The organism is Actinomyces vulturis, assembly GCF_001687305.1.
In the GTDB taxonomy this organism is placed as follows: domain Bacteria; phylum Actinomycetota; class Actinomycetes; order Actinomycetales; family Actinomycetaceae; genus Actinomyces; species Actinomyces vulturis.
Genome location: NZ_KV700385.1, coordinates 230686 through 287215 on the forward strand (window position 1 = coordinate 230686; position 56530 = coordinate 287215).

Annotated in this window: 65 protein-coding genes (2 of these 65 running past the window's edge); 9 read left to right on the forward strand and 56 right to left on the reverse strand. The window is 57.0% G+C overall.

The features are described from left to right. Positions 1-880: the 3' portion of a class I SAM-dependent methyltransferase gene (locus tag A9753_RS00865; protein WP_067778850.1), read on the forward strand. It extends 371 nt beyond the left edge of the window; the window shows 880 of its 1251 coding nt (coding positions 372-1251); its start codon lies beyond the left edge, outside the window; it ends in the stop codon at positions 878-880. A 12-nt stretch (positions 881-892) separates the two neighbouring features. On the opposite strand, the gene tsaD is transcribed toward A9753_RS00865, so the two are convergent. Beyond that, on the reverse strand, positions 893-1939 hold the full coding sequence (gene tsaD, locus A9753_RS00870; protein ID WP_067778854.1) for a tRNA (adenosine(37)-N6)-threonylcarbamoyltransferase complex transferase subunit TsaD: 1047 nt from the start codon (positions 1937-1939) through the stop codon (positions 893-895). A gap of 92 nt (positions 1940-2031) precedes the next feature. On the opposite strand from tsaD, the gene A9753_RS00875 reads away from it, so the two are divergent. Continuing rightward, on the forward strand, positions 2032-2679 hold the full coding sequence (locus A9753_RS00875) for a hypothetical protein (RefSeq protein WP_067778858.1): 648 nt from the start codon (positions 2032-2034) through the stop codon (positions 2677-2679). Between the two features lie 223 nt (positions 2680-2902). Here the strand turns inward: A9753_RS00875 and A9753_RS00880 are convergent, their stop codons facing one another. The 10 genes from A9753_RS00880 to glmS all read right to left on the reverse strand — a co-directional run bounded on the left by A9753_RS00880 (position 2903) and on the right by glmS (position 14475). Beyond that, positions 2903-3676: a succinate dehydrogenase/fumarate reductase iron-sulfur subunit gene (locus tag A9753_RS00880; RefSeq protein ID WP_067778861.1), complete on the reverse strand. Its 774-nt coding sequence runs from the start codon at positions 3674-3676 to the stop codon at positions 2903-2905. After that, a complete protein-coding gene (locus A9753_RS00885) occupies positions 3673-5673 on the reverse strand; it encodes a fumarate reductase/succinate dehydrogenase flavoprotein subunit (RefSeq protein ID WP_067778864.1) in 2001 nt (666 codons plus the stop codon). Before A9753_RS00885 ends, A9753_RS00880 begins: the two co-directional genes overlap by 4 nt. A 16-nt stretch (positions 5674-5689) precedes the next feature. Next, the gene (locus A9753_RS00890) at positions 5690-6388 is read right to left on the reverse strand and encodes a succinate dehydrogenase cytochrome b subunit (RefSeq protein ID WP_083090243.1); all 699 of its coding nucleotides are present in this window, start codon (positions 6386-6388) and stop codon (positions 5690-5692) included. 408 nt (positions 6389-6796) lie between these two features. Then, a complete protein-coding gene (gene rimI / locus A9753_RS00895; RefSeq protein WP_067778867.1) occupies positions 6797-7306 on the reverse strand; it encodes a ribosomal protein S18-alanine N-acetyltransferase in 510 nt (169 codons plus the stop codon). A 25-nt stretch (positions 7307-7331) separates the two neighbouring features. Next, the gene (tsaB, locus tag A9753_RS00900; RefSeq protein WP_067778870.1) at positions 7332-8090 is read right to left on the reverse strand and encodes a tRNA (adenosine(37)-N6)-threonylcarbamoyltransferase complex dimerization subunit type 1 TsaB; all 759 of its coding nucleotides are present in this window, start codon (positions 8088-8090) and stop codon (positions 7332-7334) included. A 9-nt stretch (positions 8091-8099) separates the two neighbouring features. Further along, the gene (locus A9753_RS00905; protein ID WP_067778873.1) at positions 8100-8924 is read right to left on the reverse strand and encodes a hypothetical protein; all 825 of its coding nucleotides are present in this window, start codon (positions 8922-8924) and stop codon (positions 8100-8102) included. A 1-nt stretch (position 8925) separates the two neighbouring features. Next, complete coding sequence (gene tsaE / locus A9753_RS00910) at positions 8926-9528, reverse strand: tRNA (adenosine(37)-N6)-threonylcarbamoyltransferase complex ATPase subunit type 1 TsaE (RefSeq protein ID WP_067778876.1); 603 nt, start codon at positions 9526-9528, stop codon at positions 8926-8928. Positions 9529-9589: 61 nt separating this feature from the next. Next, positions 9590-10918 carry an alanine racemase gene (gene alr, locus A9753_RS00915; protein ID WP_067778879.1) on the reverse strand — a complete coding sequence of 443 codons (1329 nt, stop codon included), beginning with the start codon at positions 10916-10918 and terminating at the stop codon, positions 9590-9592. Continuing rightward, positions 10915-12423 (reverse strand): NAD(P)H-hydrate dehydratase, encoded by a 1509-nt coding sequence (locus A9753_RS00920; RefSeq protein WP_141673239.1) that lies wholly within the window; start codon positions 12421-12423, stop codon positions 10915-10917. Before A9753_RS00920 ends, alr begins: the two co-directional genes overlap by 4 nt. A gap of 156 nt (positions 12424-12579) precedes the next feature. Continuing rightward, positions 12580-14475, reverse strand: a complete 1896-nt coding sequence (glmS, locus tag A9753_RS00925) for a glutamine--fructose-6-phosphate transaminase (isomerizing) (RefSeq protein WP_067778885.1) — start codon at positions 14473-14475, stop codon at positions 12580-12582. Positions 14476-14567: 92 nt separating this feature from the next. Between glmS and coaA the strand changes: the two genes are divergently transcribed. After that, on the forward strand, positions 14568-15545 hold the full coding sequence (coaA, locus tag A9753_RS00930; protein ID WP_067778888.1) for a type I pantothenate kinase: 978 nt from the start codon (positions 14568-14570) through the stop codon (positions 15543-15545). Between the two features lie 202 nt (positions 15546-15747). Here the strand turns inward: coaA and A9753_RS00935 are convergent, their stop codons facing one another. The 3 genes from A9753_RS00935 to A9753_RS00945 are packed head-to-tail and all read right to left on the reverse strand — an operon-like array spanning position 15748 to position 18583. After that, on the reverse strand, positions 15748-16221 hold the full coding sequence (locus tag A9753_RS00935) for a DUF6912 family protein (RefSeq protein WP_067778891.1): 474 nt from the start codon (positions 16219-16221) through the stop codon (positions 15748-15750). Between the two features lie 17 nt (positions 16222-16238). Further along, entirely contained in the window at positions 16239-17894 is a 1656-nt protein-coding gene (locus A9753_RS00940; RefSeq protein WP_067778894.1) for a CpaE/TadZ family protein, read from the reverse strand. Beyond that, on the reverse strand, positions 17891-18583 hold the full coding sequence (locus A9753_RS00945; RefSeq protein WP_067778897.1) for a hypothetical protein: 693 nt from the start codon (positions 18581-18583) through the stop codon (positions 17891-17893). Before A9753_RS00945 ends, A9753_RS00940 begins: the two co-directional genes overlap by 4 nt. 129 nt (positions 18584-18712) lie before the next feature. On the opposite strand from A9753_RS00945, the gene A9753_RS00950 reads away from it, so the two are divergent. Continuing rightward, positions 18713-18934, forward strand: coding sequence for a helix-turn-helix domain-containing protein (locus A9753_RS00950; RefSeq protein WP_067778900.1), 222 nt, complete (start codon positions 18713-18715; stop codon positions 18932-18934). A gap of 219 nt (positions 18935-19153) precedes the next feature. Here A9753_RS00950 and A9753_RS00955 read toward each other — a convergent pair whose 3' ends face one another. Next, the gene (locus tag A9753_RS00955; RefSeq protein WP_067778903.1) at positions 19154-19675 is read right to left on the reverse strand and encodes a hypothetical protein; all 522 of its coding nucleotides are present in this window, start codon (positions 19673-19675) and stop codon (positions 19154-19156) included. Positions 19676-19859: 184 nt separating this feature from the next. Here A9753_RS00955 and A9753_RS00960 point away from each other — a divergent pair, with 184 nt between their 5' ends. Together A9753_RS00960 and A9753_RS09370 are read left to right on the forward strand one after the other, a co-directional pair. Then, entirely contained in the window at positions 19860-20732 is an 873-nt protein-coding gene (locus tag A9753_RS00960) for a LysM peptidoglycan-binding domain-containing protein (protein WP_218056728.1), read from the forward strand. A 179-nt stretch (positions 20733-20911) separates the two neighbouring features. Next, positions 20912-21565 carry an Rv3235 family protein gene (locus A9753_RS09370; RefSeq protein ID WP_083090169.1) on the forward strand — a complete coding sequence of 218 codons (654 nt, stop codon included), beginning with the start codon at positions 20912-20914 and terminating at the stop codon, positions 21563-21565. A 20-nt stretch (positions 21566-21585) separates the two neighbouring features. Here A9753_RS09370 and secA read toward each other — a convergent pair whose 3' ends face one another. Then, on the reverse strand, positions 21586-24411 hold the full coding sequence (gene secA / locus A9753_RS00970) for a preprotein translocase subunit SecA (RefSeq protein ID WP_067778909.1): 2826 nt from the start codon (positions 24409-24411) through the stop codon (positions 21586-21588). Between the two features lie 186 nt (positions 24412-24597). On the opposite strand from secA, the gene A9753_RS00975 reads away from it, so the two are divergent. Continuing rightward, positions 24598-25347, forward strand: a complete 750-nt coding sequence (locus A9753_RS00975; protein ID WP_141673240.1) for a ComF family protein — start codon at positions 24598-24600, stop codon at positions 25345-25347. Between the two features lie 201 nt (positions 25348-25548). Then, on the forward strand, positions 25549-26211 hold the full coding sequence (gene hpf / locus A9753_RS00980; protein ID WP_067778915.1) for a ribosome hibernation-promoting factor, HPF/YfiA family: 663 nt from the start codon (positions 25549-25551) through the stop codon (positions 26209-26211). A 90-nt stretch (positions 26212-26301) separates the two neighbouring features. Here the strand turns inward: hpf and rpsI are convergent, their stop codons facing one another. The 3 genes from rpsI to truA all read right to left on the reverse strand — a co-directional run bounded on the left by rpsI (position 26302) and on the right by truA (position 28508). After that, positions 26302-26796 (reverse strand): 30S ribosomal protein S9, encoded by a 495-nt coding sequence (rpsI, locus tag A9753_RS00985; protein ID WP_067778918.1) that lies wholly within the window; start codon positions 26794-26796, stop codon positions 26302-26304. Between the two features lie 43 nt (positions 26797-26839). Beyond that, complete coding sequence (gene rplM, locus A9753_RS00990; protein WP_067778922.1) at positions 26840-27283, reverse strand: 50S ribosomal protein L13; 444 nt, start codon at positions 27281-27283, stop codon at positions 26840-26842. A gap of 259 nt (positions 27284-27542) precedes the next feature. Continuing rightward, positions 27543-28508 (reverse strand): tRNA pseudouridine(38-40) synthase TruA, encoded by a 966-nt coding sequence (gene truA, locus A9753_RS00995; RefSeq protein ID WP_083090170.1) that lies wholly within the window; start codon positions 28506-28508, stop codon positions 27543-27545. Between the two features lie 70 nt (positions 28509-28578). Between truA and A9753_RS01000 the strand changes: the two genes are divergently transcribed. Next, complete coding sequence (locus tag A9753_RS01000) at positions 28579-29337, forward strand: ROK family protein (protein ID WP_067778926.1); 759 nt, start codon at positions 28579-28581, stop codon at positions 29335-29337. A 263-nt stretch (positions 29338-29600) separates the two neighbouring features. On the opposite strand, the gene A9753_RS01005 is transcribed toward A9753_RS01000, so the two are convergent. The 37 genes from A9753_RS01005 to A9753_RS01185 all read right to left on the reverse strand — a co-directional run. Continuing rightward, entirely contained in the window at positions 29601-31052 is a 1452-nt protein-coding gene (locus tag A9753_RS01005; RefSeq protein ID WP_067778928.1) for a phosphoglucomutase/phosphomannomutase family protein, read from the reverse strand. Between the two features lie 258 nt (positions 31053-31310). Then, positions 31311-32027 carry a 50S ribosomal protein L17, sunset domain variant gene (gene rplQ, locus A9753_RS01010; protein ID WP_067778929.1) on the reverse strand — a complete coding sequence of 239 codons (717 nt, stop codon included), beginning with the start codon at positions 32025-32027 and terminating at the stop codon, positions 31311-31313. Positions 32028-32055: 28 nt separating this feature from the next. Continuing rightward, positions 32056-33060 carry a DNA-directed RNA polymerase subunit alpha gene (locus tag A9753_RS01015; RefSeq protein ID WP_067778930.1) on the reverse strand — a complete coding sequence of 335 codons (1005 nt, stop codon included), beginning with the start codon at positions 33058-33060 and terminating at the stop codon, positions 32056-32058. Between the two features lie 147 nt (positions 33061-33207). Next, positions 33208-33609: a 30S ribosomal protein S11 gene (gene rpsK, locus A9753_RS01020; protein ID WP_067778935.1), complete on the reverse strand. Its 402-nt coding sequence runs from the start codon at positions 33607-33609 to the stop codon at positions 33208-33210. 58 nt (positions 33610-33667) lie between these two features. Further along, on the reverse strand, positions 33668-34042 hold the full coding sequence (gene rpsM / locus A9753_RS01025) for a 30S ribosomal protein S13 (protein WP_067778938.1): 375 nt from the start codon (positions 34040-34042) through the stop codon (positions 33668-33670). Positions 34043-34205: 163 nt separating this feature from the next. Further along, entirely contained in the window at positions 34206-34319 is a 114-nt protein-coding gene (gene rpmJ, locus A9753_RS01030; RefSeq protein WP_005987264.1) for a 50S ribosomal protein L36, read from the reverse strand. Positions 34320-34356: 37 nt separating this feature from the next. Next, positions 34357-34578, reverse strand: a complete 222-nt coding sequence (gene infA / locus A9753_RS01035) for a translation initiation factor IF-1 (protein WP_067778940.1) — start codon at positions 34576-34578, stop codon at positions 34357-34359. Positions 34579-34840: 262 nt separating this feature from the next. Further along, complete coding sequence (gene map, locus A9753_RS01040) at positions 34841-35719, reverse strand: type I methionyl aminopeptidase (protein WP_067778942.1); 879 nt, start codon at positions 35717-35719, stop codon at positions 34841-34843. Positions 35720-35829: 110 nt separating this feature from the next. Continuing rightward, a complete protein-coding gene (locus A9753_RS01045) occupies positions 35830-36414 on the reverse strand; it encodes an adenylate kinase (RefSeq protein ID WP_176702699.1) in 585 nt (194 codons plus the stop codon). After that, the gene (gene secY, locus A9753_RS01050) at positions 36411-37703 is read right to left on the reverse strand and encodes a preprotein translocase subunit SecY (RefSeq protein ID WP_067778945.1); all 1293 of its coding nucleotides are present in this window, start codon (positions 37701-37703) and stop codon (positions 36411-36413) included. Before secY ends, A9753_RS01045 begins: the two co-directional genes overlap by 4 nt. A gap of 247 nt (positions 37704-37950) precedes the next feature. Beyond that, complete coding sequence (rplO, locus tag A9753_RS01055) at positions 37951-38433, reverse strand: 50S ribosomal protein L15 (protein ID WP_067778948.1); 483 nt, start codon at positions 38431-38433, stop codon at positions 37951-37953. 2 nt (positions 38434-38435) lie between these two features. Continuing rightward, complete coding sequence (gene rpmD, locus A9753_RS01060; protein WP_067778951.1) at positions 38436-38618, reverse strand: 50S ribosomal protein L30; 183 nt, start codon at positions 38616-38618, stop codon at positions 38436-38438. Beyond that, positions 38618-39325, reverse strand: a complete 708-nt coding sequence (rpsE, locus tag A9753_RS01065; protein ID WP_067778954.1) for a 30S ribosomal protein S5 — start codon at positions 39323-39325, stop codon at positions 38618-38620. Before rpsE ends, rpmD begins: the two co-directional genes overlap by 1 nt. A gap of 34 nt (positions 39326-39359) precedes the next feature. Beyond that, positions 39360-39734: a 50S ribosomal protein L18 gene (gene rplR / locus A9753_RS01070; protein WP_067780209.1), complete on the reverse strand. Its 375-nt coding sequence runs from the start codon at positions 39732-39734 to the stop codon at positions 39360-39362. A 2-nt stretch (positions 39735-39736) separates the two neighbouring features. Further along, positions 39737-40276, reverse strand: a complete 540-nt coding sequence (gene rplF, locus A9753_RS01075; RefSeq protein ID WP_067778958.1) for a 50S ribosomal protein L6 — start codon at positions 40274-40276, stop codon at positions 39737-39739. A 20-nt stretch (positions 40277-40296) separates the two neighbouring features. Then, positions 40297-40695: a 30S ribosomal protein S8 gene (rpsH, locus tag A9753_RS01080; protein WP_067778962.1), complete on the reverse strand. Its 399-nt coding sequence runs from the start codon at positions 40693-40695 to the stop codon at positions 40297-40299. 56 nt (positions 40696-40751) lie between these two features. Beyond that, positions 40752-40937 (reverse strand): type Z 30S ribosomal protein S14, encoded by a 186-nt coding sequence (locus tag A9753_RS01085; RefSeq protein ID WP_067778965.1) that lies wholly within the window; start codon positions 40935-40937, stop codon positions 40752-40754. Position 40938: 1 nt separating this feature from the next. Next, positions 40939-41496, reverse strand: coding sequence for a 50S ribosomal protein L5 (gene rplE, locus A9753_RS01090; protein WP_067778968.1), 558 nt, complete (start codon positions 41494-41496; stop codon positions 40939-40941). A 2-nt stretch (positions 41497-41498) separates the two neighbouring features. Next, positions 41499-41843, reverse strand: a complete 345-nt coding sequence (rplX, locus tag A9753_RS01095) for a 50S ribosomal protein L24 (protein ID WP_067778971.1) — start codon at positions 41841-41843, stop codon at positions 41499-41501. A 3-nt stretch (positions 41844-41846) separates the two neighbouring features. Further along, entirely contained in the window at positions 41847-42215 is a 369-nt protein-coding gene (gene rplN, locus A9753_RS01100) for a 50S ribosomal protein L14 (protein WP_067778974.1), read from the reverse strand. A gap of 267 nt (positions 42216-42482) precedes the next feature. Further along, the gene (locus A9753_RS01105; RefSeq protein WP_067778977.1) at positions 42483-43856 is read right to left on the reverse strand and encodes an MFS transporter; all 1374 of its coding nucleotides are present in this window, start codon (positions 43854-43856) and stop codon (positions 42483-42485) included. A gap of 192 nt (positions 43857-44048) precedes the next feature. After that, positions 44049-44333 carry a 30S ribosomal protein S17 gene (gene rpsQ, locus A9753_RS01110; protein WP_067778982.1) on the reverse strand — a complete coding sequence of 95 codons (285 nt, stop codon included), beginning with the start codon at positions 44331-44333 and terminating at the stop codon, positions 44049-44051. After that, a complete protein-coding gene (gene rpmC, locus A9753_RS01115) occupies positions 44330-44575 on the reverse strand; it encodes a 50S ribosomal protein L29 (RefSeq protein WP_067778985.1) in 246 nt (81 codons plus the stop codon). The genes rpsQ and rpmC overlap by 4 nt, the downstream gene beginning before the upstream one ends. Next, entirely contained in the window at positions 44575-44994 is a 420-nt protein-coding gene (gene rplP, locus A9753_RS01120) for a 50S ribosomal protein L16 (RefSeq protein ID WP_067778988.1), read from the reverse strand. The genes rpmC and rplP overlap by 1 nt, the downstream gene beginning before the upstream one ends. Positions 44995-44997: 3 nt before the next feature. After that, positions 44998-45807: a 30S ribosomal protein S3 gene (gene rpsC / locus A9753_RS01125; protein ID WP_067778991.1), complete on the reverse strand. Its 810-nt coding sequence runs from the start codon at positions 45805-45807 to the stop codon at positions 44998-45000. Further along, a complete protein-coding gene (gene rplV / locus A9753_RS01130) occupies positions 45807-46184 on the reverse strand; it encodes a 50S ribosomal protein L22 (protein WP_067778994.1) in 378 nt (125 codons plus the stop codon). The genes rpsC and rplV overlap by 1 nt, the downstream gene beginning before the upstream one ends. Positions 46185-46215: 31 nt before the next feature. Next, on the reverse strand, positions 46216-46494 hold the full coding sequence (gene rpsS, locus A9753_RS01135; RefSeq protein ID WP_067778998.1) for a 30S ribosomal protein S19: 279 nt from the start codon (positions 46492-46494) through the stop codon (positions 46216-46218). Positions 46495-46506: 12 nt separating this feature from the next. Continuing rightward, a complete protein-coding gene (gene rplB / locus A9753_RS01140; protein WP_067779001.1) occupies positions 46507-47343 on the reverse strand; it encodes a 50S ribosomal protein L2 in 837 nt (278 codons plus the stop codon). A 23-nt stretch (positions 47344-47366) separates the two neighbouring features. After that, entirely contained in the window at positions 47367-47672 is a 306-nt protein-coding gene (rplW, locus tag A9753_RS01145) for a 50S ribosomal protein L23 (protein ID WP_067779004.1), read from the reverse strand. Next, positions 47669-48313, reverse strand: coding sequence for a 50S ribosomal protein L4 (gene rplD / locus A9753_RS01150; protein ID WP_067779007.1), 645 nt, complete (start codon positions 48311-48313; stop codon positions 47669-47671). The genes rplW and rplD overlap by 4 nt, the downstream gene beginning before the upstream one ends. Before the next feature lie 4 nt (positions 48314-48317). Continuing rightward, positions 48318-48986, reverse strand: a complete 669-nt coding sequence (gene rplC, locus A9753_RS01155) for a 50S ribosomal protein L3 (RefSeq protein ID WP_067779010.1) — start codon at positions 48984-48986, stop codon at positions 48318-48320. An 11-nt stretch (positions 48987-48997) separates the two neighbouring features. Beyond that, positions 48998-49306 (reverse strand): 30S ribosomal protein S10, encoded by a 309-nt coding sequence (gene rpsJ / locus A9753_RS01160; protein ID WP_012867945.1) that lies wholly within the window; start codon positions 49304-49306, stop codon positions 48998-49000. A 736-nt stretch (positions 49307-50042) separates the two neighbouring features. Further along, positions 50043-51233, reverse strand: coding sequence for an elongation factor Tu (gene tuf / locus A9753_RS01165; RefSeq protein ID WP_067779013.1), 1191 nt, complete (start codon positions 51231-51233; stop codon positions 50043-50045). Between the two features lie 389 nt (positions 51234-51622). Beyond that, positions 51623-53749, reverse strand: a complete 2127-nt coding sequence (gene fusA / locus A9753_RS01170) for an elongation factor G (RefSeq protein ID WP_067779016.1) — start codon at positions 53747-53749, stop codon at positions 51623-51625. A 63-nt stretch (positions 53750-53812) separates the two neighbouring features. Further along, the gene (rpsG, locus tag A9753_RS01175) at positions 53813-54283 is read right to left on the reverse strand and encodes a 30S ribosomal protein S7 (protein ID WP_067779019.1); all 471 of its coding nucleotides are present in this window, start codon (positions 54281-54283) and stop codon (positions 53813-53815) included. Continuing rightward, positions 54283-54657 carry a 30S ribosomal protein S12 gene (rpsL, locus tag A9753_RS01180; protein WP_067779022.1) on the reverse strand — a complete coding sequence of 125 codons (375 nt, stop codon included), beginning with the start codon at positions 54655-54657 and terminating at the stop codon, positions 54283-54285. Before rpsL ends, rpsG begins: the two co-directional genes overlap by 1 nt. A 301-nt stretch (positions 54658-54958) precedes the next feature. Beyond that, positions 54959-56530, reverse strand: partial view of a sensor histidine kinase gene (locus A9753_RS01185; protein ID WP_067779025.1) — the 3' portion only. The gene runs 879 nt beyond the window's last position; only the last 1572 of its 2451 coding nucleotides appear in the window; the start codon falls outside the window, past its right edge; its stop codon occupies positions 54959-54961.

Genomic DNA, 56530 nt, shown 5'->3' on the forward strand with positions numbered 1-56530 from the left:
GATTGAACGCGATGAGGCAACCGCCGCCCTGGCCACGATTAACCTCATGCCCTTTCCACATGCTGAAGTCATCTGCGATGACGCCTTGAACGTTGATTACGTGGCTCGTGGCGTCGACGGCCTGTTCAGTGACCCAGCCAGACGCAGCAAAGGGCGGCGTATCACAGATCCCGAGTCGTGGCAGCCCGCCCTCTCTCAAGTCCTGGCTCTCCGCAAACAGGTACCCAACCTTGGTATCAAGGTTGCCCCTGGCATTGATTACTCTGCCCTACCCGAGGGTTCTCATGTCCAATGGGTGAGCGTGGCAGGTGATCTTCTCGAGGCAGATATCTGGTGCGGTGCTCTAGCCAATGAAGGTCCTGGACGCAGCGCGCTCCTGATCGACCGCGAGGGGCGAGGCAGCATCCTACGCGATGAATCCGTCACCGACCCGTCCACTCCCCCGGTGATGGCCCGCCCCGCCAACGATGTGGGACGTTTCCTCTTCGAACCTGACGACGCCGTAGTGCGTGCTGGTCTTGTCTCTTACCTTGGCGCTCATTTAGGTGCCGCTCCCGTTGATGCGCAGATTGCCTATCTCACCGGAGATAAAGACGTGCCCGAGCAGTGGGAACCCTTCGTTCAAACCTTTGAGATCCTTGAGGTGCTCCCCACCACACAGAAAAAGATTGCTGCATGGGTGCGCAGTCATGACGTGGGCCAAGTAGAGATTAAGAAGCGTGGCGTGGATATTGACCCCACGAAGGTGCGTAAGTCTTTGCCGTTAAAAGGTTCAGAGTCACTGACGCTAATTTACACGCGCCTAAGTAAAAATCCGGATATGGACCCAGCCACTGCACCACGCGGCAAGAGTGTGGTCATTGCTGCGCGGCGTCGATAATACCCACAAGAGTCAGTGAGCGACGGTGATAGACAGCGGCATACCTGACTGGGGGCCAAAGTCCAGGGGTGAAGGTGCCACGCCGGCACGGACGGCAGCGCTCCCCAAGGCGGCAATCTGTGCGCCATTATCTGTGCAGTAACGCAGAGGCGGGATGCGCAGGGTGATGCCAGCGGCTTCGCAGCGTTCTGCAGCGAGGGAGCGCAGGCGAGAGTTAGCGCTAAAACCGCCTCCTACGACGAGAGTGTCGCAGTCATGGTCAAGGCAAGCCTGGACCGCCTTCGCAGTGAGGGAATCGTTGACTGCTTCGGAAAATGATGCGCACACATCTGCTGCAGGAACCTCTTCTCCTTGAGTCTGGAGGGTTTCCACGTAGCGGGCTACGGCGGTCTTGAGTCCTGAGAAGGAGAAGTCATAGCGGTGGCGGACTTTGTCCTTACCCGCGGCTAAGCCACGGGGGAAGCGGATGGCGTCCACGTTGCCTTGCTGGCTGAACTTGTCCACGTGCGGGCCGCCGGGATAGGGCAGACCGAGAAGGCGACCGACCTTGTCGAAAGCTTCGCCCGCGGCGTCATCCAGAGTGCCGCCAAGTTCCTTGACATCGGTGGCGATATTGGAAATGGCCAGCAGGTTGGAGTGACCGCCAGAGACGATGAGTCCCACAAAACGTTCGGGCAGCGGGCCATCAACGAGTTCATCCACTGCGAGGTGACCGATCACGTGGTTCACGCCGTAAATAGGCTTGTTGAGGGAAACAGCCAGAGCCTTGGCCGCACTAATACCAACTGTAAGTGAACCAATCAGGCCGGGGCCTGCACACACGGCAATCGCGTCCACTTCACTGAGATCCACATTCGCTTTTGCGCAGGCAGCGTCAAGAGTAGGGATAAATGATTCAAGGTGTGCGCGGGAGGCAATCTCGGGAATAATGCCGCCAAAACGAGCATATTCATCCATAGAGGTAGCGGTAACGTCACCGAGGAGTTCGCGTCCGCGGACAAATGCCACGCCTGTTTCGTCGCAGGTGGATTCAATACCAAGAATTAACGGTTCACTCACGTGCCCAAGCCTAGACCTTTCGCGCCTCTTCTTCGATTCCGTCGTTCGTCACAAACTTCTGCACACCGATAAAAAAAGAGTAAACATAAGATATGAGTAGTTCTAAGGGCACTACTGCCTGGTGGAATCCCGATTCACATTCGCTTGCCGGCGACGAGGATATGCGTGCTGGCACCCGCCCCCTGAATCTGGCCGAACTAATCGTGCGCTTGAGACTGCGCGATCGTGGCGATGTGGGCAGTGATATCACCCCGCATTTGCGCCACTTCTCGCGATTGTGGGCTTCCGTGGTTGGCATCATCTCCGCCATAGTGTGTGCGTCGTATATTCCTGCAGCATCAAACGGACGCGACGTGGTGACACACTGGGGCGTGCATGGGCCAGATGCTATGAGTTCTGGCTGGGGCATTCTCTTCACCCCCATTTTTCTCACCGTGATTATCGCTGTTTTTCTTCTGATCGGTGTAATTCCGTCTAATCGGGGATTCAGCGGTCAGTTAGGACTGATGCTCGTTCCTAGTGCAGCCGTTCTCCTCCTCATCATGGTTCTCGTTGCTCCATGGGTTCCGCTGCCACAGTTCTTTGGCAGTTGGGGCGGATGGGGGACGCTTGCCATGTGTGTTCTGATCTTGCTGGGTGGTGCAGTGATCTGGGTAGCGATCGCACGGTCTATTCTTGCGTCCGCTTTAAAGATGCGTGAGCAAGCAGAGTTAGGAATAAACCTCTCTGCTGTCTCTTAACACAGCGGTATAGAACTCGTACCGATTAATCACCAGCCTACTTGCCTACTTGCCTACTTGCCTACTTGCCTACTTGCCTACTTGCCTACTTGCCTACTTGCCTACTTGCCTACTTGCCTACTTGCCTACTTGCCTACTGAGGAACGTAGTGGCGGGCATGGACTTTAAGTCCATGCCCGCCACTACGTTCACAAATCAGCGTTTTGCCGCTATCACTGACCTATCAGGAGTGAGCGACAGTACCCTTCCAGCGGGCGCGACCGAGGTCGCGGTTAAGCTGGCTGATAGTGGTCAACGGAACGCTCTTGGGGCAGACAGCTGCACATTCACCGATGTTGGTGCATCCGCCGAAGCCTTCTTCATCATGCTGGTTAAGCATGTTCACCACGCGGTTAAGACGCTCAGGCTGACCCTGCGGAAGCAGGCCCAGGTGAGTGATCTTGGCGGCGGTAAAGAGCATGGCCGAAGCGTTAGGACATGCTGCCACACAGGCGCCACAGCCAATGCAAGCTGCTGCTTCGAAGGCGGCGTCAGCATTGTCCTTGGGGACGGGTGCTGCGTGCGCTTCGGGGGCTGCGCCAGTATTGACGGAGATGTAGCCGCCGGCCTGAATGATGCGGTCCAGTGCGCTACGGTCAACGATAAGATCCTTGAGGACGGGGAAACCAGTAGAACGCCAAGGCTCGATGGTAATGGTGTCGCCGTCCTTGAAAGAGGGATCCTCTGCGATATGGCGCATGTGGAGCTGGCAGGTGGTAGAACGGATGGGGCCGTGAGCCATACCGTTAATCACCAGGCCGCACTGACCACAGATACCTTCGCGGCAGTCAGAGTCGAAGGCAACGGGTTCTTTGCCTTCCTGGAACAACTGCTCATTGAGCAAGTCCAGGACCTCGAGGAAACTCATATGCTCCTCGATGCCACTCATTGCGTACTCTTCGAAATGACCCTGGGCGTCCTTGTTCTTCTGACGCCAGATCTTCAACTTGATGTTCACTTGTAACTCCGCTGCTTCAGTTCGATGTCGTTGTAAACGAGGTCTTCCTTGTGGAGGATGGGCGGCTGGTTTTCACCGGCCCATTCCCATGCAGCCACGTACAGGAACTCATCATCGTGACGCAGAGCCTCACCCTCGGGGGTCTGGGACTCAGCGCGGAAGTGACCACCACAGGATTCGCGGCGGTGCAGTGCATCGATACACATAAGTTCGGCCAATTCGAAGAAGTCAAGGAGACGTCCGGCCTTTTCAAGGGACTGGTTCAGTTCCATGGCTTCACCAGTGACCTTGCCGTGCTTCCAAAATTCTTCCTTCAGGGCGCGAATCTGCTTCACCGCTTCCTTCAGGCCTTCCTCGCGGCGTTCCATACCGCAGTACTCCCACATGATGCGGCCAAGGGCCATATGGAAGTCATCAACGGAGCGGTCACCCTTGAGGCTCATGAGGCGCTCGATACGGTCCTCAACGTCCTTCTTTGCCTGGGCAATTTCAGGGGCGTTGGGGTCAACCTTGCCTTCGCGCAGACGATCGGCGAGGTAATCATTCATCGTGTCCGGAAGAACGAAGTAGCCGTCAGCCAGGCCCTGCATTAGTGCGGATGCACCCAAGCGGTTAGCACCGTGATCAGAGAAGTTGGCTTCACCTGCAACGAACAGTCCTGGAATAGAGGACTGGAGATCGTAATCCACCCATAGGCCACCCATGGTGTAGTGAACGGCGGGGTAAATACGCATCGGGACTTCATAAGGATCATCACCGGTGATGCGCTGATACATCTCGAAGAGGTTGCCGTAGCGAGCGGAAACAGCTTCCTTGCCCAAACGGCCAATTGCTTCGGAGAAGTCAAGGTATACGCCACGGCGCATCATGCGCTCGTTACCCTGAGGATCGGTTTCCTTAATGGCAGGTCCAACACCGCGACCTTCATCGCACATGTTCTTGGCCTGACGGGAAGCAATGTCACGGGGGACAAGGTTACCAAAGGCAGGGTAGATGCGTTCGAGGTAGTAGTCGCGATCTTCTTCAGGAATATCACGGGGATCCTTGGAGCAATCTTCAGCCTTCTTGGGAACCCAGATACGTCCGTCGTTACGCAGGGACTCACTCATAAGGGTGAGTTTGGACTGGAAGTCACCGGACTGCGGGATGCAGGTGGGATGAATCTGGGTGTAGCAGGGGTTACCGAAGTAGGCACCCTTGCGATGTGCACGCCAGATTGCGGTGCCATTGCAGCCCATAGCGTTGGTGGACAAGAAGAAAACGTTGCCATAACCACCGGTGGCCAGAACCACGGCGTCAGCGGTAAAGGTTTCGATTTCACCGGTGACCATGTCGCGGGTAACGATACCGGAGGCGTGACCGTCAACGACGATCAGTTCAACCATCTCGTGGCGGCGGTATTCCTTGACGGTACCGGCAGCGACCTGACGTTCAAGTGCCTGGTAGGCACCGATGAGAAGCTGCTGACCTGTCTGGCCACGGGCGTAGAAGGTACGGGAGACCTGCACACCACCGAAGGAGCGGTTGTCGAGAAGACCGCCGTATTCGCGAGCGAAGGGAACACCCTGAGCTACGCACTGGTCGATGATGTTGGCGCTAACCTCTGCCAGACGGTAGACGTTATCTTCACGGGAGCGGTAGTCGCCACCCTTGACGGTGTCGTAGAAGAGGCGGTAGACGGAGTCATTGTCGTTGCGGTAGTTCTTTGCAGCGTTGATACCACCCTGTGCAGCGATGGAGTGTGCACGGCGAGCGGAGTCTTGGTAGAAGAACACCTTGACGTTGTAGCCCTGTTCACCCAGTGAGGCGGCGGCCGCACCACCGGCCAGGCCAGAGCCAACGACGATCACGTCGAGCTTACGGCGGTTGGCGGGGTTAACAAGCTTAGCGTTGAACTTGCGCTGTTCCCATCGGCGCTCGATGGGCACATCATGCGGGGCCTTGGTGTCAGCGATCTTTTCGCCGACAGTGTAGAGGCCGTCGATAATTTCAGTCATGGTATGTATCCCTCACTCAGTGGACCGGGATGGGCCAGGGGCCATCAACGGGGGCTGCGATGCCGATGTTGAACAAGATGGCCGTGGGCACGCTCATGAAGCCAACAACGAGTGCAGCTGCGATGAGGAAGGCCACCAGGCGGATGCCGGGGATGGTGTTCTTACGGGTTGCACCCAGAGACTGGAGTGCGGACCACACACCGTGCCACACGTGAAGGCCCAGGCTGCAGACGGCAACGAGGTACATAAGCCAGACCCACCAATGGGAAAAAGCGATGTACATGTTCTCATAGGCGTCACCGCTGTAGTAGTGACCACCGAACTGCAAGGACAGGGTGGTGAACTGCAGGATATGAGCAACGATGAAGAGAAGCAGGATGACGCCGCCCCAACGCATAGTGCGGTTGGCGTAGCGGGAGGCATAGTACTCAGCACTTGCTTTCTTCACGGCGTACTTGTCCGAGCCACGCGCCTTGTTATTACGTGCCCACAGATGGAACGCGGCTCCAGCATGCACCACAAGGGCGACGAGCAAGAGAACACGCAGGATCCACAGCAGACCTTCGTAAGGAAGGATGGGCTCAAACATTGTCCTCAGGTGGTGGGCGTATCCGTTGTACGCATCTTCACCGAGGAAGTACTTGAGGTTGCCGTAGCAGTGAAAAAGAACGAAGAAAATAAAGAACAGGCCAGATACTGCCATCGCACGCTTCATAGCGACGGTGGTGCGTCCGGCGGTCCTCTTCTTGGAAGTTGTTGTCTTGGCCACGGAAGAACATTAACGAGTGCTGACCACTAGCGTCACGCATTGATTATTAGCCAGAAAACAGCGGGAGTGAGGATAGGAGTTTTTTCCCACCATCATGCGGTTTCCCCCAAAAGAAAAGCCACAGCTTCAACCATTACCGCACACGATAAATAAGTGCTCAGCGAAGTCTTTTTAGTTACAACTATGTAGAAGAATTACGGCGTACGACACTTAAGAGACTGATGTCATGAAGATAACGTCACATCACTCATCTCTTCCGAGTCCCACCATAACCGCCCCCGAATGCCGCAATCCATTGCCAATCCAGTAGTCAAGGCAACGTATCGGTTCCCATCGAGAACTACGAGAATCTACTCAGATACCAATCGGACGATGAGCACCTTCGCGAAGCACTCGTCTCATGATGAGAGCATCCTCCATCGGAGCCATGTAATAGTTCTTCCGCACTGTCAGACGAGTAAAATCCTCTCGCTCATACAAAGTAATCGCTGCCTCATTAGAGACTCGCACCTCAAGAAATAACTCTGAACAGTTCTGTTTACAAGCCACTTCGATGAGATGACGAAGCAAATGCCGCCCTCCCCCGCGACGTCGACAATCAGGCACGGTGGCAATGGTGAGGACATCTGCCACGTCGGCACAAAACACACCCGCATAACCCGCAATAGCCTCAGGCTGGGAAGCAGAGTAAAGGACGCTGTAAGTCTTAAATTCGTGCCCTGGTCCGTGGAGTTCGTCGTGCAGAACCTCCTGACTCCAGGCTTCTGCACCAAAAAGATCTGCTTCAACTTGGGCAACAAACGGAATATCACTGTCAGCCAGTGGGCGCAGCCGCCAGTGATGTTCACTCCTCATCGTGACCATGAAATCAAACTACAAGGAAGCCACATCACAGAACGCTTTTGCGGCCTGCGGGCATCTGCACATCAGCGTGACGCAAGTACAGCGGCTCAGTGGGGCACTCCTGACCGGCCGCTCGGCGAACGAGTGCAATACTCACAGCACCGGTTACTGAACCAGATTCAGTGATGTGACTTACGGGCAGATCTCCAGCACACTCAGGATAAAGAGCCACACCGCTTCCGCACACATGCTGAACCTGGTGTTGACGAGCCAATTCAGTGGCGGCTTCGGGGAACATGACACTAACAGGACTGATGACGCTGAGGGTCGTTGCACAGGCTGGTCCGGGAGTCAGTTCATAGACAGCCGCATAGACTTCTTTGCGTCGAGCATCGGTGAGGACCATCAATCGGGTGGGCTCGTCAGCAGGCTCCATCGCGGCACCTACGTGAGCAGCAAGGGCATCAAGACTAGGAACTCCCCAGATATCGATTCCGCGAGCACGCGCGAAAGTCCGTGCGGTCACCAATCCCGCACGCAGACCAGTGAAGGGTGCGGGGCCAGTGGCAACCACAACGCCGTCAATACAGTCACATTCACCCGGCGCCTGTCGGGCAGTGCGTCCAGTTCCGTCATCAAAAGGACATTGCTCCACCACATGAGCCATCAGCGGGGCAAGTGATTCAGCGTGACGGCGTGAATCCTCGGTGGATTCTTCCGCGATCACGGTGACAGTATCAGGGGCGTCTGCCTCACATAGAGCAACGGCGCAGGACAGGGATGAGTCAATAGACAGGATTCGCACGCCTCTAGCCTATTCCTTCTCGTGCAAAGCGAGTACTCGGCGTTCGTGACGTGAGGTTGCTACAGCAACCACAACAATGAGGACAAGCACCCCCATAAGGGGTATCCATAGTGGGGTGGCTTTGGGGGCGCCAGTGTCGGTGCGGGCGCCGTTTTGCGTGGCAAGCACTTGAGGTTCAATGCGAGAGTGAAGGATAGCGCTGTAGGTTGCTAGGTCCACGGGGCCCGCAAGAAGAGTGGTCGCTTTTTCACCTACAGCACGTACGGTTGTATCCGTCACCATGTACCAGGCATCTGCGATGGGGTCATGGACCAGCATGGAACCACGTACGCTTGCTGCGGCTGCGCCCGCTAATTGAGGATCGTCGACGATCTTCCCTCCCCACGTATCATCACTACCTTGGGAAATGACCATAATGCCGATGGGTTTAGAATCCACGGAAATGGCGGCAGCCCACTGGCCGATGGGAACAGGCGAGGCCTGGGGGTCGATCCCATCAAGATAGTCCTCAGACCAAGTCATAATCGGGCGGAGCGTTCCGAAACTTGCTGGAGCATGGGTGCCGGTCAGGGCATCAACAGTTTGCTGTCCAAATTGGTCGAGCCAGTCTTGGGCAGGTTGGGCAGCAGGATCTGCAACCGTTGGGAGCAGTGTTAGAGGAAGAACTTCTACCGATCCGGCTGTCGTTTCCGGGGGTGTTGTAGTGGCGTATCCCGTGGACACAGGTCCAAAGAGCGCCAAAACGCTCAGAAGTAGATAAGTAACAATGCGCACCATCAATGACAAGGGGCGAGTCACCACCGTGGTAGCGCCATACTGCGTGACGCCAGGCATATCAGTTTGGAATAACTTGACTCAGTGGAGTGAAGTCCACGCCCTGCCAGCGTTGTCCCAGGGCGGTAATGGTGATAGTACGGCTACCATCATCGAGATCAGAGATATCTACAAGCGAGGCCCCATTCTCATCCTGGTAGATGGCTGCGGTTTCTGATTCGTCTACGCCCCCTTCTTCGCGGCCCACGGTGATCATGAGGCGATCATCGCTCAGTCCTTCGACTTTGCCTTCACCCCATTCAATGAGGGTGACGGATTCCTCGAGAGATGAGTCTAAGTCCAGTGCTTCGACTTCATCGAGACTGGAGATGCGGTACGCATCCACATGAATAAGATCAGGGCCATCAGCGAGTGCGGGATGGACGCGAGCGATAATAAAGGTGGGTGAACAGACGCGTCCTTCAACGTTGAGTGCGCTGCCAATTCCTTGGGACAAGGTTGTTTTTCCTGCTCCTAGTCCCCCGGAAAGCATGACCATGTCACCAGCACGTAAGAAGCGAGCGAGTGCTGCACCGATCATGCGGGTTTCGTCAGCGTCATGGGTACGCACCACGCATTGTGCTTGGACCGTGCTGGAGGTCTGTGGTGCAGTGGTGTCAGTCATGGTGCTGCTGTCCTTGGCGTTGTGGTTGCGGTGAGTCAGTGGTGGAATTGGCGTCATTGTGTCACATGGTGGTGACACCAATGTAGACTCTAGGGATTCGTTCACCGAGTGCGGAGATGAGTTCGTAGTTGATGGTGCGGCAGACACGCGCCCAATCATCAACTAGTGGGTCACTAATATGGCTTCCCCAGAGAGTGACGGTGTCACCGATCTGGGCGGGGGGCTCATCGGAGGTGACCGGGCCCAGGTCGACCATGAATTGGTCCATACACACGCGTCCTACCAGCGGGGCCTCAATCCTTCCAGACGCCGAGTGAACACTGACACTCACATGCTCACTATCGCTACCGTTCCATGAGGCAAGGCGGTCGATTCCGTCGGCATAGCCGATGGGAACAAGTCCAAGCCAACGATCGGTGGGCGCTGCCCATATCCCTCCGTAGGACACAGCACGGCCCTGGGGGATCTTCTTGACCTGAAGTAGGCGTGCTTGCAGAGTCATAGCAGGGGTGAGTTCAAGGTCTGCGCTACTTGCGAGGTTGGCGTCGGGACTTAAACCATAAAGTCCGATTCCGAGGCGAACTAAGTCAAAACGGGCGCGAGGGTGGAAAAGTGCGCCGGATGTTGCTGCCAAGTGGCGGACCTGCGGTGGTAGACCTGCGCTACGCATCATGTGTTCTGCTCGTTCGAATACGGCAATTTGTTCATCAGTTGCAGGTTTGTCCGGTTCATCAGCCCGAGCTAGGTGCGACCACAGTCCCACTACCTCGACGGTGCCCCGCTCGCGGGCTTGGCAAGCCAGGTCGCACAGCTCAGCGAAGTCTTCTTCTCGGGCGCCGGCGCGAGTCATCCCCGTATCAATTTTCAGGTGGATCCGGGCAGGTGAGGCAGACGGGTTATCGCGATGTTCAGCGTCGAATGCCAGTTCAACGCTACGCAACACGGCAGGTGTGGAGACGGACAGGTCGATTCCGCGGCGGATGGCTTGGCGAAGTAGTGAGGTGGGCTCCTGGACTTCGGCGTCTGACTGCGGGGGCATCATCCAGGCGAAAAGGTGAGCACCAAGGTCACTGCTCGTTGAGTCCGGTCCGGCAAGTTCGGTGAGCACGTCGAGGGCTTCGTGGACGTGCGCTAATCCGAGCCAGGTTGCTCCGGCGTTGAGTGCTGCGCGACCTACCTCAGCGGTTCCGTGTCCGTAGGCGTTGGCTTTGATGATGGCCATCCAGGGGGTTTGGGCCTGGTCGGCGATGGAGCGGCCATTGGCGGCGATGGCGTCAAGGTCGATGACTGCGCGTGCGGACTGCTGTGGTGACCACGGTGGAGTTGGCGTGGTGCTTGGTGTTCCGCTAGGTGCCTGGGGCTGGTTTTCGCTGACGCTCACGAGGGTCATTGTCTCACTATGGATTGGTGGGAAGCCACGACATCCCATGCATGTGGCAGTTCTCGGGCAATCTCACGGGCGGTGATGGGATGACCGGGGTAATTACCGCGGGTGTAAGTGACCGAATGAGCGGTTGAGGATTGCGGATGAGGAACCAGAGTTGAACTGGCCACGTGGCCGGCAATGCCGTGGAGGTAGCAGGCCAGCGATGTGACGTGGATGAGGTCAGTGGGTTCAAAGGCCTGACTACCCACGGCAGCATGATGGGTGGCGAGCAGGGCACCAAGAATTCCGGCCAGCACGTCACCGCTTCCCGCAGTTCCGAGCCATGCCGGGCCTACCTGGAGGGTGCGGTGACCGCTGCTGTTGATGAGGGTGTAACGGTGGCCTTTGAGAAGGACGGTGCAGCCGGTGAATTCGTGAAGGGCTTGGGCCAGGTCGTCCGCGGACAGGTCTGCTGGCACTTGGTGTGATGTTGCGGGTGCGGCTGAGGCGGCGAGAGGTGCAGTGATCTCCGCCGCGTCGGACGGTGTTCTGATCGCAACTGATTCGGAAGGTGTTGTTGAGAACGAGGTGGCTAATGCTGCACGGTGGACAAGCATGCGCTCTGCTTCTGCCCGATGTGGGGTGATGATCACGTGCTCACCGAACTTGTCACCGCGAGCGCAGCGCTTCGCTAGCGGTTCGAGAGCGCTGGCATCGACCACTACCGGCATGACAGAGGAGTCTGCGAAGGTGGGGTCAAGAGCACTGTCTAGCCATTCGTTTACCAGTGCAGCACGGTCCGGTTCCTCCATCGAGATGCCGCAGCCAATTACTCGTGCATGAGTTTTCCCCTCGGTCATCACCACTTCGGGGCAAGCGGTAATGACGAGAGAGCGGAGAGAGTCGGGCACATTGACGCGCACCATCCCCGCGCCTGCTCCCTGCGCTCCCTGAGTGCATAACACAGCGGCCCCTGGGTACGTCTGGGAGCCCACCGCAAGGCTGACTACTCCGCGGGAGTACTTGTGATCGTCAGGGCCGGGGATATGGAGTGCGCAGTTGGCTGCTACATCCAATGCATCGAAGCCCAGGGGTTCGGAAAAAAGACTCTGGGAACCTTGCGCCGGATAGATAGCCTGCGCGGTGGCTAAGGCGAGTGAACGCTCGTGGGACAAACTCACCGACCAGTCATGCAGACCGAGTTGGCTGGCGATATCTCGAGCGGTTCCTGACAAACGAATTGAGGGAGCTCCCCCGCGATTCATCACTTCAATATCCGCCCAGGCCCACGCCTCGGGGGTGAGGTCATGGAGGTGACAGGCTTGGCCAAAAACCTTCAGAACCGCTTCCTTGACCGCGAATGCACCACCGATGTGCTGGACCCTCCAGGCGGAATCTTCAGAAGACTCGTGGGCCTCCATCATCTCCCGCTCATGCGCAGATAGCAGGCGGTCAACCAGTCCAGGTGCCGACTGGAGGCGCTGGGCAAGAGACTCGAGTTCCACCACATCAATGCCGCTGATCATCATGGCCCCAGTGTGCCACTCTGAGGCAGATGCGTCGATGAACAAAGGGGTGGGGCCTGCCGTGTACGGCAGGCCCCACCCCTTTGTTGCTTATGGCGGAGTTATTCTCCGATCGCTCGATGCTCCACGCTTCGTGGTTCATCAAGCGAAGCGATGAAATTACTCCACGGTGACGGACTTGGCCAGGTTACGAGGTTGGTCCACATCCAGGCCCTTGGCCTTGGCCAGGGCGCAAGCGAAGATCTGTAGGGGCACCACGGTGAGCAAAGGCATCATTAGAGTAGGTGTTGCGGGGACGCGAATGATGGAGTCAGCGAAGGGCTCCACGGCGGTATCGCCTTCTTCTGCGATGCAGATGGTGCGTGCGCCACGGGCACGGATCTCCTGGATGTTGGAGATGACCTTGTCATGAAGCATGGGGCGGCGAGGGGTAGGCACAATCACGAAGACCGGAAGTCCTTCTTCCACCAGGGCGATAGGGCCATGCTTGAGTTCGCCTGCAGCAAAGCCTTCAGCGTGAACGTATGCCAGTTCCTTCAGCTTTAATGCACCTTCAAGGGCAACGGGGTAGCCCACGTGGCGGCCAAGGAACAGGAATGATTCCTGATCGGCGTACTGGCGGCCCAGTTCGAAAATTGCTTCTTCCTGAGTTTCAAGTAATTCAGAAATACGCGCGGGCATCGCACCAAGGTTGTCGAGATAATCGGCAACTTCGTCGGCCCATTTGTTGCCGCGCAACTGTGCCAGGTAAAGGCCTAGCAGATAGCAGGCGGTGATCTGAGCAAGGAATGCCTTGGTAGAGGCCACGGCAACTTCAGGGCCAGCGTGCGTGTAGAGCACGGCGTCTGCTTCACGCGCGATAGTGGAGCCGTAGGTATTGACGATGGCCAGCACTTTGCTTCCCTGTTCACGGGCGTGACGGATGGCCTGGATAGTGTCCATGGTTTCGCCGGACTGGGAGATGGCCACAGTCAGGGTCTTTTCGCTGACGATCGGATCGCGGTAGCGGAACTCGTGGGCAAGTTCAATTTCTACAGGGATACGGCACCAGTGTTCGATGGCGTACTTGGCAACGTGTCCGGCGTAGGAGGCGGTGCCACAGGCAACCACGATGATCTTATCCACACTACGCAGTACGGAGGGGTCGATGCGCATTTCGTCAAGAGTCAGTTCGCCACGTTCGTCCACGCGTCCCAGAAGGGTGTCGGCCACGGCAGCGGGCTGGTCATGGATTTCCTTTTCCATGAAGGTGTCGAAACCGCCCTTGACCGCTGCGGAGGCATCCCAACTGACTTCCCAGGTCTTGGGCTCAACCTGTTCGCCGGAGGCATTGGTGACCTCGATGGATTCGGGGCGCAGGAGGACGATTTCATCGTCGCCCACTTCGGCTGCCTTCGTGGTGAAAGAGACGAATGCGGCCACGTCAGAACCAAGAAAGTTTTCGCCTTCGCCCAGGCCAATGACCAAAGGAGAAGAACGACGTGCGGCCACGATGGTGCTGGGCGCGTCTGCGGTCACGGCTAGGAGGGCAAATGCACCGTCAAGACGCTTAGTGACTACACGCATGGATTCGACTAGGACACGAGCCGGATCCACATTGGGGTCTGCTGCGAGAGCGTCTTCGAGGCGTTTGGAATAATCCATGTCGAGGATGTGGGCAGCAACCTCGGTGTCCGTGTCGGACAGGAGAGTGCGTCCGGCGTTTTCGACTTCGGCGCGCAAAGAGCGGAAGTTTTCGATGATGCCGTTGTGCACTACTGCGATGCGTCCAGCGCGATGAGGGTGTGCGTTGGAGGCGGAAGGGCCGCCGTGGGTGGCCCAGCGGGTATGACCGATACCTGCGGTTGCCCCATCGGTGGGATCAGCCTGGAGCATAGCGCGAAGATTTTCGAGCTTGCCGGCTTCTTTACGCACTTGAAGTCCGTTGGGGGTTACTAGGGCAATTCCGGCGGAGTCATATCCGCGATATTCCAAGCGTCCCAGACCATCAAGCAGCACTTCTTGGGTACGTGCGCTGGGAGGCTGGGGGGCTACATATCCTACAATTCCACACATACCGATGACTCAATCATGGATTTAGGCGTCACGGCAATGACAGAAGATGTGACGATGTCCTATTTCATGCCGATATGCGTCACACTTAGACGGTGAGTAGCAACAGTCCCTCCTCCTGGCACCCGCTAGGAGATGTCAACCACTGTCCCTATATCGACTTCACCAGGGAGCAATGGGCCAAACTCGCTTCCGCTACTCCACTCCCACTCACTGAAGACGACGTGGAGCGCCTTCGTGGTTTAGGTGATCCTATCGATCTTGCTGAAGTGGATGCGATTTACCGCCCGCTTACCGCTCTTCTCGAAACGTACATCGCTGCTACCCGCGAGCGCGCAGCAAAGACTCAAACTTTCCTTGGCATTGACGAGCCTGTGACTCCGTTTGTTGTGGCCGTGGCGGGTTCTGTGGCTGTAGGTAAGTCCACCACTGCGCGTCTGCTTCGCGATTTGCTTGCACGTTTCCCTGAAACTCCCCGCGTTGATCTGGTCACCACGGATGGTTTTCTTCTTCCCAACGCGGTGCTCGCTGAGCGTGGGTTGACTGAACGTAAGGGCTTCCCCGAGTCTTATGATCGCCGGGCGCTGTTGGATTTCGTAGCAGGAGTCAAGAGTGGGCGTGACGTGATGCGTGCTCCGGTGTACTCCCATACTGTCTATGACATTGTTCCTGATCAGTACATTGAGGTTCGACGCCCCGACGTACTTATTATCGAGGGGCTCAACGTGCTCCAGCCTGCTCCCCGCTCCCCTTCCCCTGAGGCGGTCTTAGCGGTCAGTGACTTCATCGATTTTTCAATCTACGTGGATGCCGATCCTGATGACATTGAATGCTGGTACATCGAACGCTTCCTTACACTCAAGCGCACGGCGTTTACTCAGCCCAATTCCTATTTCCGTCGCTATGCGGATATTGAGGACGATGTGGCTATCGAGGGAGCACGGGATATTTGGCGTCGGGTGAATCTTGAAAACCTCACGCAGAACATTGCGCCTACTCGTGGCAGAGCCACGGTGGTGCTGTGCAAGGGCGCCGATCACCACATGCGCGCGGTGCACCTGCGTAAGGATTAACCACGGAAATAGGGCAATGCTTTTCCAGTCAGGTCCTATGCGGAGTTCTTCGGCACCTGTTGCTTATCCAAGCCTTCCTCCGCTTAAATCTTTTTGCCCTTCTCAGAGTCTTTATTAAACGTAAGTCAGCGTTGGAGATGGCACTACGAGCCGGACTGTTAGTCGTCAATAGGCGATAGTTAGTCACTGATCGACGGTGCTCTTATTCGCCAATGAGTGCGAGTACCTCATCACGCTCAGTCAGGTCGTACCAGAGCAGATCACGATCATCGAGTTCGTCACGTGCTTCTTCATCGCCGTTCAACGCCCGTTCACACAGGTCTCGCGCACCGGGCTCATCGATGAAGATAGCCGCACTGTTTTTCCATGCCACAGGTTGGTTGAGTTCGACTAAGCCGGGGTATTCCTCCGTGGGAGTCTCGCTGACGGTACTATCCGGAGCATCAGCGGCCACAACGATGCGCACGGCAGGGTGATTAGACATCACAGTTGTGCGTTCCTTGGCGATCACGTCAACGGCAGCATGCGCGGCCTGAAGAAATGCGCTTGCTTCAATTTCCTCGTCATCGTAATCCTCAAGAATGTGACGCAGCATGGTCGTGGGACCGAACGCGGTGGTGGTGTCGAGTCGAGTTTCACGAAGTTGTGCGATGGTGACGGGGAGATAGATGCGCATAACAGTAGTGTGCCTCCTTATTTGCGGTGACGCCCTTTAGCTGCACGGCGCGTGGTCACGCCGGACAGCATCTGTGCACCCATTTCCTCACATTTCATTGCGGCATCTGACTTTACGGCTGGGACAGATTCGACTGTCGTCGTAGCGGGTTGGCGCATTGGCACCTTCCGGCACGCATGTGCCGCATTACCTCTCCTTGCCCACCGACGCCGCACTCTCGCGTGTTCCTCAATGTCTGGGTTCAGTGCGTGGCCCAACACTCGTAGTGCCCGCACTGTGTCAGCAGTTTCATCTCCTTGACTGAAGCATTCGCCGTTAAGCAACACCGATGCACCTAAGGAATGGTCAGCAGGAATGAGAAAGGGGTGAGTGATTCCAGCGTAATTATTGAGAATGCTGCGGATCTGGCTCTCAGCGGAAAGGAGTCCTACTTTCCGTGGAACCTGGTTGACCACGATGTGAGTTCGAGTTGTTGAAGGAACCAATGGCGTCGTATCCGACAAGAAGGTGATGAGCCGTCGAAGGTTGACCACGTCCGCTTTTCCCACCATGACCACGTCATCACAAGTGCACAAGAGGGATTCAACAGGTCCGTACCGCCACGTATCTGTTCCGAAGCCGTCATCGCTAGGGTTTTCATAACCGCCACTGACGTCAACCACAATCCAGCGGGCAAGGTTACGTAATTCATTCCACACCACGTCCAGCGAGCGTGTGGGAAGTTCACGCCAACGCCCCTGACGACCGACGCCCGTCATGAGGTCGAATCCTTGCGGAGTCGGAATCAAACAGTGCGCAAGGGAGGGGTGATCGAGTCTGCCATGAGTGGCCAAGCGGCAGGCTGTCGCTAAACCCGAGGAATCGTCAGGCATCGCGAGTGCTTGGACCTGGCTAGGTGCTTCTGTATCCGCATCGACCAGAACTGTAGGGCCTGTCTGAGCACACAGATGTGCAAGGCTGGCAGCGATAGTGCTACGTCCGGGAGCACCATGAGGCCCCCATACCACCACAATGCGCCCTGGTTGACAAGCAGGCTGTGGTGAGGAAGAAATGGAAGGCAAGCACGCAGCGCCGGAAGACATCCACGGTAAAGATGGGCAGTCAGATTCCTCATCATCGATGACCTCTTCAAGCCAGGTGGGCGGCGGTGGAGGTGGCGGGGGAACGTGGCGGGAAGAAGACGAGATATCACCACCACCGTTGCCATCTTTCCCCTGAGTTACCGGTTGGTAACCAGATTGCGATGCAGGATCACAGCCGTCACCCGGGGTGTGGGGAGTCGATATGGTCGAATCTAGCGCAGGCGTTGACAAGTCAGAACGAATCGATAGGGCTCGATGGAGAACCGCCAAGGTATGAATGATTTCTGACGTACTTGCTCCGTGCGGAAGAACTGTCGTGTGCGACGAAGCGAGGCGCAATTGCTCGTTTGCTTCAGCCAAGAGGAGACAGCGCACTCCTTGGCGCTCAATTCGCTCGATCACCGTCGTATCAACGCCATCCAGACGGGTATCGAGCACCACGGCGGTGCATAGGCCCGCAAACACTGCGGCTAACAGTTCACTCACGTCAGCGCATCGGCGAATAACTGACATGGCAGTATCCGGGGAGTCTATAGCGCGAACAAGGGCCGCGTCGTCATCCCATAAGGCTAGAGCTACAGGAGTTTTCAAGGCTGAATCCCTGAGGGCACGAGGAGCAAATCGCCACGCTGGCCAAGTGCCGTCAGCACATGAGGAAGATCCTGGTCACTGACCATAACTTCCACACTCGAACTTCCACCACCGATCATGGAATTCTGTTCCTTACTAATCGAGGACACAATCACATGATGGGCAACTGGTTGAGCAGATGGCGATGAGTCGGAGGTTGAGGAATGAGCGAGAGAGGGGTCAGGTAACTGCCATACGTCTACTTCGCTTCCCACTCGGGTCTGGGACGGCACAGGTGCAGTGATAGACAGGACAACTGCTTTACGTCCCATCTCTGTTTCCTTGGTGACAGCGGTTCTCGGAAGAAGTTCTCCTGCACTGATCGAGTGAAGCGCCAGCGCACCGTCAGGGAGGTCGCCTATACCGATGTAGGTACCCTCCGGTGTTCCGGGGTGGGAATCCACCACGGTAAGAGTGTCACCGGCGATCAGTTCCTCACCAGGCGCAACATCACGCGTAACCATGTAGAGGTGGGTGGTGGCCCCCATGGAATTCCATGCCCAATATCCGACACTCATGGTGATCAACATGATGAAGATACTGACAATCACACGCGGGTCATTCCACTGAGGTTTGCGCAGGGTGGTAGAGGTGACCTGATCAGGGATGCTGTGGAAAAACTTGGGATGGGTTAACGCGCTCGGCAACATGAGAAAACCCTTGAAATATAGGGGATTAGAGGGGGAAACTTCTCCATTTATAGTAAGAAAGTCAGATGGAACACAAGCTAATGTTTAATACTTGTTGAAATCCTCTAATGCTGTTGCGAAAATATTGTTATGACGAAACGATTTCTCACCATCGCTGATGTTGCTGAGACTCTCCAACTCTCATCACAAGGTGTCCGTGCGCTGATTCGCAGTGGCGAACTACCCGCAATCCAAGTCGGTGCTCGCCGCCTATGGCGCATCGAAGCCAAGGTTCTCGAGGCATACATTGAGAAGCAGTACGCCAATACCCGCCAAATTGTGAACGCTTCCCTCCTCAACGAGGAAGCCTAAGAGTTCACATCAATATTCCGTAGCATCATGGCGCGCATGCAAAGCATTACGACAATCAAGGCTAGCAATCGCCCCATCCCCCACCTTGGGACAAGAAGCAACGGTTTTTCATGAGTTGTCACGTCAGTAGATCACGCTGACAGTCTTTCAGAGTCAATGGGGTTGGTGCCGTATCCATACGGCACCAACCCCATTCATCTATCAATCGACAAAGTCTACCTATGGCCGAATACGAAGATAGTCGATTGCTGACAAAGCAATGCTGATACGTTGAGAATCTGCTGCGCCACCCTTTAAAAAGTCGCAATGATCGCACCCGACCCGACTGATTTTTCCTTGAAATTCCGTCGATAGTGTCACGAGCGTTAATGAAGTGGAGTTCTCTGCAAGAGTCCGTAAAAACTGAGAAAACGTGGGCTTAATACGCGACTTCTCAGGTGGGAGAGCATAACCGAGTGAACTGACTGCAACGATCGCGTAAGTAGGGATCACGGTGTAGCAATGATGCTCATCGTGGAGCACCAAATATGCCTCATTGACAACTTCTACTGTCCCTTGGAGTGGTCCACCGGAGTGTGTCCACACTGCAAGCACTCGATGATGAGTTGCTCGGAGGCGATCGGTGAAGGCTACTTGAGTGAAATCTGCTTGAGCGGATTCCTGTGCAGCGGACTCAATATCGCGCCGCATCGTATAGGAGGCCTCATTAAGGAGGTCATCAAAACTGCGATCCCAGTTCATGAATGAAAGCAAATCATAAGAACGAAATCACATCAAACACTTGCGCAAATAAGAATGTACAACATACTCTAAAAGCACTAAACATCATCAAGCATCGAGTTTTACCATGAAACATCTCAGTTCTCTTACGCTTCTCACCGGAGTTTCCTGGGGGAGCACAGCAGCGAGTGTCAGGATCATGCACGTGCATACTCCACTCATCATCAGCGCAAGCAAACTGGGACGGACAGGAATTCTCACCGATGAGTTGGCTGCTCATATAGTGTTTTCACTTGTCGCTTGTGGCGCCCTCCTCATGAGTCTGTGGTACGCCATCTCAAGTTCTCTTGCACTAGCGGCAGTCCTGGGCGGCAGCAGCGGCCTATGGCAAATGCACGCCCTGAAGGCAGTCACTGCTTACGGCGCTCCGTGGATTCGCACGCTAGCAGCCAGTTCCCTCTCTTTGTCTCTAATCACCACACCACTCGCCTCAGGAGCCGCCCCGCCATCGCCAACGACTCCGCTCACATCAACCAGTCTCGTTCTTCCCACCACATCACTTAGCCAAAGCGGTCCGCCCCCTGCCGGCAATACATCACCGCTGTCTAAAGCAATGACTGGAACTATCAACTATTCCGGCGATGACATCGCGATTCCTGTTAGCGATCCTGAACATCCATATGACAGAGGCCCTTTCCCAAGTAAAGATCTCCCTCTTGTCACTGATGGCGCCATAACTACCGCTAACACTGCCTATCTTCCGATAGACGATGTTGCGATTCTTACGGATGGCATTGAAGCCTCAATTAGCGATACCGCACAGTACACAATTCAACCAGGTGACAGTTTGTGGACTATCAGCGAGGAACTTCTACACTCTCACCAGACGGTTTCGTGCGATCCAGTCATTCCATTAGTGACGTGCGACTCTCCACCACCCACCATCACGAACGCGGCAATCGCCGCACTGTGGCCACGGCTCGCTAATCTCAACAAAGACGTCATTGGGAACGACCCCACACTTATTTATCCCGGGCAACAGTTAAAAATTCCCAACATCATGAAGGATAAACCCTGAGAAAACATTCAGGGATACAACTGTCCACAGGCAAACAGCCAAGCCTGTTTCAGACATAGCGCCCCCACACACACAATTACCTCGCCTACTGCAACTTCTCAGTAGTCATCAATACTCCATTGCCCCTTCAACATTTTGCCCCTTTCGCAAGTTTTTCACTCCCCAGAAAGGACCACCCCATGACCAGGATTGTTCAGGCACTGCCTGCAGGTTTTGATCCCCACGAACTTCAAGTCACCATCGCTCGCGTTACCCGCGAGGCTGAAGAAGCACGAGCCAAGCAAACAACGAACAGCGTCAACCACCACATCGACGTGCGCCGCTTCCAGGCAACGACCACTGGCACCACTGCTGCAACGTCCACGTCTACAACCGCCACTCCCCCAACCGGCACCGGCGCAGTCTCCATTCCAAGACACACGGCTAAGGCCACTTCACATGCCCCCTCGTCTCCCACCCCCACCTCAACCCCACCGGAGTTCACTCCTCCGACAGGTATGCCCGATGCCCGCCATCAAGCAGGCGTCACCGCTCGTGGAGCAATGGAAGTACTTCTTGGCCTGCGTCCAGTCAATCAGTTAAGCAGCCTCACGAGTCCAGAACTTTTCCGCGCACTAAGCCAGCGTGCTGGCTTTCGTACTTCTCTCATGCGTTCACAAGAACTGAACGGTATAACGCTTCCCCGTATCCGCTCAGTCCACGTGGACTACCTCAATGAGTGTGCCTGCGAAGCGGCGGTTGTGCTGGACGTTCAGGCACGGGTACGCGCGGCCGCGGTGCGCCTGGAGGCGCACCGCGGCCGCTGGGTTGCTACCCGCTTATCAATCGTCTGATACGGAAAACGAAAGAACACTCAATGTTTACGCTTCTTCGCTGCCTTGCGGCGCTGCGCTCGGTTTCCTAAGACCTCAGTATCCTCAACCTGAGCGGCAGCCTGTCCTGCTGCGGCAGCCTTGTGGGTTGCGCCCTGAACTACCGCACGGCGTGCGGCTTGACCGCTCTCATCAGGTGCGGAGTAGACGAGCTTACGATTCACAGTCACACCGGAAGCTGTACGTGCATCGCCCACACCAGGGACGTGCCCTTCGGCAGGAATGGAGTTGAGGCCCTGCTCAGCGGCCTGTTCCTTTGCCTTGTCGAAAGCCTCATCGAAACGCTTGACGTTAGCGAAGATGCTTTCAACTGAGCGTTCGCGGATGCCTTCCATCATGGCTTTGAACAGGTGGGCACCTTCATTAGCGTACTCAACAAGAGGATCACGCTGAGCCATGGCCCGCAAGCCAATACCTTCCTTGAGATAGTCCATCTCGTAAAGGTGTTCACGCCAGTGCTGATCCACCACAGCCAGGAGGATACGACGTTCCAGAACGCGCATAGGCTCATCACCGAATTGGCGCTGAGCCAGGAGATTGTCACTCATACGCTGTTCAGCGTCCTCATAGGCCAAGAGGATGTCATCAGTGAGTTCACTGATAAGCATCTCTTCGGTAAGAAGTTCGCGTCCGCCCGCTGCTTCAGCCAGTTCATCGAGAGTGATGCTGACGGGGTAGAGGTGGGTAAGGTCATCAAAAAGCGCATCTAGGTCCCACATATCCGCTGTTCCTTCAGCGGTACGAGCTTTGACGATGTTGGCCACGGCAATTTCACAGAAAGCCTTCATGTGCGGCTCAAGATCTTCACCATCGAGCACACGGCGGCGTTCGTCGTAGACCTTTTCACGTTGTTCGGTCATCACGTCGTCATACTTGAGGACGTTCTTACGAATCTCGAAGTTGCGACCTTCGAGTTGACGCTGAGTAGAGGCAATAGTCTTGGAGACAAGTTTGCTTTCCAAGGGCACGTCGTCGGGGTAAGCGTCAGAAGCCATGATGCGCTGAACAAGTGCGGTAGCGAACATGCGCATCATGTCGTCCTGCATGGACAGATAAAAGCGAGATTCGCCGGGGTCCCCCTGACGGCCTGAACGGCCACGGAGCTGGTTATCGATGCGACGTGATTCGTGGCGTTCGGTGCCCAGAACGTAGAGGCCACCAAGTTCCTTAACTTCGTCGTGTTCTTTGGCGACTGCTTCCTTGGCGGCAGCCAGTGCTGCAGGCCAGGCCGCTTCGTAATCTTCGGGGGTTTCAGTGGGGTCGAGGCCTGCTTCTTTTAGTGCGGTAACCGCAATGTGTTCAGCGTTGCCGCCGAGCATGATATCTGTACCACGGCCTGCCATATTGGTGGCAACAGTGACTGCGCCTTTTCGACCTGCCATGGCAACCACGGCTGCTTCACGTTCATGTTGCTTAGCGTTGAGCACTTCGTGAGGAATCTTGCGTTCGGTCAGCAAAGCGGAGAGTTGTTCGCTCTTTTCAACGCTGGTGGTCCCCACTAGGACAGGCTGACCTTTTTCGTGGCGTTCAGCAATATCGTCCACGACAGCACGCAGTTTAGAAGCAACGGTGGTGTAGACAAGGTCCGGCTTATCTTGACGGATCATGTCTTTGTTAGTGGGGATGGGAACCACACCGATTTTATAGGTGGAGGCGAATTCGGCTGCTTCGGTTTCTGCCGTACCGGTCATGCCCGAGCGTGAACCTTCGGGGTAAAGACGGAAATAGTTCTGCAGGGTGATAGTGGCCAGGGTCTGATTCTCCGCCTGGATCTTCACGCCTTCTTTGGCTTCAATAGCTTGATGAAGGCCTTCGTTGTAGCGGCGTCCGGGAAGAACACGGCCGGTATGTTCATCGACGATGAGAACTTCACCGTTAGTAACGATGTAGTCCTTGTCTTTCTTAAACAGTTCTTTGGCCTTGATGGCGTTGTTGAGGAAGCCGATCAGCGGTGTGTTGGCAGCTTCATAGAGATTATCGATGCCGAGGTGGTCTTCAACGCGTTCAATTCCGTCACCGGTGATGGCCACGGTTCGCTTTTTTTCATCAACTTCATAGTCTCGGTCACGTTCGAGGCGTGCGGTGATATTGGCGAATTCTTGGTACCACTTGTTCACGTCACCGGTAGCGGGGCCAGAGATAATCAGTGGGGTGCGGGCTTCGTCAATGAGGATGGAGTCCACTTCGTCGACGATAACGAAGGCGTGACCGCGCTGTACCAGGTCTTCTGGCGTTTGGGCCATGTTGTCACGTAGGTAGTCGAAACCAAATTCGTTGTTGGTGCCGTAGGTGATGTCGCAGGCGTACTGTTCGCGTCGCTCAGCTGGAGTCATTTGGGCCAGGATGCAGCCAGTGGTCAACCCGAGGAAACGATGGACACGTCCCATGAGGTTGGACTGATATTCGGCGAGGTAGTCGTTGACGGTCACGACGTGGACGCCTTTGCCGGTTAGAGCGCGTAGGTAGGAGGGCAGTGTAGCGACGAGGGTTTTACCTTCACCGGTTTTCATTTCTGCGATATTGCCCAGGTGCAGTGCTGCGCCGCCCATGAGTTGAACGTGATAGTGGCGCTGACCAAGGACGCGGTCTGCTGCTTCGCGCACGGTGGCAAATGCTTCAGGGAGGATGTCGTCGAGGGTTTCTCCGTCGGCGAGACGCTCTTTAAAGTGCTCTGTTTGCGCTTTGAGTTCCTCGTCGGTGAATGCTTTAAAGGTTTCCTCAAGCGCTTCTACCTGATCGGCGATCTGGTCGAGTTTCTTGAGGGTTCGCCCTTCTCCCATCCGGAGGATGCGATCGAGAATCGACACGTGAGGTTCTCCCTAAACGTTAGGTAACTGCCTGAGGAGTACGCGCTAAGCGCCGCTGACCATGGCAGTAGTGATTGCAGGTGCACGAGGGGTGAGTGTTCTCCCCATGCTCATAAGCCACTGCATTCTATCGCGCTGTGTGGATAACGGGGACGCCTTGAGACGGGAGGTGATGATGATAGTGCGGTGAGCGAACAGAACTTCTCGCGCAGTGCGGCATCATTACTCTTCGATTACCGCTGTATGGGATGTGGACTATGGGACTGTCCCCTATGTGAGTCGTGTGCGTTATCGCTGGCTGGACCGATGAAGAATGTACGCGCCATTCCACCAGCATTACGCAGTGAGGTGCCAGTGTGGACCATGGGCGAATATGCCGGTCCGCTACGTTCGATGATTGTGTCGTGGAAGAACGGGGCACGGATGGATGCAGGCCAAGTCCTCATGGACGCTTCCTGCCGCCTGCTCCCTCCTGTCCCCCGCCTTCTTAACGATGCCACACCGCCACCCCATCAGTTAGCCATCGTTCCTGCTCCTTCCGGTTTCGTCCGTTCATGGCGGGGGTTGTTTGTGGTGGGCTTATTCAGTGATTGCCTTGCCCGGACCTTAGGTAATCATGTGAAGACTGAACATCATGACACGCTGTGTCGCAGTGTTACAGCGAGCGAAATTGTGAGTGCCCATGTGCTTCGCCGCCGTGGTGGGCCTGCTCATCAGCGAGGCAGTGGTCTGCGCGATCGGCAACGTAATCGCTCGCACCGCCTACGGTGCGTAGCGGACTTACGAGATTGGGATGTGGTGATCTGTGATGACGTGGTGACAACGGGTGCCACGGCGCAGGCATGCATTGATTCGGTAACAGGCGCTGGGGGCAGAGTACGGGCTGTCGTGGCTTTGGCCCATGTTCCTGCGATAGGCCGTGGGCGAGATGAATAGGCGTGTTCACAGTGAGCCAAGGTGGGTGCATTGGGTCACACAATCAGGTAAAGTATGAGTCACAGCACACGAGTCATTGGAGACTCGGAAAGCGATGCGAAGGAGGTGATTTCTTCACCACTGAGCCCGTCGCATAGTGCGTCGGGTGGCTACACACCTCACCCTGAGTTTCAGGGTTGACACTTCGGAAGGTTGCCCACTATGGACATCACAGTTGTCGGTCGTAACGCAGAAATTAGCTCCCGTCTTCGTGACTACATTGAGGAAAAAGTAGTCAAGGTTGAGCAGTTCGACCCACGTGTCCAACGTGTTGCCGTTGAGGTCACACACGAACGTAATCCACGCCAAGCCGACACAGCTGAGCGCGTCGAACTGACGGTCTATTCCAAAGGCCCCATTGTCCGCGCAGAGGCTACTTCTTCTGATCGTTTTGCCGCATTCGATATTGCGATGGGGAAGTTAACTGAGCGTTTACGCCGCGCACGCGATCGAAAGAAGGATCATCATCGTCGTGACCAGGCACTGAATGCGGAGTACATGGAACAGGAGGCACAGGTCTTCGATTCCGCACTCCCGGACACTGGCGCTGGTCGCCCCTCCGATGCCCCCATTATGGATAACCCCTCCGCACCCACCGAGCCTGGTGTGGCTGTGGAATCGCAGTTGGGTGATTCCCCTGTGATCGTCCGTCAGAAGTTGCATGAGGCTACTCCGATGACTGTCGATGAGGCGCTGTACCAAATGGAGATGGTGGGGCACCCCTTCTACATCTTCATTGAGAAGGAAACCGGTCAGCCATGCGCCGTGTACCACCGCCACGGCTGGACCTATGGTGTGATCCGCTTGGATGCTCGCGTCATCTGAGGTCATCCCCCTCACCGGTAGGAAGCGAAATATAAACGTGTGGGCCCCGCTCTTTCGAGCGGGGCCCACACGTTGAAGCGTGAATGAAAATCAGCGCTTGGAGTACTGGGGTGCGCGACGTGCCTTGTGCAGACCGGCCTTCTTGCGCTCTACGACGCGAGCGTCGCGAGTCAGGAAGCCTGCCTTCTTCAAGGTAGCGCGATTGGCCTCACGGTCAATCTCGTTGAGGGCGCGGGCGATACCCAGGCGCAGAGCACCGGCCTGGCCGGAGATACCGCCACCATCGATGCGAGCGATCACATCGAAACGACCCTCAAGGTCGAGAATGGTGAAGGGGGCGCGCACGAGCTGCTGGTGCAGTTTGTTGGGGAAGTAATTCTCCAGGGTGCGGCCGTTAAGAGTCCACTTGCCAGTTCCAGGAACCAGACGGACGCGAGCGACAGCCTCCTTACGGCGGCCAAGGCCCGCTCCGGGAGCGGTGATGGACTGACCGCGGCCTTCGCCTGCGGACTCAGTTTCAGTGGTGTAGCTGGAGGGAGCAAGGTCCTCGTCCAGCGCGTCGATGTCGACAGTGGTCTCAGCCACGTTTGTGTCCTTTACTTGTCGCGGTGTGCCGGGCGCGGAGCGCTTACTGGGCGACCTGGGTGATCTCGAAGGCCTTGGGGTTCTGAGCCTGATGCGGATGAACCGGACCAGCGTAAACCTTCAACTTCTTCATCTGAGCACGGCCGAGCTTGGTGTGAGGCACCATGCCCTTGATGGCCTTCTCAACAGCACGCTCAGGGCGTGTTGCGAGAAGCTCACGATAGGAGACAGCTGTCAGACCACCGGGGTGGTTGGAGTGGCGGTAAGCGAACTTCTTGTCAGCCTTACCGTTCGTGAGAGCAACCTTGTCAGCATTGATGATGATGACATAGTCGCCGTTGTCCGCGTTGGGGGCGAACTGGGGCTTGTGCTTCCCACGGAGCAATGTGGCGGCCTGGGCAGCCAGACGGCCCAGGACAACGTCGGTGGCGTCGATGACGTACCAGTTCTTCTCGACGTCGCCGGGCTTCGGTGAATACGTGCGCACGGGCGTAGCCTTCGTTTCTCTTGGCGGGTGGGCGCGCGCAACCGCAGTAAAAAGAAGCTTTGCGGAAAAGCGTGACCCACCATGGTCAGGTGAATAGGGTCGGAGCACGAGGTGATCGGGGCGAGTGGGATGGCACCGCGATCACGCACACTTGTGCTTCACAACAAGGGTTACCCTACCGGCATGAGTGGGGGGCGGTCAAAGGAAGAGCAGATTTGTCTCACGTGAGACTGACCACCTCACGGCTGGCGCATACGGTTTACTCTGGAAAGTCACCACAACCACAATCATCAGCTGCCACGGTTCGCCGTACTCGCGCTGCTCGTGCCTGCTCCCCCAGTTTGTCATCGGACGGATACGAAATCCTTTCCAGAGACAAACCATGAGGCGGCGCCACAGGAGCGGCAAAAGACTGACGGTCCCGTGCTTGAAGTAATGTCAACGGCCAGAACTCATCACGTTTGCCTTGCCCCACAGCCAATGCCGCGCCAACCAGTGAGCGCACCATGGAATGACAAAATGCATCCGCTTCAACGTGAAATACCACCAATCCAGCGTCGTGACCGGATTCAGGCTTATCAATGGCCAAATCGGTAATGCGACGAATCGTGCTGGCACCTTCACGCGGTTTGCAATACGCCAGGAAATCATGCTCCCCCACCAACGGAGCCATAGCATTATTCATCGCCTCAATATTGAGTGGCTCAGATACCCATAGCGTGTCGAAACGACGAGGGATATATCGAGACTCGACATCGTCAGCAATTCGATAGGAATATGAACGAGACAGGGCAGAAAAACGGGCATCGAAATCATCGGGAACTACACATGCTCCGCGTACCACCACGTCACTGCTACCTTTAGGCCCTTTACTCTCTCGCCCCAAAAGACCGGAGAGTTTGGAGATAAGCGCCTGACCCGATTCGCGATTGCTACGCCCAGGCAACTTTTCCCACACTGAGATAGGCACATCGACATGGGCAACCTGGTGACGAGCGTGAACGCCTGCATCAGTTCGACCAGCAACAGTTAGATGAATCTCTTGACGCAGAATCGTGCTCAGTGCGCCAGCGAGAACACCTTCCACCGTGCGTAGGCCCGGTTGGGCGGCCCATCCGGAAAAATCGGTTCCGTCATAGGCCAAGTCGAGACGGACTCGTACGCTCATCTCGTTTAACGCAGTATGGTCGCGCAGTTCACGGGAACCGGGGGGAGTTGTACTCATAAGGGTCATTGTGGCGCGTTGTCCCGTTGAAGCGCCACACGCATGTCCAAACTCAGGTAGCGTCTTCCCCGTGAGTACTCAAACCACCCTGTCCGTCGACTGCGGCGGCGGAGGTATCAAAGCATCAGTGCTCGATGGTGAAGGCACCATCATTTCTCGGGCGCTGCGCACCCCCACGCCCTACCCCCTGCCCCCACAACTACTTGTGGAAACCATTAAGGACTTAGGCGAACAGCTCCCCGCCGCTAACCGCATTACCGTAGGAATGCCGGGAATGATTCGTCACGGCGTAGTGGTCGCTACGCCTCACTACATCACGAAAGCTGGCCCTCGCTCACGCGTCATGCCTGATCTTACTGAAGCTTGGTCACGCTTCGATATGCGTTCAGCCATCGAGGAAGCCCTCGGTGCTCCCACTCTCGTGTTAAACGACGCCGAGGTAGCAGGTGCCGGCGTCGTCACCGGTCACGGCTTAGAAATGATCGTCACATTGGGAACCGGTTTGGGTAATGCTGTTTTCGATAACGGTATTCTCGCCCCGCACGTTGAAGTCTCTCAGGGGCCCGTACGCTGGGGGCTGACCTACGACGATTACATCGGCGAGCACGAGCGACTGCGTTTGGGCGATGCTCACTGGTCGCGGCGTGTACGGCGCGTGGTGGATGCACTACGACCCATGTACCTATGGGATCGTCTTTATCTTGGGGGTGGCAATTCTCGCCGTATTACACCCAGCCAGTTAGCTAAAATTGGCTCCGATGTCATGGTTGTGCCTAATGAAGCTGGTATGACCGGTGGTGCTCGCTGTTGGGCAATGACGCGTCAGTAGGTTCCACTCTCCTTCTGTCTCTTCGCCGTCCTTCTCCAACCACTCGGCGAGACGTTCTACTCTCCCCGAGAACACTTATCACTCTTATCTTTGTTTCTTTGGCCAGCAAAAAAGTCGTTTTTATCCGGCTCATCCCCCTGCCTCGATGTGCCGGCCACCTTCATCAGATTGGCCACTGATTTTTACGCCAATGCGTGAGTCCTTTCCTCAATCGAGGCATGGACTCACGCATTGCTATCAGGAAGGTTTTCAGCCTGCCTCTATCAGCCCAACTTGTAGTAACGCAGCACGGTGTCAACAACCTCTCGGGCTTGATCCATCGTCTGCATTTCAGCAAAGATACGCAAAACCGGTTCGGTGCCAGAGAATCGGATAATGACCCAGCCACCGTTGTCAAAGACGATCTTGCAACCGTCCATCGTGGAGACAGAGGAAATTGGCATAGCAAAGTCCGGCAAGTCCCGATCTTCCATAATGCGCGTAGTCAAAGGTGCTTTGAGTTCTGCGGGGAAGGTGACACTTTCTTCAGCCATCTCGAGGCGTCCGTAGCGATCAAGAATGTCGGCGTAGATTTCGGAGAGTTTCTTGCCCTTCTTTGCCACCATTTCCACTAGGAGAGTGCCGGCGTATACGCCGTCCTTGCCGGCAATGTGACCACGAACGGTCAAGCCGCCGGAGGATTCACCGCCAATCACGGCATCGTGATCGGACATGGCTTTACTGACCCACTTAAAGCCCACGGGGACTTCATAGCATTCCTGGCCATGCGCCTTAGCCACGCGGTCCAACAGGTGGGTGGTGGCCACGTTACGCACGCAGGGACCTTTCCATCCCTTGTCCACCATGAGGTACTCGTAGAGCAGGACGAGGATCTGGTTGGGGTGGAGGAATGCGCCGGTATCGTCGATCACGCCGAGACGGTCAGCGTCACCGTCGGTTGCAATACCCAATGCTGCACCGCGTTCCACTACTTCGCGGGCCAAAGCATGTGTAGTTGCCGAGGAGGGGCTGGGCAGGCGGCCGCCGAAGAGTGTGTCGCGACGTTCGTGGATGGTTTCCACTTCGCAGCGTGCGGTCAGCAGGATGGTCTGCAGACAGGTGCGCGATACTCCGAACATCGGGTCAAGGACGATGTCCATGTGTGCGTGACGAATGGCTTCCACATCAACGGCCTGAAGGATGGCGTCGATATACCAGTTCATGGAGGTCTGTGTGGTGATAAGACCTTCCTTTTTCGCCGTTTCACACGAAGCAACACGGATGTCTTCGGGACCAAGCGCATTGGCCTTATCCTGCATGGGAGTAGTGATGGTGACTTCGGCGTCACGCCCGCCCTTAGTGAAGATCTTGATGCCGTTATAAGTAGCAGGGTTGTGGGATGCGGTAACTGCCAAGCCGTAAGCACAGCCCATGTCACGTACCGTCCACATAATCATAGGAGTGGGTGCAGGGCGGTCGATAATGTGGGCTCGAATACCATTTCCTGCGATAACCTCAGCAAACCACCAGGCAAATTCTGGTGAAAGGAAGCGCTGATCGTAACCAATCACAACGGGCAGATTTGCTTTATCCTCATCAATGATGGTGATCGCCAACGCTTGGGCCAGGCGCTGCACATTGTACTTAGTGAAACCATCGGAGATGATGTCACGCCAGCCACCTGTACCGAAGTGAATCTCTGGGACATCTTGAGCAACGAGTGGTGAGACTGGCATGTATGCTCCTTCGCAATGATAGTTGTGCCTCCATGCTAGTAGGTGACCGTAAGCACGTCACCCTTAATGCCAACATATTCGCCGCAAAAGCATGTGTAGAAATCATATTGCCGCGGAGTGCAAATACACACCGCTAAGTTAACGACCCCTAAAACATCATGATGCCAAAGCAATGGGGCCCGAGCAGACGCTCGGGCCCCATGAGAACGTTTCCTTACTCTCTCACCTGAACGATGAGTGAAGTGGGAGAACTAAGGCTCAGGCCTCAACCTTCTGAGCGGCAGCGCCACCGGCAGGAGCGAAGCCTGCAGCCTCAGCTGCTTCAGTGGTGTCAAACCAAACCTCGGCGACAGTAGCGTCGTACCAGCGGGATCCAGGAACGTGGTACTTCATGGAGTCCTCGTTGCCTTTGATCTGGTGGTCAGCGTCGGGAGCCTCAGATGAACCTTCAGCAAGGCGGACGGAGCCGGGGTACTCGGTTACTTCAGCAGAAGTTGCTGCTTCTGCTTCGGCAGCCTTGTCTTCAGACTTGGCTTCTGCCTTGTCCTCAGCGACGGCCTTCTTAGCTGCCTTCTTGGCGGTGGCCACGGCGTCAGCCACGACCTCCTTCTTGGCGACGGGCTCGAGCACCAGGGAGATCACTGCCATGGGGGCGTTGTCGCCCTTACGGGGAGCGGTCTTGATGATGCGGGTGTAGCCACCGTCACGACCTTCGAACTGGGGTGCCAGTTCTTCGAAAAGGCGGTAGACAGCAAACTTGTCGGTGATGGTACGCATCACGGTACGGCGTGCGTGGAGGTCACCACGCTTAGCCTTGGTGATGAGTTTCTCGACCACGGGGCGAAGGCGCTTGGCGCGTGCTTCGGTGGTGGTGATGGATTCGTGAACGATAAGCTGGGTGGCCAGATTGGCGAGCATGTGACGCTCGTGCTGTGCGGAGCCTCCCAGACGGGGTCCCTTAGTGGGGCGAGGCATTGTTGTCTCCTAGAATTGATCGAGCTGCTCAGGCAGGCTGCTCGTCGCTGAACGTGGGATTGGTGTCGTAAGCCTCGGAGTCACCGAAGTCAACGGGAGAGCCCTTAAGGGCAAGTCCCAGTTCGGCCAACTTCTCCTTGATTTCGGAGATGGACTTGGCACCAAAGTTACGGATGTCGAGCAGGTCGGCTTCAGAGCGGGCAACGAGTTCGCCCACGGTGTGAATGCCCTCACGCTTGAGTGCGTTGGAGGAGCGAGCCTGAAGGTCAAGTTCGTCAATACCCAGAGCCAGATCCTGCTGGAGGGCCTGATCAGTGGGGGAAGGACCAACCTCGATACCTTCTGCTTCGACGTTGAGCTCACGGGCGAGGCCGAAGAGCTCCACAAGCGTCTTACCGGCGCTAGCCAGTGCGTCGCGTGGGGTCATGCAGGGCTTGGTTTCCACGTCAACGATGAGACGGTCAAAGTCCGTACGCTGTTCCACACGGGTGGCTTCAACAGAGTAGGAGACCTTCTTGACCGGGGAGTAGATGGAGTCCACGGGTATGACCGTGATGGCTGCGTCAGCCATCTTGTTCTGGTTGGCAGACACGTAGCCGCGTCCACGTTCCACGGTCAACTCGATTTCGATCTTGCCCTTCTCGTTAAGAGTGGCGATCACGAGATCGGGGTTGTGCACCTCAACACCGGCGGGAGGAGTGATGTCACCAGCGGTAACAACTCCGGGGCCAGTCTTGCGCAGGTACATCACCACGGGCTCATCGTTTTCCGATGACAGCACAATCTCCTTGATGTTGAGGATGATCTGTGCAACGTCTTCCTTCACGCCGGGCAGGGTGCGGAACTCGTGGGGAACGCCTTCGATGCGGATGGAGGTGACTGCTGCTCCAGGGATGGAGGACAGCAGGGTCCGGCGCAGGGAGTTGCCCAGGGTGTAGCCAAAGCCAGGCTCAAGGGGCTCAAGAATGAACCGTGAACGACGGTCCTCTTCCACAACCTCTTCGGTCAGAGTGGGTCGCTGTGCAATAAGCACGTGGTGTCCTTTCGTGGCGGCGCCCGCTATATGACGCCGATCCTCTTGGTTGACGGGTGATGAGATGGCTCATCGCCCTACATGCTCCGCGATAACGCGGTGCGCGGTGAGCCGGGTGGCTTGACCAGTCCGGCTCACCGAGTTGAATCAGACGCGGCGGCGCTTGGGGGGACGGCAGCCGTTGTGAGCCTGGGGTGTGACGTCCGTGATGGAGCCAACCTCAAGGCCTGCAGCCTGAAGGGAGCGGATGGCGGTTTCGCGGCCAGAGCCGGGGCCCTTAACGAAAACGTCAACCTTCTTCATGCCATGTTCCTGTGCGCGGCGAGCAGCAGCCTCGGCGGCGAGCTGTGCAGCGTAAGGGGTGGACTTACGTGAGCCCTTGAAACCAACCTGGCCGGAGGAGGCCCAGGCGATCACTGCACCGGTGGGGTCAGTGAGGGACACGATGGTGTTGTTGAAGGTGGACTTGATGTAAGCGTTGCCGTGGGTAACGTTCTTCCGGTCCTTACGACGCGGCTTGCGCACGGCACTGCGGTTCTTGGGAGGCATTGTTCCTTCTTAAAAATGTGAGGTCATCGGATCGCATGCGTCAAGCATGCGACTACAATTACTTGGCCTTCTTCTTACCGGCCACGGTGCGCTTGGGGCCCTTGCGGGTACGAGCGTTGGTCTTGGTGCGCTGGCCGTGCACGGGGAGGTGACGGCGGTGACGCAGACCCTGGTAGCAACCGATTTCAATCTTGCGGCGGATGTCAGCCTGAACCTCGCGGCGCAGGTCACCCTCGACCTTGTAGTTTTCGTCGATGAAGGTACGAAGCTTCACGAGGTCTTCCTCGGAAAGATCCTTCACGCGGGTGTCAGGGTTAACACCGGTGGCCTTGAGAGTCTCGTCTGCGCGAGTCTTGCCAATGCCAAAAATGTAAGTGAGCGCGATCTCGGTCCGCTTTTCGCGGGGGAGGTCGACGCCGGAAATGCGTGCCACTGTTGTGGTTCTCCTTGTGTGTCCTAGAGGTCGTCACCCATCTGCCCAGACTTTCTGCCTGGCCCCGGCCTCCAGGAACCGGGGGTATGAACTCTAGGAGTTCATGCGATGGATGCTTGTGTTACTCAACCGTCCGCGTAACGGCTGGTAGCGCAGGGGTATTTCAGCCCTGACGCTGCTTGTGACGCGGATTTTCGCAGATGACCATGACACGGCCGTGGCGACGAATCACCTTGCAGTTGTCACAGATCTTCTTAACGCTCGGCTTGACCTTCATGATGTTCCTCCGCTGGCCCCACCTAGGGGGCAGCTTGTCACTTGTAGCGGTAGACGATGCGGCCGCGGGTCAGATCGTACGGGCTCAGTTCCACAACTACCCGATCCTCAGGGAGGATTCGGATGTAGTGCTGGCGCATCTTACCCGAGATGTGAGCGAGCACAATGTGCCCATTACTCAATTCAACCCGGAACATTGCATTGGGAAGTGCCTCGACGACCGATCCCTCGACCTCGATGACTCCGTCCTTCTTCGCCATGTTCCTCCGTCTTGTGCTAGTCGCTGGCGTAAGCCCCGACGACGACGCCGCCGGGCTGGGTACAATCTGTGCCTTTCCAGCGGATAATCTTCCGTTGGGTAGTGGCGACGATTATGCAATCTTCGCTCTTAACGCACCTCGTCAAAGGTGCGCAGGTTCTCAGACGTACGTCCAACGAGCAACTTTACGTGAATTTCCCCCCTGAGCGCTATCCCAAAGTGGAATTGTGAGCGGTGGTTCCTACCACACATCAGTGCGCTTGTCAGGCTTCGACGGGAACTAGTCCGTAGGGTGCGAGTTCCTTTGCTCCCCCATCGGGACTGGTCAGAACCCATACACCGCTACGTGTCAGCGCTACGGTGTGCTCCCAATGAACGGCCCGTGAGCCGTCAGTAGTCTGGACAGTCCAGTCATCATCCCACGTCCACGTTTCTTCCTTAGGGCCACCGATGATGATCGGTTCGATAGCAAGCACCATCCCAGGCTGAAGTTTGGGGCCGCGGGTGGAACTGTCGTAGTTCACTACGTCGGGGCTCATGTGCATAGCAGTGCCGATTCCATGACCACCGTATTCAGTAGCGATGGACAGAGGTACACCGTGTTTACGGCTGGATTGATCAATAGACTCTTCGACAGTTTTACCGATGATGTTCACGCGGGCGTTCTTATCCGACCACTGATTTTGACCAAGGCGAGCCAGTTCAGCGATAGCATCCCACAGGGACTTGTATGTGGCTTGATCGAGGATGCGATCAGCATCGTTACGATATTCACCGCCCACAATAGCGGTGAAACAGGCGTCACCATGCCATTGTTTGCCATTGGCAGTCAGATAGGCACCGCAGTCGAAAGAGACAAGGTCCCCATCGTCGAGAGGCTCATCTCCGGGAATTCCGTGAACCACCACGTCGTTAACACTGATGCACACACTGGCGGGATATCCGTAATAGCCCAGGAAGTTAGAGCGCGCATTGTGTTTAGCAATGACCTCACGGCATATCTGATCAAGTTCGCGAGGGGTCACACCTGCTCGAACGTTTTCTCGTAGTTCGTGGTGAATATCAGCAACCACCAGTCCTGCTTTGCGCATGGTACGAACTTGGGCCGGAGTTTTGATTTCTACGGAATTGCGTCCAAACATGGTGCTTATTCTGCCTCGTTACGATGATTGCGGCGCGGCGCGGCCCACGTGCAGTGGGCCACGCCGCGATAAGTTGTAATAGGAGTTCATACTCCGGGTATTGCCGGTGGTCAGTGAGCATTCAGAGCGTCACGCAAGACGCTCATGATGCGCTCGGTGACGTCATTAATCTCACCAATACCATCAACCTGAAGCAGTAAATCGCGTTCACGGTACATGGCAGCCAGAGGTTCAGTCTGCTCTGCATACACCTCAAGGCGGCGGCGGATGACGGGTTCAGTGTCATCAGCGCGACCCTGTTCCTGGGCGCGGTTGAGCAGACGCTCAACAACAACGTCACTGTCTGCAGTAATTTCCACGACGGCATCGAGGCCAAGGCCGCGCTCTTCGAGCATACGGTCCAGTTCGTGAACCTGTGCTTCGGTGCGGGGGTAGCCGTCAAGGAGGAAGCCTTCAACGCAGTCAGGCTGGCTGATGCGGTCGGCGACCATCGCGTTGGTCACGGAGTCGGGAACGTATTCGCCCTTGTCCATGTACTCCTTAGCCTTGAGGCCAAGTTCGGTTCCACCAGCAACGTTCGAGCGGAAGATATCTCCGGTGGAGATGGCGGGAATGTTGAGGGCTGCGCAGATACGTTCTGCCTGTGTGCCTTTGCCTGCCCCGGGAGGGCCTAGCAGCACCATACGTGCACTCATGAGAGGAATCCTTCGTAGTGTCGCTGTTGGAGTTGGGAGTTAATTTCCTTAACCGTCTGCAGACCAACGCCCACCATAATGAGGATCGTTGTTCCACCGAACGGAAGATTCTGGGACAGGCCCAGGCCGATGACTGCCAGGGTAGGCAGGAGGGCGAGGACTGTCAGGTAGATAGCACCTGCGGTGGTGATACGGCTGATCACGTAACTGAGGTACTTGACGGTGGGTTCACCGGCACGGATACCGGGGATGAAGCCACCATATTTCTTCATATTGTCGGCCACTTCCTGGGGATCGAAAGTGATGGCCGTGTAGAAGAAAGTGAAGAAGATCAGGAGCAGTGCGTAGAGCACGAGGTGCACGGTGTCGGTGGGGCCGAGGTTACGGGCGATCCACTGGACCCATCCGTCGGTGGGGTTACCGAAGCGGGAGATCATCTGGGGCATGGCGAGCAGTGAGGCTGCGAAGATCACGGGGATCACGCCGGCCATGTTGATCTTGATGGGAATGTAGGTGGTGGATCCACCGAGCATGCGGCGTCCGACCATGCGCTTGGCGTACTGGACCGGGATACGGCGGGTGGCCTGTTCAACGAAGACCACGGCAAGGGTTGCCAGGAGCACGATGGCGACCACGGCGAGGAACTTGCCCAGGCCACCGTTACCACCGGCGATGGACCACATGGACTGAGGGAACTTGGCCACGATGGAGGTGAAGATCAGCAGGCTCATGCCGTTACCGATACCGTTTTCGGTGATGAGTTCGCCCAGCCACATAACCAGGCCGGTTCCTGCGGTCATGGTAATGACCATGATGGACAGGGTAAGAATGGAGGTGTCCGGGATAATCGGCACGGTACATCCGTGGAAGAGGTTGCCGTTGGCTGCGGTGGCCACGATCGTGGAGGACTGCAGCAGCCCCAGGCCGATAGTGAGGTAGCGGGTGTACTGGGTAAGTTTGGCGGTACCCTGCTGGCCTTCTTGGTGCAGTTGTTCGAAGTGTGGGATGACCACGCGGAGCAACTGAATGATGATGGAGGCGGTGATGTAGGGCATGATGCCGAGCGCGAATACGCTCAACTGCAGCAGTGCACCACCGGAGAAAATGTTGATGAGGCTGATGAGTCCGGCGTCTTCAGACTGGCCGATGCACTGTTGGACGTTATGCATCGATACACCGGGAGTCGGCACCACGGAACCCAAGCGGAAAAGGGCCATGATGGCGAAGGTGAAGAGCAGTTTGCGCCTCAGATCCGGCGTTTTAAACGCCTGCAGGAATGCGCTGAGCACTCATCTCTCCTGTCAACGAAGGGACTAAATAGCACGCGCAGGGCCTGCACGCACACAAAACTAGGCCTACCTTACCCCGGATAGCGGGCACATTCATAGATGAGTCATGACTAACGCCGTATCGTCACCTTTCGCAAGTATCTTGACAAGTAATGGTGGCCCTCCCCGATTGGGGAGGGCCACCATTACTTGCGTTCACCACCGAAGTGGTTGACACGATGAGTCAGTTATTCAGCAGTGCGTGATTTCACTCAGCAGCCTTGATGGAGCCGCCTGCTGCCTCAACCTTGGAGGCTGCGGATGCGGACCATGCGTCTGCGGTGATCTCGAGAGCGACAGTAACGTCACCAGCACCGAGAACCTTGACGGGGCGGCCAGCGCGCACGGCGCCCTTAGCCACGAGATCGTCAACACTCACTGCGCCACCAGCGGGGAACAGTTCGGCGATACGGCCGACGTTCACCGGCTGGAATTCCACGCGGTTGCGGTTTTTGAAGCCACGGAGCTTGGGCAGACGCATGTGCAGAGGCATCTGGCCACCCTCGAAGCCTGCGGAAACCTGGTAACGGGCTTTAGTGCCCTTGGTGCCGCGGCCAGAGGTCTTACCCTTGCTGGCTTCACCACGACCCACGCGGGTCTTGGCTTTCTTGGAGCCTTCAGCAGGACGCAGGTGGTGAATCTTCACCACACGAGTCTGTTCCTGCTCGGCCTTCTTTGTGGACTGTGCCATGGTCAGTCAACCTCCTCAACAGTTACGAGGTGTGAAACCGTGGCGATCATGCCGCGTACGGTCTGAGAGTCCTCGCGAACCACGGACTGGCGGATCTTGCGCAGACCGAGAGACTTGAGGGTCTCACGCTGGCGGTGAGTGCCGCCAATACCGGACTTGATCTGGGTCACCTTGAGCTGTGCCATCACGCTTCGCCTCCTTCAGAAGCCTTAGCAGCTTCCTTTTTTTCAGCTTCAGCGCGCTTCTCAGCTTCACCCTCGGCGCGTGCACGCAGCATGGACTGCGGTGCAACATCCTCAAGAGGCAGGCCACGACGTGCGGCCACAGCCTCGGGCTGCTCCAACTTCTTCAATGCGTCCACAGTGGCGTGAACGATGTTGATGGCGTTGGAAGAGCCAAGGGACTTGGAGAGAATGTCGTGGATACCTGCACAGTCGAGCACGGCGCGAACCGGGCCGCCGGCGATAACACCGGTACCGGGGCTTGCCGGACGAAGGAGAACGACGCCTGCGGCGTCTTCACCCTGAACGATGTGCGGAATGGTACGGCGGATCATGGGGACGTGGAAGAAGTTCTTCTTCGCAATCTCCACACCCTTGGCAATGGCGGTAGGAACTTCCTTCGCCTTGCCATAACCAATACCCACAGTGCCTTCACCGTCACCAACAACCACGAGAGCGGTGAAGGTGAATCGGCGGCCGCCCTTGACGACCTTGGAGACACGGTTAATAGTGACGACGCGCTCAATGTACTTGTCGTCGTTGCCACGACCCTTGTCGCGGCGATCGTTGTTGCGGTCGCGGCGGCCGCGGCCCTCGCCCCGGCGCTCGTTGTCCTCGCGCTGGGCCTGGCCGTCGGACGACTGGGACCTGCCTCGCTGCGGTGCAGCCATCAGATGTTCCTCTGCTTTCTGTCGTCAGACTGGCTCAGAGAGCCAGACCGCCCTCGCGGGCGCCTTCGGCTACGGCCGCGACACGGCCGTGGTACTTGTTACCGCCACGGTCGAACACAACCGCGTCAATGCCGAGTGCCTTGGCACGTTCGGCGATGAGTTCGCCCACCTTGCGGGCTGCGCCCACCTTGTGGCCTTCCACTCCCTGAGCAGCCTTCTCCAGAGTGGAGGCAGCACACAGGGTACGACCCACGGTGTCGTCCACGATCTGAGCAACCATGTGACGGTTGGATCGGGTAACAACGAGACGGGGACGCTCGGGGGTGCCGTTGATGTGCTTGCGCACACGCTGGTGGCGGATCTTGCGGGCAACGGCCTTGCCCTTGCCCCTCTTGATCGAGTAAGCCATGGTCACTTACCAGCCTTTCCGACCTTGCGGCGCACGTTCTCGCCTGCGTAGCGCACACCCTTACCCTTGTAGGGCTCCGGGGGGCGAATCTTGCGGATGTTGGCGGCTACCTCGCCTACCTGCTCCTTAGAGATACCGGAAACGGTGATCTTGGTGTTGCCCTCAACCTGAAGGGTGATTCCCTCAGGAGGCTCAACAACCACAGTGTGGGAGAAGCCGAGGGAGAGCTCAATAGCCTGGCCCTTGGCGGCCACACGGTAACCGGTGCCGACGATCTCAAGTTTCTTTTCGTAACCCTCAGTCACACCAATCACCATGTTATTGATGAGAGTGCGGCTCAGGCCGTGCAGGGAGCGTGATTCACGCTCGTCGTTGGGACGGGTGACCTCAATGGATCCATCCTCAAGGCGAGCAACGCTCAGGGGCGCGGAAATCGTACGGGACAGGGTACCCTTAGGGCCCTTGACCGTAACGTCATTGCCGTCGATTGTGACGTCCACTCCGGCGGGAACCGGAACGGGGAGCCTTCCAATACGGGACATGGTTTTCCTCCGTTCCTATCTCACCAGATGTAAGCGAGGACTTCCCCGCCCACACCCTTGTTCTCAGCCTGCTTGTCAGTCAGGAGGCCGGATGAGGTGGACAGAATAGCCACCCCCAGACCGCCGAGGACCTTGGGCAGGTTCGTGGACTTGGCGTAAACGCGCAGACCGGGCTTGGAGACTCGGCGCACGCCCTTGATGGCGCGCTGGCGGTTTGCACCGTACTTCAGACGCAGAGTGAGGGTCTTGCCGACCTCTGCATCAGTAACCTCGTAGCCGGCGATGTAGCCCTCGGCTTCCAACATCGCTGCGATGTTGACCTTGAGCTTGCTCGACGGCATCGAGACGGTTTCATGGAATGCCTGGTTAGCATTCCGCAGACGAGTAAGCATGTCTGCAATGGGGTCTGTCATAGTCATGAGTGGGCCTCAGCCCTTCCTCGTCGGGGTTTCCTTACGGACCTTCGACGTAGTCGTTACCAGCTGCTCTTGGTCACGCCGGGGAGTTCGCCGCGCAGGGCCATCTCCCTCAGGCAGATACGGCACAGGCCGAACTTGCGGTACACCGAGTGGGGGCGGCCACAGCGCTGGCAGCGCGTGTAGGCGCGAACACCGAACTTCGGCTTACGGTTCGCCTTCTGGATCAGAGCGGTCTTCGCCATGTCACTTCTCCTTGAAGGGGAAGCCGAGCTGCTTGAGCAAAGAGCGGGCTTCCTCATCGGTCTTAGCCGTGGTCACCACGGTGATGTCCATGCCGCGAACGCGGTCAATTTTGTCCTGCTCAATCTCGTGGAACACAGCCTGCTCAGTGAGACCAAACGTGTAGTTGCCGTTCCCATCGAACTGCTTGGGGGACAGACCACGGAAGTCGCGGATACGGGGAAGAGAGATCGAGATGAGTCGATCAAGGAATTCCCACATGCGATCACCACGAAGGGTGACGTGCGCACCAATGGGCATACCCTCACGCAACTTGAACTGTGCAATGGACTTGCGTGCCTTGGTCACCTGGGGCTTCTGACCGGTGATAGCGGTCAGGTCGCGCACAGCACCTTCGATCATCTTGGAATCGTGGGCTGCTTCACCCACACCCATGTTGACAACAACCTTAACGATGCGGCCAACTTCCATGACGTTGTTGTGTCCGAACTCTTTAAGGAGAGCAGGACGAATCTCGTCGTTGTACTGAGTCTTGAGACGGGGAGTGGTGTTCTCAGCCATGCTCACAACTCCTTCCCAGACTTCTTGGCGTAACGCACACGGACGGTACGCTTACGGCCGTTGGCACGCTCGCCTTCTTCGACACGGAAGCCCACGCGAGTACGCTTCTTGGTCTCGGGATCAACGAGCATGACGTTGGAGGCGTGAATGGGGGCCTCAACGGTCTCGATGCCACCAGTGCGAGCACCCTGGGCGCTCTGGCCAACCTTGACGTGCTTAGTGACGCGCTGAACGCCTTCCACAACCACGCGGTCGGTGTCGGTCAGGACTTCGAGCACACGGCCCGTCTTGCCCTTGTCTTTTCCGGCGATAACGATGACCTGGTCACCCTTTTTAATGCGTGCCATGAATCAGATCACCTCCGGAGCGAGTGAAACGATGCGCATAAACTTCTTATCGCGAAGTTCACGGCCAACGGGGCCAAAGATGCGCGTACCGCGCGGCTCTCCGTCGTTCTTAAGGATGACGGCTGCGTTTTCGTCAAAACGGATGTACGAGCCATCGGGGCGTCGGCGCTCTTTACGAGTACGCACGACAACAGCCTTGACTACGTCGCCCTTCTTAACGTTGCCGCCGGGGATGGCGTCCTTCACGGTGGCGACGATGGTGTCGCCGATACCCGCATAGCGCCGACCCGAGCCACCGAGTACACGGATGCACAGGATTTCCTTGGCACCGGTGTTGTCGGCGACCTTCAGTCGCGACTCCTGCTGGATCATTGAATGTTCTCCTGTCGTCGAGCCGGTTCTCAGGGATCACCCGAGCCTAGCCGAACGTTCTTTCGGTGGAACGTACTCCTGCACCCGCCTCTACGGGTACGGATTCCTCAGCACGTATGTCCCACCAGACACAGGCGCATCACGCGCGAGGTCTCTGGAGGGCACACTGAGGGTGTACGCAACTGTGCAAGCCTATTACATGGCCTGGCTGCAACGAAACCGGGGACGGTGGTGCAGGCCTGTGCCTTTGCTCACCAGCCACTCCACTTATAGTGACATCAGTGCAGTTGTTCCCGATGATGCACGCCTACTCAGCGGCAGCATCGTAAGCGTGACTATTCCAAGAAATATGAAAAGGACGACAGGAAGAATCGGCACGTTATGGGCATATGACCAACCAACGGCGGAGGCCAAGAGTGTTCCCACAACATTGATTGGTACGCTTTCAATGAGAAGCATGGCACTGGAGATCTCCATAGCGTCAATGCCGTCATTCTCAATCGGCGGACTCATCACCACGTTCAACGTGTCTAGGAATGATAATCCGATACCCAATCCGGCAAAGGCCCACCCGATGAAGAACACAGCAGCCCAATGCATCCACATGCTGACACCCATCACAATGAGGCACACTGCGAGCAACACTCCCCCGGTGCACACGCGCATAAGGTAGACGCGCTGAGTAGTTGCCGGTTTAGGACCGGTCCATAGTCCCGTCAGCGCCCATGCCAACCCCGAACAGGACAATAGCCAGGTGATTTGTGTGGCCGAGTAGTCGAAGTTCTCATGCCCAATCAAGGTGATCACCATGTCGGCACCCAAATAAGCCATATTGACGACGCCGAGAAGCACCAATGCTGCATGTCGCGTCTTTCCAGCACGCAAAGTTCGGTTGGGAAGAAGACGACGTAACGCAACGAATGCAACCGCGATACCTGCGATTGCGACAAGCAAAACCCACTGGCCAGCCCGATTCATCAGACCTAAAGCAAGAATTGAGCCAGATAACGCAAGAGCCCACCCAAAGGGAAGTTTGGCAGATTGGCGGGGCTCGACGTCGTCGATAAATCGCATCTGCCAGGCAATGACCAGACGGGCCACCAGTAGGAAGGGGAGGTAGATCACCATGGCCCAACGCCAGTTAAGAGCGCTGGCAACTACTCCCCCGTAGGTGGGTCCGATGAGTGCGGAGAAGACCCATGTGAGGTTGTTTAAGGCGAGCACCTTCTGGCGCATCGTTGCGGGCAGGAACTTAACGATGGCTCCAGTGGAGACGACGGCAAGGGCGCCGCTAGCGAGACCAGAGATGATGCGCCCAACAACAAAAATCCCCAGTGATGGGGCTAATGCGCTCATCAAGCCGGCTGCGATGGATATGACGGTCAGGAGCGTGAATGCGCGGGACATGCCCATCACTCGTGTGATAGCTGGCGCCATCGGCATGGTGATGAATGTGGCAGCCATGCCTGCCCCAACGAGAAGTCCGTAGGACTGCACCGCGTTAAAGTCGTTGGCAATCAACGGATTGATGGTGGCCGCGACGTAGACTTGCATGCCGCTAATAAGTTCGATGAGGACAAGGCTGAGAGCCAAGACGCCCAGACGACTAGTCCAAGAGACGTCGTCCTGAGTAGTGATCATGGGTGCCCTTCGCAGCGCAGTGGTCAGCGGTCAATACGGTGGCCTCATCATACTGAGGGCGGTCGTAGGAGACACTGGTGGGAAAACGCCAATGGCGCTATGCCTCGTAATGAGACATAGCGCCATCGTGACGAAGTTTCCGCAGTGAAGCGGAGCGGTCATGATCGAGCGATCATGGGTGAATCGAAAAGATCACTTAGCCTTTTCGATGACCCGGGTCAGACGCCAGTGCTTGGTGGCGCTGAGGGGACGGGTCTCCATGATCTCGACGAGGTCGCCAACACCAGCGGTGTTGTTCTCATCGTGAACCTTGACCTTCTTGGAACGACGGAGAACCTTGCCGTAGAGAGAGTGCTTGTAGCGCTCTTCCACGAGGACCACAACGGTCTTCTCCATCTTGTCGGATACTACGTAGCCACGGCGAACCTTGCGCTCATTGCGCTCGGTGGTGGCCTCAGCGGTGGGGTTCTCGCTCACTTGGACTCCTCCGTGCTCGGAGCGGTACGGATGCCGAGCTCACGCTCGCGCACGATCGTGTAGATGCGGGCGATATCCCGACGCACGGCCTTGAGACGGCCGTGGTCTTCGAGCTGACCGGTTGCTGCGGCAAAACGCAGGTTAAACAGTTCAGCCTTCGCCTTGGTGAGCTCCTCGGTGAGGCGCTCGTTATCCATGGCGTCCAGGTCGGACGGGGTCAATCCCTTGGAACCGATAGCCATCAGACGTCACCACCCTCACGAGTTACAAAACGGGTTTTCATTGGGAGCTTGTGCATTGCGCGGCGCATTGCCTCGCGTGCCAGCGGCTCAGGAACACCAGCGAGCTCGAACATGATGCGTCCAGGCTTGACGTTGGCGACCCACCATTCAGGCGCACCCTTACCGGAACCCATACGGGTTTCAGCGGGCTTCTTGGTCAGCGGGCGATCGGGGAAGATGTTGATCCACACCTTACCGCCACGCTTGACGTGACGCGTCATGGCGATACGGGCTGCTTCGATCTGGCGGTTGGTGATGTAGGCGGGCTCAAGAGCCTGGATGCCGTAATCACCGAAAGCGATCTGGTTGCCGCCCTTGCTCAGGCCCGTGCGGTGCGGGCGATGCTGCTTGCGGAACTTTGTCCGGCGAGGAATGAGCATTTCTCAGGCCTCCGTCTGCTGGTCGGCGGCAGCGGTCTCGGCGGCCGACTGCTGCTCGGCCCGCTGCTCGGAGTTCTGACGGGGGGCGCGCTCGCCACGGCGTCCGCCGCGACGTTCGTTGCGACCGCCGCGACCGCGAGGTGCGGACTCGGCCTGCTGACGAGCGAACTCGCGCTCGGTCACATCGCCCTTGTAGATCCACACCTTGACGCCGAGACGTCCGAATGTGGTCTTTGCTTCGTAGAAGCCGTAGTCGATGTTTGCACGGAGGGTGTGCAGGGGCACACGGCCTTCGCGGTAGAACTCGCTGCGGCTCATTTCAGCGCCACCGAGACGACCGGAGCACTGGACACGGATGCCCTTGGCGCCGGCGCGCATGGCGGACTGCATACCCTTACGCATGGCGCGACGGAAAGAAACGCGAGAAGCGAGCTGCTCTGCGATTCCCTGTGCGACAAGCTGGGCGTCGATTTCGGGGTTCTTCACCTCGAGGATGTTGAGTTGAACCTGCTTACCGGTGAGCTTTTCGAGCTGACCGCGCAGACGCTCTGCCTCAGCACCACGGCGACCGATCACAATACCGGGACGTGCGGTGTGCAGGTCCACGCGGACACGGTCACGAGTGCGCTCGATGTCCACCTTGGCGATGCCGGCACGCTCAAGTCCATCGGACATGAGGCGGCGGATTTCAACGTCCTCTGCGACGAAGTCGCGGTAACGCTGGCCAGGCTTGGTGGAATCAGCGAACCACCGTGAACGGTGATCAGTGGTGATGCCCAGGCGGAACCCGGTCGGGTTGACCTTCTGCCCCATTACCGGGCTCCTTCCTTGTTGGCGATGTCGTCCTTGGTGGCGACAACGATAGTGATGTGGCTGGTTCGCTTCATGATTCGACCAGCGCGCCCCTGGGCACGCGGGCGGAAACGCTTGAGGGTGGGACCCTCGTCAGCGAATGCCTCAACGATGAACAGATCCTCTTCGCGGAATTCTTCGCCTGCGGCTTCTGCCTTGTAACGGGCATTGGCAACAGCGGACTCCACAACCTTGCGCACCGGCACGGCAGCTGCCTGCGGGGCAAAGCGGAGGGTGTTGGTGGCCTCAAGTGCACGCTTGCCGCGGACAACGTCAACGATGCGACGTGCCTTCATCGGCGTGCAGCGCACGTACTTGGCCTGCGCCTTTGCTTCCATTTGTTATGCCTCTCTTCTCGCTCGGGTGGTCTCAGCGACGCGACTTGCGGTCGTCCTTGACGTGCCCGCGGAAGGTGCGGGTGGGAGCAAACTCGCCGAGCTTGTGGCCCACCATGGACTCGGTGACGAAGACCGGGACATGCTTGCGACCGTCGTGGACGGCGAAGGTGTGTCCGAGGAACTCCGGGGTGATAACAGACCGGCGAGACCAGGTCTTGATGACGTTCTTGGTGCCCTTTTCGTTCTGGGCGTCCACCTTCTTCTGAAGGTGTTCGTCGACGAAGGGGCCCTTCTTCAGACTGCGTGGCATATCGGGCTCCTATCAGCGCTTCTTGCCGGTCCGGCGACGACGCACGATGAGGCGATCGCTGGATTTGTTGGGACGGCGGGTACGACCCTCGGGCTTGCCCCAGGGAGAGACGGGGTGACGACCACCAGAGGTACGGCCTTCACCACCACCGTGGGGGTGGTCCACAGGGTTCATCACAACACCACGGACAGTCGGGCGAACACCCTTCCAGCGCATACGGCCGGCCTTGCCCCAGTTGATGTTGGACTGCTCTGCGTTACCGACCTCACCAACGGTTGCGCGGCAAGCGATTTCCACGTTGCGGATTTCGCCAGAGGGCATACGCAACTGGGCGTACTTGCCTTCCTTAGCAACCAACTGGACGGAGGTGCCAGCGGAGCGTGCGATCTTGGCTCCACCACCGGGACGCAGTTCCACAGCGTGGATCACGGTACCGAGGGGAATGTTGCGCAGAGGCAGGTTGTTACCGGGCTTGATGTCAGCGGTAGGACCAGCCTCGACAACGTCGCCCTGACCCAACTTGTTGGGGGCGATGATGTAGCGCTTTTCGCCGTCTGCGTAGTGCAGCAGGGCAATGCGAGCGGTGCGGTTGGGGTCGTACTCGATGTGAGCGACCTTAGCCGGGATGCCATCCTTGTCGTGACGACGGAAGTCGATCACGCGGTAGGCACGCTTGTGGCCGCCGCCCTTGTGACGGGTGGTGACGCGGCCGTTGTTGTTACGGCCACCGGACTTGCTTAGAGGACGAAGCAGGCTCTTCTCGGGCTCGCTGCGCGTGATCTCGACGAAGTCGGCCACGGAGGAGCCACGACGGCCGGGCGTCGTCGGCTTGTACTTACGGATTCCCATGTCGATCCTTTACCTTCCGTGGCTCACTCAGCCACATCGCCAAAGATGTCGATGGTCCCCTCGCGCAGCGTGACGATCGCGCGCTTGGTGTCCTTGCTCTTGCCCAGACCGGAACGAGTACGGCGGGTCTTGCCAACACGGTTGACCGTGTTCACAGAAGCAACCTTGACACCGAAGATGGACTCAACAGCCTGCTTGATTTCAGTCTTGTTGCTTCCCGGTGCCACGAGGAACGTGTACTGGCCACGATCCATGCAGGCGTAGGACTTTTCGGAGACAACCGGTGCGACGATGACGTCGCGCGGGTTCTTGGTCTTCTCGAGGCTCACTTGGATTCCTCCTCACCGTTGCCGAGGAATGCATCCAGGGCTGCGGAAGTGAAGACGACGTCATCGTTCACGAGAACGTCGTAGGTGTTCAGCTGATCGGCCCAGAGAACGTGTGCCTCAGGGGCGTTACGCAGGCTGAGGGCGCTGAGATCATCGTTGCGTGCGATAACAACCAAAGCCTTACGCTCGGTGAGGTTACGCAGCGCGGACAGAGCGCTCTTGGTGGAGGGCTTGTCATTGGTGATGAACTCGGTGATGACGTGAACGCGGCCGTTACGAGCGCGGTCAGACAAAGCGCCACGCAGAGCAGCAAGCTTCATCTTCTTGGGGGTGCGCTGGGTGTAGTCGCGGGGCTGGGGGCCATGGACCGTGCCGCCACCAGCGAACTGGGGAGCGCGGGTTGAACCCTGGCGAGCACGACCGGTGCCCTTCTGGCGGTAAGGCTTGCGTCCACCACCGCGGACCATGCCGCGGGTCTTGGTAGCGTGAGTGCCCTGGCGGGCGGCAGCCAACTGAGCCACCACAACCTGGTGCATCAGCGGAATGTTGGTTACTGCGTCGAAGACTTCTGCAGGAAGTTCGGCGGTGCCGGTCTTCTTGCCGGTGGAGTCAACGACGTCGACGGTCAGAACGTCAGACATGGTTTCAGGCCCCCTTCACGGCGGTACGAACCACGACCACGGAGCCCTTGGGGCCCGGGATCGCACCGTTGACGAGAAGAACGCCCTTTTCGACGTCTACGCCACGGATCTTGAGGTTCTGAACGGTGCGGCGTGCGTGGCCCATGTGACCGGCCATGCGCAGGCCCTTGAAAATGCGGCCCGGGGTGGCGCAGGCGCCAACAGAACCAGGCTTGCGGTGGTTACGGTGAGCACCGTGGGAGGCGGAGACGCCCTTGAACCCGTGGCGCTTCATGACACCAGCAAAGCCCTTACCCTTGGAGGTACCAGTAACGTCAACCAACTGGCCAACTTCAAAGGTATCTGCAGCCAGTTCCTGGCCAACGGTGAATTCACCAGCGAGGGAAGTGCGAACCTCAGCGACGTGACGACGAGGGGTTACGCCAGCCTTATCAAAGTGGCCGGTGAGGGGCTTGGTGACATTACGAGGGTTGATCTCGCCGAATGCGAGCTGAACAGCCTCGTATCCGTCCGTCTCAACGGTACGGATCTGGGTTACAACGTTCTTATCGACGCGGACGACCGTGACGGGGCGGAGGATACCGTTCTCGTCCCAGATCTGCGTCATGCCGAGCTTGGTGCCGAGCAGCGCCTTAGCGGGCGCGGCGGCAGCCGGCGTGGAAATCGTGGTCATGGCAGGAATCCTCAGAGCTTAATCTCGATGTTGACATCGGCGGGCAGGTCAAGACGCATAAGCGAGTCAACAGCCTTGGGAGTCGGGTCGATGATGTCGATCAGCCGCTTGTGCGTGCGCATTTCAAAGTGCTCGCGGCTGTCCTTGTACTTGTGCGGCGACCGAATAACGCAGAACACGTTCTTCTCGGTCGGCAACGGCACCGGGCCTACGACTGTTGCACCAGCACGGGTCACAGTGTCGACGATTTTGCGCGCCGAACTATCGATGACCTCGTGGTCGTAGGACTTGAGCCGGATGCGGATCTTCTGTCCCGCCATGGCGCCTAACCTCTCTCATACTTTCGATGACCGGTCCACGCGTTCGGGCGTGTCGCAAAAAGCGACATACTCGAACCACCACAATGATGTGAGGATCGGTCTGGACACACGGAACTCGATCTTGTGATCAAGTCCGTCAAACTAGGTTCTTGGAGCGGTATGTGTGACTTGATGCCACAAGAATTGCTCTCAAGATGGCCGCCAGCAGGCAGACCTGCTCAAGGCGACTTGCCAACGTTATCAGTCTCCACCTAGGCATGAAAAGTCGAGAAGCCCTAAAACCCCTGTGAAGCCCACCACCCGACACCCGCGCTCGGGCGTGTCGCACGTGGATGAGAGGTAACACGGCCAAGCATATCCCCCCTAAGCCATCATCAAGTTTCCACTCCCCCACATGCTGAAACCTTTTAAGTATTGCCTGAAATTGAGGGTGAACGCACTGCTAGGTTGACGAAGTCCAATCTTCTCGAATTGCAGCTCTACGCTTACAAATAGAGATCATTCGGAGGCTCCACATTGCCGACTCACCTAATTGCTACGTAAAGAGATGCAACTTACGCACAACATATGTGATGTCCAGGCATAAGTAACCGCTCAGGTCTATACATCAACTTGCCAGTCATATTCCTACGCAGACAAAAGGGCCCCGCCACATAAGTGGCGGGGCCCTTGGGTCCTCCCGCTAAAGGGAAAAACTGATCAGATGATCAATTGAGTTGCGCTTAAAGCGCGTAACTCACTTGAGGATCTTGGTAACGCGGCCGGAACCAACGGTGCGGCCACCCTCGCGGATAGCGAAGCCGAGGCCCTCTTCCATAGCGATGGGCTGGATGAGTTCAACGGTCATCTCGGTGGTGTCACCAGGCATAACCATTTCGGTACCCTCGGGGAGGGTGATAACACCAGTCACGTCAGTGGTACGGAAGTAGAACTGAGGACGGTAGTTGGAGTAGAAGGGGTTGTGACGGCCACCCTCATCCTTGGTGAGGATGTAGACGTTGCCCTCGAACTGGGTGTGAGGAGTGATGGAGCCGGGGAGGCACACAACCTGGCCACGCTCAACATCTTCACGCTTGGTACCGCGGAGCAGCAGACCACAGTTCTCGCCTGCCCATGCTTCATCCATGGACTTGTGGAACATCTCGATACCGGTCACGGTGGTCTTCTGAGGCTCGCGAATACCGAGGATTTCGACCTCAGAGTTGATGGGGAGCTTACCGCGCTCAACACGACCGGTAACAACGGTGCCACGACCGGTGATGGTGAAGACGTCCTCGATGGGCATGAGGAAGGGCTTGTCCATGTCACGGGTGGGCTCGGGGATGAACTCATCCACGGCTTCCATGAGTTCCTCAACCTTGGCGGTCCACTCAGGATCACCTTCAAGGGCCTTGAGGGCGGAAACGCGGACAACGGGGGCGTTGTCGCCGTCGTAGTCCTGGCTGGAGAGGAGTTCACGAACTTCCATCTCGACGAGGTCGAGGAGTTCTTCGTCATCAACCATGTCGGACTTGTTCAGAGCAACGAGGAGGGCGGGGACGCCAACCTGGCGGGCGAGCAGAACGTGCTCGCGAGTCTGAGCCATGGGGCCGTCGGTAGCGGCGACAACGAGGATAGCGCCGTCCATCTGAGCAGCGCCGGTGATCATGTTCTTGATGTAGTCGGCGTGACCAGGAGCATCCACGTGAGCGTAGTGACGCTTGTCGGTCTGGTACTCAACGTGAGCGATGTTGATGGTGATACCACGCTGACGCTCTTCGGGAGCCTTGTCGATCTCGTCGAAGGGGGTGAAGGGGTTCAGCTCGGGGTACTTGTCGTGCAGAACCTTGGAGATGGCGGCAGTCAGCGTCGTCTTACCGTGGTCGACGTGACCGATCGTTCCGATGTTGACGTGCGGCTTGGTCCGCTCGAACTTGGCCTTGGCCACTGGGGTCCTCCTGAGGACTCGGGTAGGTCTACTCACTTTGTTTGGGCGTGGCCCAATACAAAGTCCGTGAATACCACGGATGAGCAGAGTATCTACTGGATCTTATTAAGAATCTTACTGGACTATGGGCTTGGGAGTGAATCCTCGCCGTAAGAACGGGAGAATACTCACAAGCTGGGGACGTAAGCACCCCCAGAATCTTTAGGGTCCGAGACGATGCGCTACGCGCACAGCCGGTTGGCTTATGTTCTCGGTTCTCCTGCAAGCCTAAGCTTGCTCGCTAAGAAATGCTACTGGCACGAAGCCAGAGACACCGTTAGCGTTTGGGTGGGTGCGGCACCGGAAAAAATTAATTTTATTTCCGACACCGCACCACATCACCTCACGATTCAGGCTCCGCGTACCTTTGCGACGATCTCGTCAGCTACGTTACGTGGAACTTCGGCGTAACTATCAAAAGTCATGGAGTACACGGCGCGGCCCTGGGTCTTAGAACGCAGGTCACCGACGTATCCGAACATTTCAGAAAGCGGAACCTGGGCACGGACGACCTTGACACCAGCAGCATCTTCCATGGACTGGATGGTGCCACGACGGGAGTTCAAGTCACCAATAACGTCACCCATGTAATCCTCAGGGGTACGAACCTCGACAGCCATGATGGGCTCAAGAATTACGGGAGATGCCTTCTTAGCACCTTCCTTGAAGACCTGGGCACCAGCAATCTTGAAGGCCATTTCAGAGGAGTCAACGTCGTGGTAGGCACCATCGATAAGGGTGGCCTTGACATCAACCATGGGGTAACCAGCCAGGACACCGGTCTGCATGGCGTCCTGAATACCGGCGTCAACGCTGGGGATGTATTCACGGGGAACACGACCACCGGTCACAGCGTTCTCGAACTTGTAATGCTCGCCTTCCTCGACCTCGGAAGGATCGAGAGGCTCGAAAGTGACCTGCACCTTAGCGAACTGGCCAGAACCACCAGTCTGCTTCTTGTGGGTGTAGTCAACCTTTTCGACCTTCTTGCGAATGGTCTCGCGGTAAGCAACCTGGGGAGCACCAACGTTTGCTTCCACCTTGAACTCACGACGCATACGGTCAACGAGAATGTCGAGGTGAAGCTCGCCCATACCACCGATGACGGTCTGGCCGGTCTCTTCGTCCAGACGAACGGTGAAGGTGGGATCCTCTTCGGCGAGCTTCTGAATAGCAACACCGAGTTTTTCCTGGTCACCCTTAGTCTTAGGCTCAATGGCCACGTGAATCACGGGGTCAGGGAAGGTCATGGACTCAAGGATGATGGGCTTGTCAATGGCGCAGAGGGTATCACCCGTGGTGGTGTCCTTCAGGCCAATAACAGCGTAGATGTGACCAGCGTGAGCCACCTCGACAGGGTTCTCCTTGTTGGAGTGCATCTGGAAGATCTTACCGATGCGTTCCTTCTTGCCCTTAGTCGAGTTGATAACCTGCGCGCCAGCTTCGATCTTGCCGGAGTAGACACGAATGAAGGTCAACTTGCCATAGAACGGATGTGCGGCAATCTTGAATGCCAGAGCACTGAAAGGCTCAGACTCAGAGGCTGCACGGCTAAGGGCTTCTTCTTCATCACCCACAGCATGGCCCTGGACATCGGGGATGTCGAGGGGGGAAGGCAGGAAGTCAACAACAGCATCAAGAACGGGCTGAACACCCTTGTTCTTGAAGGCAGAACCGCAGTAGACGGGGAAGATCTCGCCGGCGATAACCTGGCTACGGATACCCGCAACAATGTCAGCGTCGGTAAGTTCTTCTCCACTGAGGTACTTGTCCATGAGTTCCTCAGAGCCTTCAGCGGCGGCCTCAATCATGGCCTCGCGGTACTCTTCGGCCTTCTCCTGAAGTTCAGCAGGAATTTCAGCGTATTCGACAACGGATCCACGAGTTTCGTTGCCCTTGTCATCCTTCTCCGGGAAGAGAACGGCCTGCATTTTACGCAAGTCGATCACGCCAGTGAAGTCGTTCTCTGCGCCAATAGGCAGTTCCATAACCACAGGACGTGCGCCGAGACGGTCCTTGATGGTCTGGACAGAGAAGTAGAAATCAGCACCCAACTTGTCCATCTTGTTGATGAAGCAGATGCGGGGAACGTTGTATTTATCAGCCTGACGCCACACGGTTTCAGACTGGGGCTCAACACCTTCCTTGCCATCGAAGACAGCAACGGCACCGTCGAGAACACGCAGGGAACGTTCCACCTCAACGGTGAAGTCCACGTGTCCGGGAGTGTCGATGATGTTGATCTGGTTGCCCTTCCAGAAGGAGGTCACGGCAGCAGACGTAATAGTGATGCCGCGCTCCTTTTCCTGTTCCATCCAGTCGGTGGTTGAAGCACCATCGTGGGTTTCACCGATTTTATAGTTAATACCGGTGTAGAACAGGATGCGCTCGGTGACGGTGGTCTTGCCAGCATCAATGTGGGCCATGATGCCGATGTTGCGGACCTTCTTGAGGTCGGTCAGCACTTTGAGTGCCACGAGGTTTACCCTTCGTTCGATTTGATTTGCTTAAAACCAGCTGAAAACAGCGGTAGGGCTGAATTACCAGCGGTAGTGAGCGAAGGCCTTGTTGGACTCGGCCATCTTGTGCATGTCCTCACGACGCTTCACAGCGGCGCCGAGGCCGTTGGATGCATCGAGAATTTCATTCATCAGACGCTCAGTCATCGTGTTTTCACGACGCTGACGACTGTAGTCCACCAACCAGCGCAGCGCGAGGGTAGTGGCGCGAGCGGGACGAACTTCCACGGGCACCTGGTAGGTTGCGCCACCAACACGACGAGAGCGAACCTCGAGTGCGGGGCGGATGTTTTCCAGCGCACGCTTGAGAACGGTTACCGGATCCTGATCGGTCTTGGCGCGAACACCTTCGAGTGCACCGTAAACGATGCGCTCGGCGGTGGACTTCTTGCCATCAAGCAGAACACGGTTGACCAACTGGGTCACGACGGGTGAGCCGTAGACGGGGTCAATGGCGAGGGGGCGCTTCGGTGCGGGACCCTTACGAGGCATTACTTCTTCTCCTTCTTGGCGCCGTACTTGGAGCGGGCCTGCTGGCGACCCTTCACACCCTGGGTGTCAAGGGAGCCACGAACGATGTGGTAACGCACACCGGGCAGATCCTTCACACGACCACCGCGCACGAGCACGATGGAGTGTTCCTGCAGGTTGTGACCCACGCCGGGGATGTATGCGGTGACCTCAATACCGGAGGACAGACGCACACGTGCCACCTTACGAAGGGCGGAGTTAGGCTTCTTAGGCGTAGTGGTGTACACACGGGTGCATACGCCACGACGCTGCGGGCTGGCTTTCAGAGCGGGCGTCTTGGAAGACGAGCGCTTGGTTGAGCGGCCCTTGCGGACCAGCTGCTGAATGGTAGGCACTACTGATTCTCCATCTCGAGTGCTATGAACTATGGAATCTGCTGCCCAACAAAAAAGCCCCCACACAGGCGCACTGCCGCAGGGGGTTTTGCCGGTACGCTTTGCGATTGCTCGCAACGTGTGTGCGCCCGGAGCCCCTGGGCGGGGCCCGTCGGTTCCCGCTGAGGCAGACCCTCATCACCGCACAGCGGCTGGGAACGGAATGGTGGTGGCCTGTTAGGCACCGAGGTCTACGGTACAGAGCTATTTGGGAGTGCGTCTAGGCAAGAAGTTTTTTTACCTCATGGAATCGGTCACGTTATCAATGTGCCATAGATGCCTGTCCTTCCCGTATGTCCTCATCTGTGTTTTGCTCATCGCGCTCAATGAGTTCATACACATCCGCTCTTTCTTCCGGCTGAGCGGATGTGGAACTTACCGCGGCCCCCCACGGGTTGCGATCAGGAAGGAGGCGGATAGTCACTCGATCCCCCTCACCTGCCTGTTGAAGAACCTCAATTGCATTAGGAAGAAGACCCGCTGGTAGCGCAGGCGGTTCAGCGGCCTGACGCGATCCCGAGTCATCAATGAGTTCCACACTGATACCGCGAACGCGCGCATCTTTCACCACAGGGCGCAAGTCATCATCAAGTGCAAGTCGAGGACTACGTAGGCAATCACGAAGGTGTATTTCTAACTGTGCGCTGCGGTGACGAATCTCGTCAGTCACGGGTTCATTTCCAGCGAGATATTCCATGACGGGGCGAACTTCCTTCATCACAGCAGTGTGGAGACGAGTCCATGCCAGCGCATCGGCGGCTTGCGCACGGCGTTGAGTATCGATAGTTACTGCGCGCTGACGCCGAGAAACGAGGCGTTGCTCAGTAACCCCCACCACAATCATGCATACCCAGACATTAAGAAGATTAATGCTTTGGTGGATTACCCACCATTGCACGGTGGCTGATTTTTCTCCCTGAGACGCTAAACCACTTCCAAAAGACATCATCTGCAGCACAAAAACACTCAAAGCCAGAACGTCACGTCCACGAATGATAAGAAGCGCGGCAAGGAGAACACCATAAGAAGCAATCCACCCGTCGTTACCAATGGGACCATCCACAGAACGTGCGGCCATAAGCATTCCCGGGACGATGGCGCTGACCCCCACACAAATCCACCCCTGATGACGGGTTAAGAAATTATCGCCACGTTCTGAAGCGGCCATAAAGGCAGCGGTGTACAAAGCGGCAGCGACGATGGTAGGTGAGGGAGCTTGCCATGAGTCGAAAGAAAAATGGCTTTCGCGTAGGAGCGCGTGAAACCACATAAATGCCAAGAACACACTCACACCAATGCGTCCGGAAAGAGTCTCCACGACGTTGCTCATATCCCGATGAATCAGAGGCAAGTATCGCCGTGGAACCAAACGCATAGTGGCGGAGACTGGTTCTTCATCCCATGAGACGTGAACTCTAGTGCCTTCACCTGGTGCGGTAACAATCTGGGCACGCCCTCCAGGGAGAACATCCATCCGTTCGAGAATGGACTGACGCACTCCAAAGTGGTTGGGGTCAATATCGTGAAGGTTAAAACCCACGCCGTTGTCGTCAATAGTGATAGTGATGCCATGCTGACGAGTAGTGACAACAATTCGACACAGCAAGGGTGAGTACGCTTCACTACGCTTTCCTAGAGCGTGACGTTGGACATTACGCAAGGCTTCAGTACTTGCACTAATAACGTCATGCCACACGTTCGATGGCAAGGTGACGTTGGTATGAATATCACGGCGCAGCGTAAAGGAGATTGAGGTATCCGAGTGAGAATCGATCCAGCCACGCAGATAATCAGCACAATCATGCGCAGTTCGGCCACTGTCTGAATCATTCAA

Excerpts from the sequence above, each read along its gene's own strand:
- A9753_RS00885 (WP_067778864.1), bottom strand. The coding sequence starts at position 5,673 with ATGACTGAAATTATCGACGGCCTCTACACTGTCGGCGAAAAGATCGCT.
- rplE (WP_067778968.1), bottom strand. The coding sequence starts at position 41,496 with ATGGCTGAGAACACCACTCCCCGTCTCAAGACTCAGTACAACGACGAG.
- rpsS (WP_067778998.1), bottom strand. The coding sequence starts at position 46,494 with ATGCCACGCAGTCTGAAGAAGGGCCCCTTCGTCGACGAACACCTTCAG.
- rpmJ (WP_005987264.1), bottom strand. The coding sequence starts at position 34,319 with ATGAAGGTCAAGCCGAGCGTTAAGAAGATCTGTGACAACTGCAAGGTG.
- A9753_RS01085 (WP_067778965.1), bottom strand. The coding sequence starts at position 40,937 with ATGGCGAAGACCGCTCTGATCCAGAAGGCGAACCGTAAGCCGAAGTTC.
- rplV (WP_067778994.1), bottom strand. The coding sequence starts at position 46,184 with ATGGAAGCAAAGGCGCAGGCCAAGTACGTGCGCTGCACGCCGATGAAG.
- rpsC (WP_067778991.1), bottom strand. The coding sequence starts at position 45,807 with ATGGGGCAGAAGGTCAACCCGACCGGGTTCCGCCTGGGCATCACCACT.
- glmS (WP_067778885.1), bottom strand. The coding sequence starts at position 14,475 with ATGTGTGGAATTGTAGGATATGTAGCCCCCCAGCCTCCCAGCGCACGT.
- A9753_RS00905 (WP_067778873.1), bottom strand. The coding sequence starts at position 8,924 with ATGCCTGGCGTCACGCAGTATGGCGCTACCACGGTGGTGACTCGCCCC.
- truA (WP_083090170.1), bottom strand. The coding sequence starts at position 28,508 with ATGAGTACAACTCCCCCCGGTTCCCGTGAACTGCGCGACCATACTGCG.
- A9753_RS00935 (WP_067778891.1), bottom strand. The coding sequence starts at position 16,221 with ATGCGCATCTATCTCCCCGTCACCATCGCACAACTTCGTGAAACTCGA.
- rimI (WP_067778867.1), bottom strand. The coding sequence starts at position 7,306 with ATGGTCACGATGAGGAGTGAACATCACTGGCGGCTGCGCCCACTGGCT.
- rplQ (WP_067778929.1), bottom strand. The coding sequence starts at position 32,027 with ATGCCTCGCCCCACTAAGGGACCCCGTCTGGGAGGCTCCGCACAGCAC.
- rplF (WP_067778958.1), bottom strand. The coding sequence starts at position 40,276 with ATGTCCCGTATTGGAAGGCTCCCCGTTCCGGTTCCCGCCGGAGTGGAC.
- rpsG (WP_067779019.1), bottom strand. The coding sequence starts at position 54,283 with ATGCCTCGTAAGGGTCCCGCACCGAAGCGCCCCCTCGCCATTGACCCC.
- A9753_RS00920 (WP_141673239.1), bottom strand. The coding sequence starts at position 12,423 with ATGATGATCAGCGGCATTGATGTGGTGGAACTCGAGTCTCTTGCCCAG.
- A9753_RS09370 (WP_083090169.1), top strand. The coding sequence starts at position 20,912 with ATGACCAGGATTGTTCAGGCACTGCCTGCAGGTTTTGATCCCCACGAA.
- rplR (WP_067780209.1), bottom strand. The coding sequence starts at position 39,734 with ATGGCTTACTCGATCAAGAGGGGCAAGGGCAAGGCCGTTGCCCGCAAG.
- rpmC (WP_067778985.1), bottom strand. The coding sequence starts at position 44,575 with ATGGCTATCGGTTCCAAGGGATTGACCCCGTCCGACCTGGACGCCATG.
- A9753_RS00890 (WP_083090243.1), bottom strand. The coding sequence starts at position 6,388 with ATGAAGCGTGCGATGGCAGTATCTGGCCTGTTCTTTATTTTCTTCGTT.
- map (WP_067778942.1), bottom strand. The coding sequence starts at position 35,719 with ATGTTTGGACGCAATTCCGTAGAAATCAAAACTCCGGCCCAAGTTCGT.
- rpsE (WP_067778954.1), bottom strand. The coding sequence starts at position 39,325 with ATGGCTGCACCGCAGCGAGGCAGGTCCCAGTCGTCCGACGGCCAGGCC.
- A9753_RS00950 (WP_067778900.1), top strand. The coding sequence starts at position 18,713 with ATGACGAAACGATTTCTCACCATCGCTGATGTTGCTGAGACTCTCCAA.
- A9753_RS00945 (WP_067778897.1), bottom strand. The coding sequence starts at position 18,583 with ATGTTGCCGAGCGCGTTAACCCATCCCAAGTTTTTCCACAGCATCCCT.
- A9753_RS00955 (WP_067778903.1), bottom strand. The coding sequence starts at position 19,675 with ATGAACTGGGATCGCAGTTTTGATGACCTCCTTAATGAGGCCTCCTAT.
- rpmD (WP_067778951.1), bottom strand. The coding sequence starts at position 38,618 with ATGGCACAGCTCAAGGTGACCCAGATCAAGTCCGGTATTGGCGGCACT.
- rplO (WP_067778948.1), bottom strand. The coding sequence starts at position 38,433 with ATGGCACAGTCCACAAAGAAGGCCGAGCAGGAACAGACTCGTGTGGTG.
- A9753_RS00875 (WP_067778858.1), top strand. The coding sequence starts at position 2,032 with ATGAGTAGTTCTAAGGGCACTACTGCCTGGTGGAATCCCGATTCACAT.
- rpsJ (WP_012867945.1), bottom strand. The coding sequence starts at position 49,306 with ATGGCGGGACAGAAGATCCGCATCCGGCTCAAGTCCTACGACCACGAG.
- hpf (WP_067778915.1), top strand. The coding sequence starts at position 25,549 with ATGGACATCACAGTTGTCGGTCGTAACGCAGAAATTAGCTCCCGTCTT.
- rpsH (WP_067778962.1), bottom strand. The coding sequence starts at position 40,695 with ATGACTATGACAGACCCCATTGCAGACATGCTTACTCGTCTGCGGAAT.
- A9753_RS01105 (WP_067778977.1), bottom strand. The coding sequence starts at position 43,856 with ATGATCACTACTCAGGACGACGTCTCTTGGACTAGTCGTCTGGGCGTC.
- rplD (WP_067779007.1), bottom strand. The coding sequence starts at position 48,313 with ATGTCTGACGTTCTGACCGTCGACGTCGTTGACTCCACCGGCAAGAAG.
- rplC (WP_067779010.1), bottom strand. The coding sequence starts at position 48,986 with ATGACCACGATTTCCACGCCGGCTGCCGCCGCGCCCGCTAAGGCGCTG.
- tsaE (WP_067778876.1), bottom strand. The coding sequence starts at position 9,528 with ATGACTGACACCACTGCACCACAGACCTCCAGCACGGTCCAAGCACAA.
- rplX (WP_067778971.1), bottom strand. The coding sequence starts at position 41,843 with ATGGCACGCATTAAAAAGGGTGACCAGGTCATCGTTATCGCCGGAAAA.
- rplN (WP_067778974.1), bottom strand. The coding sequence starts at position 42,215 with ATGATCCAGCAGGAGTCGCGACTGAAGGTCGCCGACAACACCGGTGCC.
- rpsK (WP_067778935.1), bottom strand. The coding sequence starts at position 33,609 with ATGCCTCCCAAGAACCGCAGTGCCGTGCGCAAGCCGCGTCGTAAGGAC.
- infA (WP_067778940.1), bottom strand. The coding sequence starts at position 34,578 with ATGGCGAAGAAGGACGGAGTCATCGAGGTCGAGGGATCGGTCGTCGAG.
- alr (WP_067778879.1), bottom strand. The coding sequence starts at position 10,918 with ATGACCCTCGTGAGCGTCAGCGAAAACCAGCCCCAGGCACCTAGCGGA.
- rplB (WP_067779001.1), bottom strand. The coding sequence starts at position 47,343 with ATGGGAATCCGTAAGTACAAGCCGACGACGCCCGGCCGTCGTGGCTCC.
- rplP (WP_067778988.1), bottom strand. The coding sequence starts at position 44,994 with ATGCTCATTCCTCGCCGGACAAAGTTCCGCAAGCAGCATCGCCCGCAC.
- A9753_RS01005 (WP_067778928.1), bottom strand. The coding sequence starts at position 31,052 with ATGCCAGTCTCACCACTCGTTGCTCAAGATGTCCCAGAGATTCACTTC.
- A9753_RS01045 (WP_176702699.1), bottom strand. The coding sequence starts at position 36,414 with ATGAGTGCACGTATGGTGCTGCTAGGCCCTCCCGGGGCAGGCAAAGGC.